Source organism: Micromonospora sp. NPDC051925 (genome assembly GCF_044548625.1).
In the GTDB taxonomy this organism is placed as follows: Bacteria; Actinomycetota; Actinomycetes; order Mycobacteriales; family Micromonosporaceae; genus Micromonospora.
Genome location: NZ_JBIUCH010000017.1, coordinates 115,344 through 172,270 on the forward strand (window position 1 = coordinate 115,344; position 56,927 = coordinate 172,270).

Genomic DNA, 56,927 nt, shown 5'->3' on the forward strand with positions numbered 1-56,927 from the left:
GGACGGTTCGCGCCGGTTGTCGCAGCCCGCGGCGGCGGCGAGGGTGAGGGTCAGCGCCACCGCCAGGGTGGTGGCGACCGATCGGACCCGATGGCGGGCGGAGATGTCGTTCATCGGCGCACCTCGCTGACTACAGCCTGGGGGACACCGAGGGTAGCCGTTCCAGTCCATCCTCGTCCCGCCGCCCGGCCGGGCGGCCAGCCCGCAACGAGCCGGGGAGGGCCCGGGGTACGACAGGCGGCGAGCGCCCATCGTACCCCGGGATGCGATCAGCGCACGGTCAGCGAGCCCACCGCGGGCAGCGGCGCGACGACCGGGGGCAGTCGCTTCCGCTCGCCCCGGGCCGGCAACCCGGCCGCGGTCAGCGCGCTCTTGCTGGCGACGGCCCGCTCGGCCGGCTCCGGCGTCTCGACGAACGGCTGGTCGTCACCGACGCAGACGGTGCCCTTCGCCGGCAGCACGCCCCGCAGCAGGTACGCGTCGATCGCCCCGGTCGCGCAGGCCGACGTCCCGTAGGCGGTGTGGCCCCAGCTGTCGCTGCTGAGCAGCCGGCTGTTCGGCAGCAGTTGCGCCGAGGTCACCGCGCCCTGGTAGTTGGTGGCCGGATCCCAGTAGTTGCCGACCACAAGCACCGGCGCGGCGGTCCGGCGGTCGAACGGCCCGGTCCAGGCGTCGGTATCCCGTACCGTCCAGGCGTCCCGGGCGCAGGGGGCGGTGGCCCAGGCCCACAACCGCCCGAAGTACGGTGCCCGCTTGTCCTCCTGGGCGCTCAGCGCGGACCAGTCCGCGAGCTTCTCCGGGTGGTACGCGTCGGTGCAGTCGACACCAAGGAAGGTCTCCAGCCCGTTGTTGTACGGAAAATCGAACCGGCGCTGTTCACGGGCCTGCACGGCGAGCCGGCCGAGCGCCGCACGCGCCTCGGCGAGGCGGGCCGGCGACGCCGACTGCGGATCGGTGATGGTGAGCAGCCGTTCGGTGCTGTCCACGATCGGCTCCCAGCCGTAGGGGCTGTAGAGCGCGCTGAGGCTGGCGCCCACGAAGTCGGCGTAGCTGACGGTGAACGAGCCCGCGTCCGGGTCGTCGATCACCACGGGCTTCTTGCGCAGCCGCTTCGCCACCAGCTCGTACGAGGCGAGCGGGTCACCAGAGGCGAGGGAGCACGCTGCCGGACCGGCCTTCCCGCAGCGGACCAGGATCTCGCGCAGCGCCCGGTACGCCCCGTCGGCGCTGCGCAGCCGGGTCTCCTGGAGCTGGTCGCGGGCCTTGCCCTGGCCGACCCAGGCGTTCGGGTTGAGCACCCCGTCGACGACCACCGCGCGGACCCGGTCCGGGAACATGTTCGCGTAGTACTGGCCGAGGGCGGTGCCGTAGCTGAACCCGAGGTAGCTGAGCTTCTTGTCGCCCACCGCCCGGCGCAGCACGTCCATGTCCCGGGCCACCTCGGCGGTGGACATCGCCGAGGTCAGCGGCCGGCCGGTGGTCGAGCAGCCCTGGCCGACCGCCTTCGCCGACTTCAGGTACGCCTTCTCCTCGTCCTTCGTCCAGGGGAAGGCGACGTTCAGACCGGCGTACGCCCTGGTCTGCTCCCTCACCGACGGGAAGCACTTGACGTTGCTGCTGGCGGCCACGCCGCGCGGGTCGACGCCGACGATGTCGAACCGGTCGAGCAGGTCGTCACCGAGAAAGTACGGCGCGGCCAGCGCGATGTCGGTGCCGGAGCCACCCGGGCCACCCGGGTTCAGGAAGAGGCTGCCGATCCGGGCCTGCCGGTCGCGGGCCTTCACCCGGAGCAGGGCGACCTCGGTGGTGGGGCCCTTCGGCTTGTCGTAGTCGAGCGGCAGCCGGACGGTGGCACACTCGGCGTAGTCGTAGCAGGCGTACCAGCCGAGCTTCGGCGTGGGCACACTGTCGACGCGCCGGGCCTCCGCGACGCTGGTCCTGTCCGAGGTGAGCGGCAGGGTGTGCGGACTGCCGGGTGCTGCGGCGGCCGGCACGACCGCCGTTCCGGCGAGGACGATGCCGGCGATGCCGGCCGCGGCCAGGGACCGGGCTCTCCGTGGCATGTGGATACCTTCCGGTGGGGAACAGGACACGTCGAGCGAACACCTCGACGTCCGTCACTCTAGGCGAAACGGACAACCGCCCCCACCCGTACGGATTGACAGCACGCCCGTTCAGGCCATGCTTGTCGGGTGAGGCGAATCCTGAGGCCGGACACCCGGACCGTGGCGGTGGTCGCGGCGCTGGCAACCGGAGCGGTGCTGGTGGCGCTGGCCTTCCGGCACCCCGCCGGCATCCTGACGGTGGGGCTGGCGCTGCTCGGTGTCATCTTCGCGACGGTGACCGGTACGGCCCTGACCGCGCTGCGCGACCGCGACGACGGGGAGGAACCGGCCGGGGCGACGCCCCCGGGTCAACCGAGCCTGGGCTCGTTCCTCGACGCCGACACCCTGGAGGCGTTGGACAGCGCGGCGGTGCTGAGCCGACTCCAGCGGATGCGGGAGGTCAGCGACCAGTGAGGGTGGGTGCCACCAGGGCGTCCACGCCCCGCCCGGCGAGGCAGCGGTAGGTCCGGTCGAGATCCGTCTCGCCGGGCGGCAGCACCTCCAGGTGCCAGCCGTTGGTGTAGTCGATCCCGCTGGTCAGCCGGAACGTCTGGACGTTGCACACCGACCGGACCGTCGGGTCGGCGCTGATCACCGAGTGCCCGGCCGCGGCCAGCGCGGCCGGCAACTGACCCTCGACGTACGTCTCCCAGGTGTGCCGCCCCTCGCAGGAGAGCTGGGCGGCCTCCGCCCGATCGCCGCGCAGCCGCACCGGACCGAAACACTCCAGCACGGGGGCGCACCGCGCGCCCGGCGGCAGCGTCGCGGCCGTGCCGTCGGCCGCACAGCCGGGCAGGGTGCCCCAGCGGGCGGCCGGACTGGACGAGCCGACGGTCGACGGGGCAGCGGTCGGCGAGGCCATCGGCGACGCGCCACCGGCGACCCACGCCCCGGCGCTCGCCGAGGCGGCCAGGGCGAGCACCCCGGCTCCGCCGAGGAACCAGCGCCGTCGCCGACGCCCGCCGTGCGGCACGGTCGGTTGGTCGTCCTGGACCGGTGGGCGAGGGCTGGGCTGGCCGGTGGTCCGCCCGGGTTGGCCGGTGGTCCACCCGAGGGTGTACGGCCCACCGGTGCCCGACCCGCCGGCGGACGGCCCGCCGGAGACCGGAGCGCCGCTGACCGGGGCGGGGGCCGGGTCGAGGGGCAGCGCGGTGAGCAGGTCCCGCAGTTCGAGCGCGGAGGGGCGGGCGTCGGGGTCGTTGGACATCCCGGCGCGGAGCACGTCGACCAGTTCGGTCGGCACGCCGGGCAGGTCGGGGATCGGCTGGTGGAACATCTCCAGCACGGTGACCAGGCTCGGGTTGCGCTCGGACTGCCAGCGCGGGGGCCGACCGGTCATCACCGCGTAGAGGGTGGCGCAGAGGGCGTACACGTCGACGGCCGGTGACGGCGGGCTGTGGTTGAACATCTCCGGCGGCGCGTAGGCCGGGGTGAGCACCTCCAGGGTGACCGAGGCGTCCCGCGCCTCGGCCAGCACCGCCAGCCCGAAGTCGGCCAGCACCGCCGAGTTGAAGTGCGAGTGGAGGATGTTGGCCGGCTTGACGTCGCGGTGCAGCACCCCGGCCGCGTGCGAGTGGGCCAACGCGTCCGCGATCTTGATGCCGAGGTCACGGGTCTCGGAGGCGTCGAGCGGCGAGGTCCGCATCCGTTCGGCGTACGAACCGTCGCACAGCTCCATGATCAGGTACGGGTGCTGGTCGACGGTCACCCCGACGTCGAAGAGATCCACCACGTGCGGGTGCGACGACATCCGGCCGGCCGCCCGCGCCTCCCGCAGAAAACGGGCCTGGTCCCGCTCGCTGTCCAGGGTGCGGTTCTCCACCTTGACGGCGACCTCCCGACCGACGGAGATCTGGGTGGCCCGGTAGACGGTGGCGTACCCACCCCGGGCAAACACCTGCAAGTCGGTCAGACCGGGCACAATGGGCAGCCGGAGGGCGCCGGGCGGGGTCTCGGTCACGGCTCGAAAATACCCGTTCTGCCGGAGCGGTCAGCGGTCCGTACCGGCGGCGGCAGCCGTACCGGCGGCGGTCGGCCTGCTCGCCGAGCCCTCGGCGACGCCGCTGACCTGGGATTTTGCTGATCCCTCGGGAGAGGTGGGAGCAGTACCGGCCGGGTCGGTGGTGAGGCTCGCCGCCCGACGGGCGTCCCACCGCAGGCCGATCGCCGTCGCCACCGCGCCCACCCCCTCCCAGAGGGCCACCCCGATGAACCGGTCGGGGGCCACGTCGGCCAGCACGGTCAGGGTGAAGACGGTGCAGGTGACCAACCGGAAGACCACCGTGAACCGGTAGAACGCCCGCCACTCGGTGGCCACCGAGAGCAGGTAGTAGACGCCCATGTTGAACGAGGCCATCGAGGACGCGACGAGGAACGTGCCGGTGTAGTCACCGGCCGCCCGGGTCTGCGGCACCTCGAAGCCGAGCAGCCGCAGCTGCGCCTCCGGCCACACCAGCCCGAACGCGCCGAGCAGCACCGCCAGCACCCCGAAGACCGCGATCGTCCAGCCGGCACCCGAACGCGGCAGCCTCATCTGTCCCCCACCCCCGACGGCGCGACCGACACCGAGGGCAGGCCGCGTGAAGTGACACGCTAACCGGCCCCACACCAACACGCACATCCCCGGAACCGACAGACCTGCCACCCGACGCCGATCAGACGTCGGCGGCCAACCGGGCCCGCAGGGCATCGGCGCTGGCCCGCTCGCTGCGTTGCTCGGTCGCATAGGCCAGCCGGACCGCCTCCTGCGCGCTGGCCAGCGCCTCCGCCGGGTGACCGCAGGCGGCCAACGCCTCGGCCAGCACACCCGCCCCGATCACCTGACTACGAACGTCCTCCGCCGGAGCGGCGACCGCCCGCCGTGCCCAGTCCAACGCCTGCTCCGGCTGACCGTGGGCGAGCAGCGCGGAGGCGTACCGGGCCAGTGTCTGCCGGCGGGAGAAGAGCAGCGTCGGCACCTTCGCGGCGGTCGTCGCCACCGGGGCGAGCAGCCCGACCGCGGTGGCCGAGTCCCCGGCGGCGAGCCGGGCGGTGGCGAGCAGCACCCGGGGTGCGGCCTGCGCCGGCGCCTGCGGGTTGTGCGGTTCGACGGCGGTCAGCACCGCGCGGGCGTCCCGCTCGGCGGTCTCGCAGTCCCCCATGTCCAGCGCGACGAAGCCGCGCAGCGTGCCGGCCATCCCGGTGAGCAGCGGATGCGAGGTCCGCCCGGCGTACGCGAGGGCGTCGGTGAACAGGTCGGCGGCGTGCTCCGGCTCGCCCAGCCCCCGCGCCACCACACCCCGGACGACCAGCGCGAAGCCGCGCCCCCAGTCGTCGGAGACCGCGGCGAAGTCCCGGTACGCCCGGCGGGCTGCCCGGTCCGCCTCGGCGACCTCGCCCAACTCGGCCCCCGCGAACGCCTCGACCGCCCGCAACGTGCCCACCGCCCACGCCTCACCGACCCGTTCACCGAACGGCAGGAAGATCCCGGCCAGCCGGCAGGCCTCCCCCAGCCGGCCGGCCAGCAGCCGGGCGAAGGCGGTGGTGCCGCGCAGCCAGGCCCGCCCGTACGGGTCCTTCAACTCGGCGAAGAGCCGGGCAGCCCGACCGAGCACCGCGTCGGTGCCGGCGAAGTCGCCCCGGGTGGTGGTGACCCAGGCCAGGTTCTGCAACGCCCACGCCTGCCCCCGCAGGTCCTTCGCGGCGAGGCTGATCTGGTAGGAGGCGGCGAGCCGGCTGCTCGCCTGGCCGAGCCGACCGGCGACGAAGTCGGCCATCCCGAGCCGCCGCATGGCCGAGGCACGCAGATTGGTCACCTGCCCGGCAGTGGCCACCTGCAACGCCTCCTGCCAGCAGGCGGCCGCCCGACCCTGGTCGCCCAGGGTCTGGTGGGCCTGGCCGGCGAGCAGCAGGGCGCTGGCCCGGGTGGCGGCGTCGTCACCGGCGTTGGCGGTGATCTTCTCGGCGAAGGCGAGCGCGTCGCCGGCCCGGCCCACCTGGAGCAGCGCCCGCGCGTGCGCCACCCGGTCGACCGGGGGCACCCCCTCGCGGGCCAGCTCGGTGGCGCGTTCGGCGTACTCGACGGCCAACGCCGGCTCACCGATCTGCAACGCCCGACGGGCGGCCCGGCCCAGCGCGGCCACCCCCAGCGGGACGACCGTCCGGGCCGGCGAGTCCGGGCGGAGCTTCACCGCGTCGGCGAGGACGGCGGCCCGTTCGACCTGCTCGGCCACGAAGTCGTCCCGGGCCGCGTCGGTGAACCCGCCCGGCGGGGTGACCGACGAACCGGGTCCACCGGTGGCCCAGCGGGCCAGCGCGGCGTGCCGTTCGGCCAGTTCGGCCTTGCTCACCCCGGCGTAGGCGGCCTCGCGCATCAGCGGGGTGGCGAACGCGAAGCCGGTCCGGGTGCGGTGCAGCATCCGGCGTTGCAGCAGCTCCTCCACGGCCCGCTCCAGCTCGACGGCGGCCACCGCGGCGGGTCGGCCGTCCCGCCCGGCCCGCTGCTCGCGCAGCGCCTCCAACGCACCGGTGGGCACGATGTCACCGACCACGGCGGCGTCCCGCAGCGCCGAGCGGGCCTCCGGTGGGAGCGCGTCGATCCGGGCGGCGAGCACGGCGGCGAGGTCGCGGGAGAGCAACCGGCTGCCGAGCGAGCCGGGCACCAGCCGCCAGCCGCCGTCCGGGCCGGCGGTCAGCGCCCCCCGCTCCCGCAGCAGGGTGACCAGTTCGGCCAGGTAGAAGGCGTTGCCCTGGGCGGTCACCAGCAACCGGTCGGCGTCGGCCTGGGGCAGCTTCCCACCGTTGAGGTAGCTGGTGAGCAGACGGGAGGCGTCCGCGCCGCGCAGCGGCGGCAACGGTTGCACCTCGGCGTCGGCGATCCAGGTCAACGCCCCCGCGGTGCGGACCAGCTCCGGGCGGCCCAGCAGCATCACCAGCACCGGGCCGGTGAGCCGGGACAGGGTCGCGCCGAGGGCGGCGATCGTCTCGCCGGTGGCGTCGTGCAGGTCGTCGACCACGATCACCAGTGGTGCCTCGGCGGCCAGCGCGCTGAGCAGCCCGGCCACCGCCACCGGCACCGCCTCGGCGTCGGTGGTCGGCGGGGTGGCGCCCCACCCGCCCTGGTCGCCCGGGTTGCCGGCGGGCAGTTCGGCGTAGCCGAGCAGGGCCAGCAGTTGGTCACCGACGATCGGCGGCACCTCGGTCCGCAGCCGGGCGAGCCGTTGGCCGAGCCGCCGCAGCCGCTCCTCCACGGCCGGCCGGGTGAGCGCGGTGGAGGTGTCGCTGGGCAGGCCGACGGCGGCCCGGACCAGGTCGGCCAGCGGGGCCAGCCGTCGCCGCTCGCCGAACGCGGCGCAGCGCACCGAGAGCACCCGGGCCCCGCTGTGCGCGGCGTACCGGCCCGCGCCGACGTCGTAGCCGGCGGCGAGGCGCTCCACCTCGGCGGCGAACCGGGACTTGCCGATCCCCGCCTCCGCGGTCATCAGCAGCACCCGGGGCTCACCCCGGTCGATCACCTCGGCGAGCCGGCCGGCGACCCGGCCGATCTCGGTCTCCCGCCCGACGAAGGGCGCCTCGTCGCCGAGCCCCGAGCGGGTGCCCGGGGCGTCCAGCAGGCCCAGCAGCTCGTACGCCTCGACCGGCTCGCGCTTGCCCTTGAGTCGCAGTGGGCGCAGCACCCGCCAGGAGGCGACGTGCCGGGTGGCCGACGAGGTCCGGGCACCGGCGTAGATCGCGCCGACGGCGGCGGCGTCGGCCAGCCGGGCGGCGGTGTTCACCGTGTCGCCGATGACCGTGTACTCGATGGCGGCCTGGATGCCCGCGATCACGTCGCCCGTGTTCAGCCCGACCCGCAGGCCGAGCGGCGCACCGCCGCCCCGCTCGTCGTCGAGCACCCGACGCACCGCCCGCTGCATCGACAGGGCTGCCCGGACGGCCCGCTCGGCGTCGTCCTCGTGCGCCACCGGGGCGCCGAACACCGCCATGATCCCGTCGCCGGTGAGCTTGTCGACGTGCCCGCCGAAGGTCTTCACCGCGCCGGCGAGCGCGGCGAGCACCCGGTCGGTGACCGCGCCGACCCGCTCCGGGTCGAGGTCCTCCGACCACGACGTGAAGTCGGACAGGTCACCGAAGAGCACGGTGACCACCCGACGCTCGGCGGTCGGCAGGGTGGCGGCAGCCGGCAGCGCCGCCCCGCAGTTGTGGCAGAACCGCGCGCCGGGGACGGCGAGCGTGCCGCACACCGGGCAGGTCACGGCTGTTCCACGCCGAGGTACTCCAGCTGGGCGCGGACCGACCACTCGGCGGCCCACCACAGCGACCGGTCCACGTCCGCGTAGACCTTCGCCACCACCTCGGGCGCGGTGCCGGCCCCGGCGGCGACGGCGGCCCGGACCTGGTCGAGCCGGGCCCGGCGGTGGGCCAGGTAGAAGTCCGCCGCCGCGCCGCAGTCGGCCAGCGCCGGGCCGTGTCCGGGCAGCGCCGGAATCCCCCGGTACGCCGAGAGCCGCTCCAGGCTGGCCAGGTAGTCACCCAGGTGGCCGTCGGGGTGGGCGACGACGGTGGTGCCCCGGCCGAGGATGGTGTCACCGGTCAGCACCACCCGCTCGGCACCGTGCGTCACCAGGAAACAGACCGAGTCGGCGGTGTGCCCGGGGGTGTCGACCAGGTCGATCTCCAACCCGAACCCGGCGAACTGCTCGCCGGACTCGGTCAGCGGCGCACCGCCGATGGTGTGCGCCGGGTCGACGGCGAGCACGGGTGCCCCGCCGAGCAGCTCACTCAGCCGGGGAGCGCCCTCGGTGTGGTCCGGGTGCCCGTGGGTGATCAGCACCAACCCGATCGGCCCGTGCGCCGCGACGGCGGCCAGGTGCGCCTCGTCCGCCGGCCCCGGGTCGACGACGACGGCGTACTCCGCGCCGGGGGCGCGCAGCAGCCAGGTGTTGGTGCCCTCCAGGGTCATCGGCCCAGGGTTGGGGGCACGCAGCAACGTCACCCAGTCCGGCAGCCGGTCGGCCAGCTCGGCCGGCGATGCCGTCACATGCCCGGTCATGGCTGCGATCGTACGACCCCGCCGGCCACTCCCCGCGATCTTGCCGGCCCGGCCCACTGGTTTGTGGCCGTTCACGGCTTTCGACCGGACCGGCCCGCCCAGGCCCACGGCTTCCCGTCACGGCCTCGACCGGACCGGCCGGCCCAGGTCACGGCTTCCCGCGGGCCGGCCGGCGCAGGTCGCGGGGAGCAGCTGCGCGCGACCGGACCGGTCGGCCCGGTCGCGCGCAGCGGGGGTCTGGCTCAGGCGACCTCGACGATCAACTCGATCTCGACCGGGGCGTCCAGCGGGAGCTCGGCCACCCCGACGGCCGAACGGGCGTGCCGGCCGGCCTCGCCGAAGACGGCGCCGAGCAGGTCGGACGCTCCGTTGACGACGGCCGGCTGGCCGTGGAAGCCCGGTGCCGAGGCCACGAAGCCGGTCAGCTTCACGATCTTGACGATGTTCTCCAGCCCGACCAGCGAGTCGACCGCGGCGAGGGCGTTCAGCGCGCACCGCTCGGCGAGATCCTTGGCCTGCTCCGGCGAGACACCCGCGCCGACCTGGCCGGTGGCGAGCAGTTTGCCCTCGGCCACCGGCAGCTGACCGGAGACGTAGACGTGCTGGCCGGACTGCACGGCCGGGACGTAGCTGGCCACCGGCGGCACCACGTCGGGCAGGGCCAGGCCCAGCTCGGCGAGCTTGGCGTGGGGTCCGTTGCTCATCGTCGGACCCTCAGCCCTTGGGGCGCTTGAGGTACGCGACCAACTGGTCCGGGTTCGGGCCGGGGACCACGGCGACGAGTTCCCAGCCGTCCTCGCCCCAGTTGTCGAGGATCTGCTTGGTCGCGTGGACCAGCAGCGGGACCGTGGCGTATTCCCACTTCTGCATCGGTGGAAGGCTCCCTTGCCTGACGTGGACTGTTCCGCCGACAGCCTACGGTCCGGGCGACGGCCGGGGCGCGGGACGCTGCTCCGGCGCGACGGGCAGCTCACCGCACTGCCCGACGTGGTCGTACGGCTGGGGGCAGCGGGACCGGTCGGGTAGCAGCAGGTCGCAGAAGACCCGGTGCCGGTTGTTCTGGTCGTCGGCGGTGGAGACGGTGGTCTCGCCGGCATCCAGCTCGACCAGGAAGCCGAGCGAGGTGGCCACGGTGCCGGCCAGCGCGGTCGCCGCCGTCAGGTCGGCCACCCGGATCGGCAGGTGGATCACGTAGCCGGGCTCCTCGTCGTCCCGGCCCCGCTCGTCGGAGCGGCCGAGCATCCGCAGCACCTCGGACGGTTCGGCGCAACGCCGGTAGGACCGCTCGTTCATCGGCAGCGCACCGCCCGGCCCGTCCGCGTCGCCAGCCGAACCGCCCCGCCTCCCCCGATCTCCCGGTGAGAACTGGGCTCGGGCGATATTGTCCGCGTCGCGCATGTACTTGCCTCCGGGCCTCGTACGGTGAATGACCGCCATCCGGACCGGGCGCCGACCCGATCCGCTCCCCCACACCCGGACGAACGTAGGACCCGGCCGGGTCGATGGACAACGAGACGCGCATGACCGATCACCTAAAGTCACATATGCGACACTCGCTTGGTCCGGAAGGTGACGGCGCACAACAGCAGGTCGTGAGCAGTCCGCCACGGGGTGCCCATCGACCGTTACCCTTGCGCCTCGGACGGGCGATCAGGGGTCGCCCGCCGCGCCCGTACCCGCGTCGTCGCCAGGGGCGGCGACGGCGCCCCATCCCCCGGGGGACCACATGACCCAACCACCGTTCGGTGGCGCGAGCGGATCGCCAGGCGTACCGGCGTCGCGGCAGGACCAACCAGACCAGGGCGGGACGACCGCCCCCGGCACCTCGACCTCCGGTGTCGTCCCACCGCCGCCACCGGGCTACCCGGACTACCGGGCACCGGGACCGGCGCGCCGGCGCGGCGTGCTGGTCGCCTCGCTCGCGCTGGCCGCGGCCGTCGTACTCTGCGGCGGCGGCGGAACGCTCGCCTTCCTGACCCTGCGCAACGCCGAGGGCGGCGAGGGCGCCAAGGAGCCGACAGTGGCCGTGGACGGCTTCCTCACCGCCATCTACCAGGACCGGGACGCCGGCAAGGCGGCCACCTTCGTCTGCTCGGAGTCACGCGACCAGCAGAAGATCGGCGCCAAGGTGGCCGAGGTGCAGAAGTACGCCACCACCTACACCAACCCGCGGTTCCGCTGGTCCAGCCCGACGCTCGACAGCCAGAACGGTGACCGGGCCACGGTCTCCACCAAGCTGACCATGACCACCGCCGACGAGAAGATCGCCGAGCAGCCGCTGCGGTTCACCGTGGTGCGGAAGGCGGGTTGGTGGGTCTGCGAGGTCGGCTGACCCGGCGGGGTGGATAGGCTCGACCGGTGCGAGCAGCTGAGCGGCCGGCCGACCCGGCCGGCACCGGGTGGCCGTCCCGCCTGCACGTGGTGACCGGCAAGGGCGGCACGGGCAAGACGAGCGCGGCGGCGGCGCTGGCGCTCGCCCTGGCCGCCGACGGCCGCCGCACCCTGCTGGTCGAGGTGGAGGGGCGGCAGGGCATCGCCCAGCTCTTCGGCGTCGACCCGCTCCCGTACGCCGAGCGCCACCTCGCCGACGCCCCGGGCGGCGGCGAGGTGCGCGCCCTGGCGGTGGACGCCGAAGAGGCGTTGCTGGAATACCTCGACATGTTCTACAAGCTCGGCGCGGCTGGCCGGGCGCTGCGTAAGCTCGGCGCGATCGACTTCGCCACCACCATCGCTCCCGGCCTGCGCGACGTGCTGCTCACCGGCAAGGTCAAGGAGGCCACCACCCGCACCACCGGCCCACGCCGGGTGTACGACGCGGTGGTGCTGGACGCGCCGCCGACCGGCCGGATCGGTCGTTTCCTCAACGTCACCGCGGAGACCGCCCGGTTGGCGAAGGTGGGCCCGATCAAGACCCAGAGCGAGGGGGTCTCGGCGCTGCTGCGTTCCCCGATGACGGCGGTGCACGTGGTGACGCTCTTGGAGGAGATGCCGGTCCAGGAGACGGTGGACGCGATCGCCGAGCTGACCCAGCTCGGTTTCCCGGTGGGCCGGGTGATCGTCAACGCCGCCCGTCCGCCGCTGACCACCGGTCGGGAGGTGACCCGGGCGGAGTTGAAGCGCGGGCTGGCCGCCGCCGGGCTGCCGACGGACGCGGCGACCGTGGCCGGGCTGGCCGGCGAGGCGCGGGACCAACAGGTACGGCGGGAGCTGGAGGATTCGCTCCGGACCGACCTGACGGAACTGGGACGGCCGTTGACCGAGCTACCGCTGCTGCCCGACGGGGTGGACCGGGCCGGAATCGCGGCGTTCGCCGAGATCCTCCGTCGAGCGGATTGACGAACACCTCACGTCGGCACGGGCGCACGGACTCCACCGGCCCGATACGCTCGATTGGTGCCTTCCGAAGACGCGGCGCCCGTACTGGACGTCGACCAGATCCTCGCCGACCCCGGCGTGCGGATCGTGGTCTGCTGTGGCGCCGGTGGGGTAGGCAAGACGACCACCGCGGCGGCGTTGGCGCTGCGGGCGGCCGAGCGGCACGGCCGGCGGACGGTGGTGCTCACCATCGACCCGGCCCGGCGGCTGGCCCAGTCGCTCGGCCTGACCGAGCTGGACAACACCCCACGCCGGGTCAAGGGGATCGACGTCGAGGCCGGCGGCGGTGAGCTGCACGCCATGATGCTGGACATGAAACGCACCTTCGACGACGTGGTGCTCCAGCACACCGATCCGGAGAAGGCGGCGGAGATCTTCGCCAACCCGTTCTACCAGGCCATGAGCTCGACCTTCGCCGGGACGCAGGAGTACATGGCGATGGAGAAGCTGGGTCAGCTGCACGCCCGGGGCGAGTGGGACCTGATCGTGGTGGACACCCCGCCGTCCCGCTCGGCGCTGGACTTCCTGGACGCCCCGGCCCGGCTCTCCCGCTTCCTGGACGGCCGGATGCTGCGGCTGCTGCTCGCCCCGGCGCGCAGCGGGGGGCGGAGCATGTTCAGCTTCGTCACCGCCAGCTTCGGGATGTTCTCCAAGGTGGTGCAGAAGGTGCTCGGCGCCCAACTGCTGACAGACCTCTCCGGATTCGTCGCCGCCCTCGATTCGATGTTCGGCGGCTTCCGGCAACGGGCCGAGCAGACGTACCGGATCCTCCAGGCCGGGGAGACGGCATTCCTGCTGGTGGCGACGCCCGAGCCGGATGCGGTCCGGGAGGCGGCCTACTTCGCCGGGCGGTTGGGCGCGGAGCGGATGCCGCTGGCCGGGCTGGTGCTCAACCGGGTGCACCGGCCGGCGGTGACACTGGGCGCGGCGGAGAGCCGGGCGGCGGCCGACCGGCTGGCCGGGTTGGGTGGGCACGACGCCACGGTCGCCGTGTTGCGTGCGCACGCGGCCCTGGCCCAGCAGGAGGTCCGCGAACGGCAGGTGGCCCAGCGGTTCACCGAGGCGTTCCCGGCGGTGCCGACGGTGGCGGTGACGGCGCAGCCCGCCGACGTGCACGACGTCGACGGGCTACGAACGATCGGCGCGGCGATCAGCCGACCGTGACGGGCGATCGACCGGCGTGCCGGGCGTGACCGACCATCGGCCGGCCGTGACGGGCGTCAGCCGGCGGCGGTGACCAGGATCTTGTCCTTGCCCGTCTTGTCCTTGCCCGTCTTGTCCTTGGCGTTCTTCTTCATCGCCGCCTCGAACATCTTGCGCCAGCTCGCCACCTGCGGGTGCCGGCGCAGCAGCGCCCGCCGTTCCCGTTCGGTCATGCCACCCCAGACTCCGAACTCGATGCGGTTGTCGAGCGCGTCGGCCAGGCACTCGTACCGCACCGGGCAGCTGCGGCAGATTCGCTTCGCCACGTTCTGCTCGGCGCCCTGTACGAACAACGCGTCCGGATCCCCGTTCTGACACGCCGCCAGCGACGGCCAGTCAGTGATCATCCCCATCTGTACACGTCCCCCCTTGCAGTACCTACCGACCTCGTGCGACCAGCCGTCGATCCCCCCGGTCGTCCGGCCCGTTCCTTCCCCAAGGAGGCACGAACGACGTGTGTGGCCTTGTCGCCGCCACCATCATGCTCTGTAGTCGCATGATTACGCAACGTTGTCGGCGAAATCCAACATTCCGGACACTCCCGGCTTCCCGGGCCTTCGATCGCCGCTTACCCCGTCGGAGTACGTGAAAACGCTGCGCGGGCTCCACCGATCGGTGGAGACTCGGCGCGGGTCACACGCAACCACGCACCGGGGGTCGTGCGTTTAGCACAACGAGGTCGGCGCACGCAGGAAATGGGGAAAGAACGCCCCAGCGCCCCTCGTTCCCTACTCGCGTACCCTGTCGAGGTGACCTGGATGCGGAAACGTGACCACAATGTCTTCACCAACGCCGCATCGCTACTGATCTGCGGCCTGCTGGCCGGTGTGGTGGTAGCGGCGGCGGCCTTCCCCGCGGTGGCGATGTCCGGACTGGCCGCGAAGGCGGGTGCCGAGACCTTCGGCGCGCTGCCCAAGGAGCTGAACTCGGCCCGCGCGCCGCAGATCACCTACCTGCTCGCCAACGACAGCAAGACACCGCTGGCGACCATGTACGACGAGAACCGGCGCGACGTCAAGTTCGCCGACATCTCCCCGTACATGCAGAAGGCGATCATCGCCGCCGAGGACCACGACTTCTACAAGCACAACGGCGTCGACCTGAACGGCATCGCCCGGGCCTTCGTCAACAACCAGTCCGGCGCCAACTCCCAGCAGGGCGCGTCGACGCTGACCATGCAGTACGTCCGGCTGGCCATCGCGTACTCGGCCACCCACCCGGCGGACGTGGTCGCCGCGACCGAGGACACCAGCGAGCGCAAGCTGCGCGAGATGAAGCTGGCCCTCCAGGTCGACAAGGAGTTCTCGAAGGACGAGATCCTCACCCGCTACCTGAACCTCGCCTCCTTCGGCAACGGCGCGTACGGCATCTTCGCCGCCAGCCAGGTGTACTTCGGCAAGTCCCCCAAGAACCTCAAGATCGAGGAGGCGGCGCTGCTGGCCGGCATGGTCAAGGCGCCGACCACCAACGATCCGACCACCCCCAGCGGCTACCCGCTCGCGCTCGACCGGCGTAACTACGTCATCGACAACATGGTCAAGACGAAGGCCATCACCCAGCAGGAGGCGGACGCCGCCAAGGCGGTCAAGCTGGTGGTGAAGGACAAGCGCACCCCGAACGGCTGCGTCGCCACCAACCAGAAGGACTGGGGCTTCTTCTGCGACTACTTCTACCGCTGGTGGCTCCAGCAGGAGACCTTCGGCTCGACCACGTACGACCGGGAGCGGCGGCTCAAGAGCGGCGGCTACACCATCACCACCACGCTGGACGTGCAGGCGCAGAACGGCGCCGACCGGGCCGTCCGCAAGAGCCTCGGGGTGAACAGCAAGGCCGCCCGGATGGTCGCCGCGATCGAGCCGGGCACCGGCCGGGTACGGGCACTGTCGGTCAACCGGAACTTCAAGATCGATGACCCGAAGAAGCCGCAGAACAAGTACTCCAGCGACCCCAAGAAGGCCAGCAAGAAGATCCGGGGCAACTACCCGAACACGGTGAACCCGCTGCTCAGCGGCGGCCAGGGCATTGCCGGCTACCAGGCCGGCTCGACGTTCAAGATGTTCACCATGGTGGCCGCGCTGGAGAAGGGCATCCCACTCAGCTACCAGATCAACTCGCCGCCGGTGTTCAAGTCGGACTACATCGTCGAGCAGAACTCGCCGGCCGCCTGTCCGGGCACGCACTTCTACTGCCCGAAGAACGCCTCGGCGAGCATGGCCGGCGTGCACAACATGTGGACCGCCTTCGGTAGTTCGGTCAACACCTACTTCGTCCCGCTGGAGCAGCAGGTCGGCGCGGAGAACGTGATCAAGGCGGCGCAGAAGCTCGGCATCACCTTCCGCAGCAGCGACGACGCCCGCCGGGCCACCAAGGAGGGCGGCGCCAACCAGTGGGGCGCCTTCACCCTGGGCGTCTCGGCGACCACCCCGCTGGAGCTGGCGAACGCCTACGCGACCCTGGCGGCGGACGGCAAGTACTGCGAACCGATCCCGGTGCAGCAGATCAAGGACCCGGAGGGCAACAAGCTCGACGTCGCGAACCCGCGCTGCGAGCAGCGGATCAGCACCGAGGTGGCCCGCGCCGCCGTGGACGCGGCCCGCTGCCCGGTCGGTGACCGGTCGTCGGTCTCCAAGTGCTCCGGTGCCACCGCCCGCAACGTCCGGGACATCGTCGGCAAGCCGGTGGCCGGCAAGTCCGGCACCACCGACGGCGACAAGACCTCAGCCCTGGTCGCGATGACCAAGCAGTTCGCGGTCGCCGGCATCATGGCCGACCCGGACTGGCCGCAGACCAATCAGAAGATGGGTCACGACGAGACGCCGACCGGAATCAACCCGGCGGTCTACCAGACGCTACGGGACGCCATGAAGGGCAAGCCCGGCATCGAGTTCACCCCGCCCAGCGGCAAGATCATAAACGGTGACCAGCGTTCCATCCCGAACGTCAAGTGCCAGTCGGTGGACAGCGCCCGGTCCGAGTTGAAGGACGCCGGCTTCTCCGTCGTCGTCTCCGACAACCGGGTCTCCTCGGACTGCCCGGCCGGCACCGTCGCCGGCACCAGCCCCGACGGCCGCACCATCAAGGGCGGCGTGGTCACCATCGAGGTGAGCAGCGGCGGCGGCAACTCCTCCGGCACCCCCGGCACTCCCAAACCGCCCAACACCACGGGTCGGCCACCCGGCGACAACTGACACCCCGACGACGACGGGCGGGCACCCCACGCGGGGTGTCCGCCCGTTTCGCGTCCCCGCCGGCCGACACCCATCACCGAGGGGCCCGCAACGGCAGATACAGATCCCGCTGCGCGGTCCGCCGGGGCGTACGGCGGGTCAGAGGCCGAGCTGTCGGCGTACCTCGGCGGCGACGCGACCACCCTCGGCCCGGCCGGCCACCGCGGCCTGGGCCGCCTTCATCGCCGGGCCCATCTGGGCCTTCTCGGTGAAACCGCCCGCGGTGAGCGCCCCGGAGACCAGCTCCGCCAACTCCTCCTCGGAGAGCTGCTTCGGCAGGTAGCGGTCCAGCACCGCACCCTCGGCGGTCTCCTTGTCGGCCTGCTCGGCGCGGCCCGCGTCGGCGAAGGCGGCAGCCGCCTCCCGGCGCTTCTTCGCCTCCTTGGTCAGCACCGCGAGCACCTCGTCGTCGGAGAGCTCGCGCTTGGCCTTGCCGGCGACCTCGGCGTTGCCGACGGCGGCAAGGGCCATCCGCAACGTCGAGGTGGTCAGCTCGTCGCGCGCCTTGAGTGCGGCGCGCATGTCTGTGGTCAGGCGGTCCTTCAGCGTGCTCATGGACGGTCAAACTACCCTGGTCGGCATGCGAAAGCGCACACTATTCGGCCTCGCCGCCGGGACCGTCGCCGCCGGTGCGGCCACCCTGGCGTACGCGTCCCTCGTCGAACGCAACATGTTCACCCTGCGCCGGTACGACGTGCCGGTGTTGCCGGCCGACGCCGAGCCACTGCGCGTGCTGCACCTGTCGGACCTGCACATGATGCCCGACCAGCGACGCAAGCAGCAGTGGGTGGCGTCACTGGCCGCCCTCGACCCGGACCTGGTGGTGGTCACCGGGGACAACATGGCCCACCCGGACGCCGTACCGGGAGTGCTCCGCGCCCTGCAACCGCTGCTCGACTACCCAGGGGCGTTCGTCTTCGGCTCCAACGACTACACCGGGCCGGTCTGGAAGAACCCGTTCACCTACTTCCTACCCAACCGGGAGTACGCCGAGGGCGCCGCCCTGCCGTACGAGGAGCTACGTGACGTCCTCACCGGCGCCGGCTGGGCGGACCTCAACAACGCCCGTACCTCGGTCAAGGCCGGTGGTCGCCTGATCGAACTGGTCGGCGTCGACGACCCGCACATCGGGCAGGACGACTACCCGGCCGTCGCCGGCCCGGTCACCCCCGCCGCCGACCTGTCCATCGCGCTCGCCCACGCCCCGGAACCGGCCCTGCTCGACGAGATGGCCGCCGACGGGTTCGGCCTGCTGCTGGCCGGGCACACCCACGGCGGTCAGGTCTGCGTACCCGGCTACGGCGCGCTCGTCACCAACTGCGGACTGCCCCGCACAATGGCGAAGGGCCTGCACCGCTGGCCAGGCTCCGACTCCTGGCTGCACGTCTCCGCCGGCCTCGGCACCCACCCCACCGCACCGGTCCGCTTCGCCTGCCCTCCCGAAGCCAGCATCCTCACCCTCACCCCCCGCTGACCCACCCCACCCACGCCCCACCTCCCGCCCACCGGCCCCACCTCGCGTTCCCCGCTCCGGCCCCATCTCGCGTTCCCCCCTCCGGCCCCATCTCGCGTTCCCCGCTCCGGCGCCATGATCGGATTGCCGGAATGAAGACGACACGCCGCCGGATGCACTCCAAACCGCAATCCGATCTTCGCGCAGCAGGGGGTGGGGCCGGCCGGCGGCCGGGGCGAGTTGGGCGGCGGCCGGCGATCGGGGCGGGCCGGGGGCGGGGGGTACCGAGTTTGATCGGCGGGGCCGGTGGGCTACTATTTCACCGCACGCCTCGGGGTGTGGCGCAGCTTGGTAGCGCGCTTCGTTCGGGACGAAGAGGTCGTCGGTTCGAATCCGGCCACCCCGACAGAGGTCAGAGGGCACATCCGATCGATGGATGTGCCCTCTAGTGCTTCCGTACAGCAGCAGGTCAGCGCAGGCTCTCCCCCAGCCGCTTGAGGGCGTCGCGGGTGGATTTCCGGGCGGCGGGCATCCTTGCCCTGGGCGCAGCACTGGCAGGTGCGGGCCACCTCGTTGATCCAGGTCTGCACGTCGCGCACCTGGAGGCGGTCGAGCCGCTTCCCGCCGAGGCCGGGGATCACGTACAGCCGGAGGATCGTCTCGTAGGTGGCGCAGGTCAGCGGCGCGAGGTTGGGGCGCACGACCTCCCGGTGCCAGTAGGTCAGGTAGTCGCCGAGGGTGGGCATCCGGGTGGCGACCGGCCCGGCCTTGGCCTGCTGGTGCAGCTTGATCCACTTGTCGTGGACGGCTTCCCGGGTCTGTCCGTAGACATACTTGCGGGTCCGCTTCCCGTCGGGCTTGGTGACCCAGACGTACGCGGCGAAGCCGTTGCGGTAGGGGAAGATCGCTCCTTCGCCGTTGGCGCGGGTGCGGGCGGGCATCAGGCGGCCTCCTGCCGCTGGACCTGCTCGCGGACGTACTCGTCGACCCACTCGGGCAGGACGCGGCGGTACTTGCCGTCCTTGATGGAGCGCAGCTCGCCGGTGGCGATCTTCATCTTGACCTTGGACAGGCCGAAGCCGAGCAGGACGGCGACCTCGGCGGGCGAGTACCAGCGCGGGGTGAGGTGCCGGGTCACGCCGCCACCCCCGACCACGCCTCGTGGGCGAGTTCTTCCCGGCCGACGCGTTGGCGTTCGCGGCGTTGGGCGGCGGCGGTGTTGGCGAGCAGGGCGTCGCCGTCGGTCAGCCAGCCGGAGCCGGCGAAAGCCAGCGTGCCCACGGTGACCGTGCCGGCGGTGTCGTCGCTGTCGGAGGTGCCGGTGTGCTCGGTGCGGCGGTAGGCGGCGCGGGTGTCGCGGAGCAGGCCGAAGGTGACCGAGTAGCGGCGGGCCTTGGTGAGGAAGTGGCCGCCGTAGCCGAGCATGTGCGCCCATCGGCGCAGCCCTGCGTACTCGTTCGGTGTGGGGTCAAGGTCGCCTTGACGGTCTTCTGTCTTCCCGGCTGTCCGGGTGGTGTGGTGCCGGGTGGGGCGGCCGAGTCGCCAGCAGGCGTCGATGAGGCGGGCGAGGTGGTCGCCTTCCGGGTCGGCGTAGGCGTCGACGGTCTCCGGGGTGAGTCGGGTGGAGCAGTGGCCGGTGACCTCGGTGGACTTCGTGGCGTACTTGGCGAGGTAGGCGGCCACCTTGGCATCGGTCACGTCGCCGTCGCTGACGCCGATGCGGCGTACGTCGACCTGCTCACCCCAGGCGATCGGCCAGCCCTGCGGGCGGCCGGGGTGCGGCGGGGTGGTGACGGTGATCTGTCGGGTGGCGGCGTGGACGGCGGCGTCGAGGTCGTCGACGGTGACGCCGGCCGGCGGCGGCACCAGGGCGTGCCGGTCGTGGGGGTCGACGCCGTCGAGGCGCAGCAGGACGTGGAAGTGCACCGCGCCCCGGCGCTGCATCTCAGCGACCTTGCCGTGGGACACCCGCACCGGCGGCACCCGGCGGATTCGGCCGGAGTCGGTGACGACCTGGACGTGGGGGATGCCGCGCCGGCGGCACACGGCGGTGAGGTGGCGTTCGATGGCCTGTTTCGTGCGCCGCCACAACTCGCCCGAGAAGTAGTTCCAGACGGCCTGGTGGTCGTGGTCGTAGCAGTCCAGGCAGAGCGGCCGACCGAGCTGTGGATCGTCGGCGTCGTGGCGGGCGAAGCAGGCGGCGGGCCGCTCGTGTGGGCAGGTCCGGCGGTGCTCCGGGCGCGGCAGGGTGCGGGACGGCAGTCGCAGCGTCGCCGGTGGGCACAGGTGTGTCGGGGGATGTGCCGGTGGTGGACCGGGCCGAAGGATGGGGCGGTGAAGGTGGCGAAGACGACCGGGTGCGCGGTGACGGTGGTGGGGATGGTCTTGCCGCCGGTCATGCCGCAGCGGACGACCTGGAAGGCGTCCCCGGCGTAGACCCAGGCGCAGTCGGGGCACTGGGCGGCACGGCGGTTGCCGCACGCCTTGTAGAGCGTCCGGTCGGGCAGTTCGTCGGTGTGCTGCTCGGCCAGGACTCGGCCGGTGCCGGGTTCGACGGCGGTGAGGGTGCCGGTCAGGCGGATCGGGCGGGTGCAGCCTCCGGCGGCGCGGGTGTGCTCCAGCCAGCCGAAGTAGTCCGGGGCGGCGGCGCGGTGCAGGGCCTGGGCGTCACGGCCGGCGGTGAGGGTGGACACGGTTTTCTCCTCAAGGGGTGGCAGGGGACGGGCGACGAACTGCCACCGGACGCCGGAGCGGTGTCCGTCGGTGGTGTTCGTGGTGTCTCCTGGCACCGCCGGAGAGGGCGGCTCACGCCGGAGGACGGGTGCAGGCCATCGGCCTTGGACCGCCGCTGAGCTGGGGTTCTTGGATCTTGGGTGATGCCGGGACGGGTGGGGTGCCTGGTCGTCGGCTTCCGGTGGGTTGCCGCAGGCGATCCCCACCCGTCGAGGTGCACGAATCCGAGGGCCATCGTGGACGGCGGGGAAGGCCGTGCTGGGCCGCTGAGCGGATTCCGGGTCGGCGCAGTGGCCGATGCGATCGAGAGCCGGCGGGACGTGACCCGTCGCGGCAGGAAGGCCGCTCGGCAGCTCCGAAGTCGAGTTCAGCGATCCGGCGGGAAGGCCGCGCTGACGTGCTCGACGAGGGCCAGAGTAGCACCGGGTACCGACACGTCAACCCGCCGTGATCCGCAGGGGCGGCCGGCTGCCAGCCGGTGTGGGAGGACTTTCTGTACGTCTATCAAGGCGGCCCGCAAACGGGCCGCACGCGCCGCCGCCTGGGCGCGCGTCCGTCGCTCCGCTGGCGCTCCGACTCCGGTCACGCAACACGCCCGGCGGCTGGCGCGGAGGCGGGGAGCCCGGTAGGCCGCAGGATGACGACAGGCCGTTCCGGTGGAGGTGGTGGGCCGGCAGCCGGCCGGGCTGCGCGGCCACGAGCCCGCGTGGCGTAGGGGAGGGCACGCCGGCCGCGTCGGCGAGCTGGCGGCGGGCGCGGGGTTGCGGTTACTGCGCCTCCGGCGGGGGCGCTCCGGCTCCAGGATGGCCGGGGGCCCGTCGGCGGCTCGCGGTCCGTGGGTGGTGGCGGTGGGGAGCCATCCCGCCCGCCGTCGGCCCGGGCCAGCCGAGCAGACCACCGCCCGACCCGCCAGCGTCCATACGCACGTCAAGGCCGTCTTGACGTGGCGGGCCGGACGGCGGCCCGCTCCCCAGGAGGGCGGGTCGACGGCGGACGGGATGGCGTTCAAGCGCGATGCGCTGGCTTATGCCTACAATACGAACCTTTGGCCTTGCGGCCGGAGGTCACGAGGCAGGTACCCCTTGACAAACGACACCAGAGCCGATGCTATAAACGGTTATAGCGGCACACCAACGGTTCCCCGACCTGAACTCCTTATCGGCGAGACTGACGTATCCCGATGGGTCACCGATTTCAGTTTCGAACACCGCATCGGGCCGCAAAACAGAGCAGAATTTACGCTGCGAAAAGATGTGATCGACGAAGTCCCTCTCGACTACACCGGGCCGGTCACGCTCGCTCTGCATTGGAACAACAAGCGACATCCGCAGTTTTTCGGTCTAATTGAGCTTGCATTCGAGAGTCAAGACGGCCTTCAACTTCTCTGTCGAACTAGCGCGGAGCTGAACGATCGATCGATCGTGGGCTTGCTACACGAGAGGGTGCCATATTTCGAGATCATCTATACGATATCTCGTTCGGCAGGATACTCGGACGACCAGCTTGACATCCACGGGATGGATACGCTTGCGCTCGAAGAGATCGAGGTAATCGTTCCCGTCCAAGGAATTCGAGTTGAAGAGCCGGTAACGATTGGTGATTTCGAGCTGGTTCCTCTCTCGGAGATTAGCTGGGCCCAAGATGGGTGGACTGAGCAGGGGCCAGCGCGGGTCGGCAATGCCCAGCAGCTTGTGTACCTACTCGCGCGTGCAGGCGCTTTCATGAGGGGCATATACCCTGACCGAGCGCTCTTCGAGGCGGAGCAGAAGGGCCTTCGAGATGCAGAACTGGTAGCCGCCTGGCTTGGTACAAGGTTGAACTTCCGGGCGGCTTCACTTCCTTTCGGCAAGATTCAGCCATATAACCGCATGTCGAGTGGGATTCGGCCAACGGCCGGCGGGGTGGTGGCAGTCCGAGGCCGGACCAGTGACAGGCGATGGTTGAGGGCGGCTCAAATGGCCACGCCGATGCGGACGACCCTGATACCTGTTTGCGACGACTGGCATGATGAACCACAACTTGCGAAAGGGTTGTCTCTCAGGGATCGTGAGGCGCTTCTAGCATTCTGGAGGTCCCTGGATCTGGCAGACCCGCTATCGTCGGTTATTGCCCTGTGGGATGCTATTGAGTTCTACGTGGGAGGCACAACGCTGCCAGGGTTGTTCACTGAGCAGGATCTTCGGCGACTCAGGGATGAAACTCCGGCATGGCTTAGTGCTGATCAGCGTAAACGATTCAAGGATGTCCTAGGAGGTCTGAATAGTCCGCCGCTGATTCCACGCCTGCGGGCAGCGCTAGACCGTGATGGAGTCCCAATTACGGATGCAGAATTCGACCTACTGCGAAAGTTGCGAAGGATTCGGAACCCTGCCCAGCATGGCAAGGAGCGCAAGGCACCGAGCGGCGAGGACCTTCGGCAGGCGTGGTCGATCGTTGCCCGCATGCTCGTTTATCGCTCGCATACGCGGGCGGCGAGCGGTGAGCAGTAGCCCCGCTGGTGGCGGGGTAACGGCTCTGGGTTCCGCTTCAACGTCTCTCACTCGGCTTGGGTGACCAATTGGGTGACGACCGGGGCGGTCGAGGCGGGATGCTCACGGACGATGGTGGACTGTTCCGGCAGCCCGCGTCGGCTGCTTGCCCAGCTTATCGACGTCTGATCATTCTTTCGGCACGAAGGGGTCAAGCTCTGGCTCAGGAGCATTCGGACGGCGGCTACGCAGAGACTTGCGGAGGATGTGTACCCTGCCCGTCGTGAAGTGGGACGCGTTCGGACAGATTCTGGTGGCCGTGCTCACCGTAGGTGCTGCCTACCTACAGATCCAACGGCAACGTACAACGCCGCGCCAGAGCGTCATGCACGACTTGGACATACTCGACCGCCTACCTAAAGAAAGCAAGGCTCGCGGGCAACTCGCTGAGTACATTGATCGAGCGATTTTAAAGTCAATCGAGCACGAGACAGAGTTGCGTCGCGATCCAAGTGGTCTCGTTATCGCAGCAATCATTTTGGTTGGCAGTGTCGCCGCTTTCTATTACGGATGGTCGGCCAGCCTTATGGTGAAGATCCTGTTGTGGACCTTCGCCGCGTTCCTGCTAGCTCTTGGTGGAGCTGGGTTGGCGCAGACTCTGCCGAAGCGCAAGAGAGATGCGAAGGGTAACCAAGTGAAGGATGAAGTGGTGGCTAATCCATAGAAGCAGCAACTGTAACTGACAGTTCAGTGTTACACGGAAGCTAAAACAACCCCGGCGGGGGCAGGGTGACCAACTGAGTGACGACCGGTGTGCACATCCCGGAACAACCGTGGACGCTAGCGGATCCTCATTGCAGCTCAGTGGCGAGATCGAAGCTGGTCTAGCCGGCCCGGAAGTTCCCTCACACCGAAAAGGTCGGGCGGGCCTGTCGTAGTCGACGTCAGTGTGCCCAGTCACTCGAAGGAAATAGCCAGGATCTACGTCAGACCCTAGCCACGCCAGGCATCTTAGGCCCAATGGCTGAAGGCAGCTCCGGCAACTCCGGCAAGCCCTCCGACGAAGAAGCTGACAGCGGCGGCAACGATGCGCATGGCCGGGGAACGTCGCCGGTCTGGGTCATAGAACCTTACTAGCACATCTCGAATGGGGCTCACTAATTGCACCGTGGGCAACGCTATCTTGATTTCATGGCCTGAGAAGACGGCGAATTGTCGGGTTGTGGCGCCCTTATCGTCGGCAAGAAGAACTCGAATGGAGATCGAGGACCCAGCGGGAAACAAGGACGGGGCTATCGTGATTACGCCGCCGTTGTTGTCGTGGCTCAACTCGATTGAGGGTCGCGGTGCATTGCTGTTCGCGAAATCGACATTTAGGAGATCTAAGATTCGCCCTTCGATTTTGACTTCCAAGGGGCGGCCCTCTTCGAAGTCCGACGAGACAAAGTCCTTGCGGCAGTCGTTCTTGAGTTCAACTTCCGCTGTGAGCGCGCCTCGAAGGCGTTCGTCGTTGTAAATGACGCCAAGTCCCACCTGTCGCAGCCTGTCGTCTGTGATGGGAATAATCTTGGACTGCCAGCGCAAAACGCGCTTTGGTCGAGCAGCTCGGTAGGTCACCAACGCCGTGACCACGATGGCGACCAGAGCGATGACGCCCATGGCTACTGCGACCCAAAAGCCGCCGACCTCAGTCCACTTTGGTGCGTCCGCGACATCCGAGCCGGCGGCGCGCGGAAGGGTCAGAAGGAGGTTGGTCACGGCGGATCATCCTACTGGGCCGGGTAGTTGCAGGTGTCCCTCGCGACGGCAGCAGACGAGGGCGGGGCGCACTGGGCAGCCCCCTGGTGGCGTTAGACGAGACTCAACTTCGATCGGTGCTGCGCCCCACCCGGCGACCCAGCGAGAGCGCAGCACACGCCCTGCGCTCCCTGGCGGGGACGGACAAACCTTTCAGAGCTTGCACGCGAGGCGTCAAGCGAGGCAGCAGGAAGGCAGCGCGAGCCTCGACGCGGGCCGGTGCCGGACGCGAAGCGATGCCGGCTGGCACCTGCTCGTTGACGAGGAAAGCCACCGACCGGCAGCATCCGACAGGTTGAGTCCGCATCCCCCCAGCGGGGGTCAGGCTGGCTTGCGTGCAGCTCTCTCCACTTCTTGCAGCACCAGTCCGAGAGTTTGTGAGCGGCGGTCTACTGGCAGTGTTGCCCATGCTCGTCGGGCATACGCCAGTCCCCCGGATCGGTCCCCGGACTTGGCCATCATGAGGGCTCGGTGCAGCTCGATGTGGGTGGCGAACCGGGTCAGCGCTGGCGGCCGGAGCCGGTCGGCATCGGTCTGGGCCTGCTCACCAGGGCCGACCATGCCAAGTCGGGCGTAAAGCATCGACCGGAAGGTCGCCATGCGCCATGCGGGTACGGCGGCATCGGAGATCTCCCCGTCTGGAGAGGCAGTCTGGTCGAAGATACGTCGTGCGTCCTCGTCGGCCGTGATGGCTCCGCCGATGTCGCCTCGTCCGGCGGCGACGTGTGCGCGGGCCATCAGCGCCTGGAGACGTCCGAGCGACGGACGGTCAGAGAGGGCGATGGCTTCGTCGGCGTACCGCTTGGCGACGGGTAGGGCCGCGCCTTCGTAGGCCAGGGCGATGGCGGCCCTGCCACGTACCCAGACCCGGACAGCGAGGTCGCCGGAGCGGTCGGCGGCGATCCGGGCGGTGTCGTACCAGCCGATCGCCTCAGTCGGGTCCTTGGTGGTCTTGCCGTAGGTGGTGAGTGCGCGGGCGGCGGTCGCCCACATCGTCGGGGAGTCGAGTTGCTGTTGCAGGACGACGAGGTCACTGGCAAGCCTGCTCTGAAGGCTGTCCGCGCCGATCTCCATGTAGTCGCGGCCGTACTGCTCGACCCGGTCGCGCCAGCGGTCTTCGCTGTCCCGTCGGCCGGCGAGGGCTGCGGTGAAGCCGGATCGGATCAGCTCGTTGGCGGCGATCGGGCCGATGGTGGCGGCTTGGAGAAGGTGCCTGCGTCTCACGTCCGGGTCTCCCAACGCTCGCGCGTAGGCGAGCACGATGTCCGGCGTCGCGGTCCGACGTCCCGACTCGACGTTGCTCAGGTGCGAAGCCGAGTAGCTGGTGCGGGCCGCGATGGAGGCCAGCGTCACGCCTGCCTCAGTACGAGCCTGCCTCAGTTGTGCGCCGAGGTCATCCATCGGAGCCCCCGTGAAAGGTCCTGAAAGCATCGAGCCACTTCCGAGCGTAGTCGTGGGATCACAAGAGTAGATACCAGACGTGGTCAGCGCGGCCGGTGCGACGACCGGGCTTGGTCGCGTCGCTAGCCGGGCGCGGCGGCGTCGGTCCTCTCAAGAGCAGTGTCGCCGCGCCCCCTCTAACGGTGGAGGCGAGAATGAGCGGCGACGTTCCGGACAAGTCCAGGGGCGAGCAGATCCAGCAGGCGGAGCGGGAAGCGGCACGACAGCGGATCCTCGCGCAGGCCGAGGCGGACCGGATACCGGCCGAGGAGACGGATCGGGCAGTGCCGGATCGACGGTGGCGTCGTGGACAGCGTTGACCTGTTGCCGGTCGGTCGTCGGGTGGCGTACTGGCGGGGACGGCGGAAGCTCTCCCAGCAGGTATTGGCCGATCGGCTGGGTAAGTCGAAGAGTTGGGTGGACAAGGTCGAGCGGGGTGTCCGGTCGCTGGACAAGGTGTCGACGCTCCAGGACATCGCCGCCGTCCTGCGGATCGAGCCGGCGGTGTTGCTCGGCCGGCACGCCGAGCCAAACGGGGTGACCGAGCGTGCCGAGGGTGTGGAACGGATCCGCGCAGCCCTGACCACGTACGAGATCGCCTTGGCGCGCCCCAACGCCCGCCGACCTGTACTGACAGCCGAGAGGCTGGCCCGGGAGACCGCGCACGTGTGGACGACCTTCCAGCACGCCCGCTACCCGCAGGTGGGTGATCTGGTGCCGGAGCTGGTGGCCGACGCGCAGCGCACCCACGCCCACGATCCCCGGGCGGGGCGGGTGCCGCTGGTGGAGGCGTACCGGGTGACGGCGTCACTGCTGGTGAAGCTCGGTGCCTTCGATGTGGCGTGGCTGGCGGTCGACCGGGCGATGACCGCCGCTACCGGCAACCGGGTGTTGGTGGCGGCCACTGCGGTGCAGCTCGGTCAGGTGTTGCGCGGCTCGGGACGGGCGTGGGTGGCGAAGTCGGTGATGCTGACCGCCGCGTACCGGATCGCCCCACCCGTGATCGAGTACGGCCCTCCTGCCGAGCTGTCTCTGTGCGGGACCCTGCTGGTGCAGGCCGCCCTTGCCGCCGCCTATGCCGGGGACGACCGCGCCGCTGTCGAGCTGGTTGACGAGGCTGCGGAGATGGCAGCGCAGGTAGGAGACGGTCACGACCATCACCGGACCGGGTTCGGGACGACGGCGGTGGAGCTGGCTCGGATCACCGTGGCGGTGGAGTTGGGCGACGCGGAGGCGGCCGTGGCCTGGCACGAGAAGGTGACCATGCGGGATGGCTGGCGGTGGCTGCCCGCCGAGCACCGTGCCGCGTACCTGATCGACGTTGCCCGCGCCTACTTCCAGGCCGACGACCCCGTCAAGGCCGGCCGGGTCCTGATAGAGGCCAACCGGACCGCACCAGCCGAGATCCACCATCGACCAGCCGGCCGGGACATCCTCGCCCAGGTCGCCCGCGACCCCGACGCCCCGGCAACGATCCTCCAACTCGCCGACACGCTCGGAATGGGTTGAACGGTGACCGGTCCTCACCTGTCCCTGGCACAGATCCGCAACCGGCTGATCCTCACCGCCCGCACCGTCCTCCGCGATCACCAGTCCGGCCCCGACGGCCGCTGTCCGATCTGCCGGACCGCAGGCTGCTCGGTGGCGACCGCCGCCCGCAACGTCCTGCGCTCGGCCGGAGAAGTACAGCTGTGGAGTACAGCAACCGACCCGACCACACCCGACCCGACGACCCCCAGCAGGCCGGATGACCTCGGATGACACCCGATCCGACCGGCGTGCCGCCAGTTCGGGACGAAGAGGTCGTCGGTGCGAATCCGGCCACCCCGACAGAGGTCAGGGGCCACTCTCCATCGCGGAGAGTGGCCCCTGGTGCATCAGTAGAGCCGCCGAGCACGGCGGCCGGCCGGGCGCAGGCCGCGTCCCTCAGGCCGGGTCGCGCTGCCCTTCCGCACCGAACTCGTGCCCGCCGGACAGGGTGAACCGGTAGTGGGGTTCAGCTCCGGCCTGTTCAGGATGGATTCAGCTTGATGGCGAAACCGTTGAAGATTGACCACACATCGACCCAGCCCAGCCCGGTGGTGCATCCGGACGCGCCGCATCCGTAGCCGACGCTGACGATGCCGTTGAGTTGCCGGGAGTTCGTATCGTTGATGTAGATGACCGGACCACCGCTGTCGCCGCCGCGACCGACGACGCCGCCGGAGTTGGGAACGCCGTAACTTCCCCAGACGGTGGTGCCGTTGACGGTCCAGCTGGCATTGCCCGCGTACACCGTCCTGATGTTGCAGACGACCTTCGAGTTGTACCCGAGCTGGCAGGTGAAGTCGCCGACCGCGACGTTGCGTACGCCGTTGAGGTAGCGGCTGTAGCCAGCCGAGTCGAGGCCGTCCCACGTGTAGCGGTTAGTCGGTGCCTCGATGAACACCGAGTCGAGGTCGGGTCGCTTGTACTTGACCTGACCGATGTAGTTGCCGCCAGCCGCCCAGACGTTGTCGCCGACGTTGTAGCAGTGACCGGCCGTGACCAGCCACTGGCGGCCGTCCCACGTGCTGACCGCGGGGATGCCGCTGGTGCAGTAGGACAGGCTCCCTGAGGCCGGCCCGAGCGCGGCTCCCGCGTAGAACGGGGTGGTGTCGTTCCAACGGGTCAGGGGCTTCGACGGCGGAGCCTGCCTGACGCGGATCTCGGTGGCGTCGGCGGCACGCCGCTGCGCGACCGCTGGCGAGGCGAGGTAGGCGTGCGCAGCCTCGGCATTGTCCACGCCGAGCTCGATGACACCGCCGTCGACCGAACTGCCCGCCAGGCCCACCTTGAAGGGCAGGTCCGCGCGGTCGGTGATGGCGGAGATCTCCTTTTTGAGCTGTTGCCGGGACTTCTTGCCCTGCACCACGTTGATCAGGCGGGTGTTCACCTTGGGGTTGACCCTGCGTACGGCAGCCAGGAAGGCCCGGCCCTGTCGTACGTCGGTCAGATAGACGTTGACCGACCGATAGTCGGAAGCCATTTCGACCTGCGTATAGATGTCCGCCCGGATGCCTTGCCCCACCTGAGCTGCGGCATCCGCCGCCAGCCTCAGAGGTTCGAGTACCTTGGCCTGCCGTTCTGGCGTCATGGCCGCCACCGCCTCGACGGTGAGCGGTCCCGATGACTCCGCCTTCGCGGGGACGGCCATGAACGGCAGTACGACACATACCCCTACCAGGGCAAGGGCTCTTCGGAGCGTATTCTTCATCTGCACCCTCTCGAATGTGGTGGACGCCTTCTCCATCGAGAGCATCAGCCATTAATAGGCGATCAGCAATTGATCTGCTTGTCGAATCATGGACTGACCGCTGCGGCCAGGACCACGGCGCGAGCGGCTGTCGCCGCCATGGCCCGACGGTCGGGAAGGTTGGGGCTGGCGCGGTCCGAGGACGACATTCTCCAGTTCCTGGACGGGCGTTACAGAATGACCTCGGCCGTCGACATGATTCGCCACGTTTCTGCCCATCCGACCTGACCGCCCTCGGAGGCCGCTCATGTCCACTCTCGACCCGGTCGTGCTCGCGCTGCCGTTCCGGGGCACCTGGCTGGTCCAGAACAGTCCCGCCCGTCGGGTGCCGAGCCACGGCACCGACCTCTTCGCCACCACGTACGCGATGGATTTCGTGGCGGTGCAGGGGCGACGCACCGCGACCGTCCGGGACTGGCGAACGCTGCTCGCCACCGAGCCGCCGGAGCGGTTCCTCGCCTTCGGTCGGCCGGTTCTCGCCCCCGCCGCCGGCCGGGTGGTGGCGGTGCACGACGGCGAGGTGGACCACGAGGCCCGCCGGTCACAGTTCGCGCTGCTGTCCTACGCCCTGACCCAGGCGGCCCGGGTCCGCCGGGGCGCGGGCGCCATCGCCGGCAACCACGTGATCGTCGAACTGGAGGGTCGCCGTGGGTACGTCGTCCTCGCCCACCTGCGCGCCGGGTCGATCCGGGTGGACGAGGGCGACCCGGTCACCGTCGGCCAGGAGTTGGGCGACTGCGGCAACTCGGGTAACTCCACCCAGCCGCACCTGCACCTCCAGGTGATGGATGCCGCCGACCCGTACACCGCACACGGCCTACCGATGTCCTTCCGGCACTACCAGGTGTGGCGGCGGCCCGGCGGCCCGCCGGTGAAGGTCGAGCAGGGCGTCCCCGGCGAGGCGGAGGTGATCGGCCCGCAGTGACATCCGTCGCCCGTGTCGGTACGGCGCGGCGGCCCGGTGTTCCTGGCAAGGTGTACGGCATGCCCGCGCTGCTCCGCCCCCGGATGTCCGACTGGACGGTCGTGGTGCCCGTCCTCGCGGTGGTGCTGCTGCTCGTCACCTGGGGGCGCGACCTGCCGGGGTTCGCGGTGGCGGTGGTCGCCGCCTTCCTGGCCGGCGCGGTGCTGGCGGCCGTGCACCACGCCGAGGTGGTCGCGCACAAGGTCGGTGAGCCGTACGGCTCGCTGGTGCTCGCGGTGGCGGTCACCGTCATCGAGGTCGCCCTGATCGTCACCCTGATGATCAGTGGTGGGGACAAGACCCAGGCGCTGGCCCGGGACACCGTCTTCGCCGCCGTGATGATCACCTGTAACGGCATCCTCGGGCTCTCCCTGCTGCTCGGCGCGCTCCGGCGGCGGGTGGCGGTGTTCAACCCGGAGGGCACCGGCGGGGCGCTGGCCACCGTGGCCACCCTCGCCACCCTGAGCCTGGTGGTGCCGACCTTCACCACCAGCAAGACCGGCCCGGAGTTCTCCCCCGCCCAGCTCGCCTTCGCCGCCGTGGCGTCGCTCGCGCTGTACGGGCTGTTCGTGATGGTGCAGACCGGCCGGCACCGGGACTACTTCCTCTCGGTCAACAGCGACGGCAGCGTGGCCGACGCCGACGGCGACGGGCACGCCGACCCACCGTCCACCCGTACCGCCGTGACCAGTCTGGTGCTGCTCGTCGTCGCCCTGGTGGCCGTGGTCGGCGACGCGAAGACCGTCTCACCCGCCATCGAGGCCGGGGTCGCGGCGGCGAACCTGCCGCAGTCCTTCGTCGGGGTGATCATCGCGCTGCTCGTGCTCCTGCCGGAGACCCTCGCCGCCGCTCGCGCGGCCCGCCGGGACCGGGTGCAGATCAGTCTCAACCTCGCGCTCGGCTCCGCCATGGCGAGCATCGGGTTGACCATCCCGGCGATCGCGCTCGCCTCGATCTGGCTGGACGGCCCGCTGCTGCTCGGCCTCGGCGGCACCCAGCTGACCCTGCTGGCGTTGACCGCCGTCACCGGAGTGCTGACGGTGGTACCGGGCCGGGCCACCGTCCTGCAGGGCGGGGTGCACCTGGTGCTGCTCGCGGCCTTCGTCTTCCTCGCCGCCAGCCCCTGATCCGATGTCGACCGCCGCACAGCGGTCGACGACGCCGGCCAGGGCCGGGGACGTCGGTCGCGCCGGGGCGGGGCGGTCGGGCCGGCCGGGGTCGGCCGCGACGGTCAGTCGTCGTGGCGTTCGGTGCGGGCGACCTCGGTGAAGGCCGCCTCCAGGCAGCCGGCGAACGGAACCCCGGTCACCGCGAGCAGGTCGGCCACCAGCAGCGGGGCGTGTCGGGCGACGGCGGTCGGGTCGGGCGGGGCGTCGTCCTCACCCGGGTCGTAGACCCCGAGCGCACCGGCCAGCAGCACCAGCACGACGTGCGGGTCGGTGTCGGGTCGCCAGGTCGCGGCGGCCCGGACGCAGTGCTCCAACACCTGCCGGACGTCGTCGCCGTCCAGCCCGTCGGGGTGGGACTGTTCCATCAGGAGCCGGACCACCCCGCCGAGGACCAGCCCGGCGCGGTCGGCGGCGGCGAGCCGGAGCACCGCGCGGTCGTATGCCGCGCTGTCGCGGGCCTGTGCGGCCTCCACCGCCTCGGTGGCGGCCACCGCGATCTCGCGGGCCGGGGCGGGCAGGTGTCGCCAGGTCACCGTCACCGGGCCAGCATGGCAGAACCGACCGACACGATGCCCGCCCGCATCACCCGCCGGCCGTTCGGGCCAGGACAGCGCAGGCCGAGGGCGGATACGGGTCGACCGTCCCGGGGTGGGGCGGCGACTCCCGGTGCGAGGAGTCGCCGGCCACCTTCCCCGGGACGGTCGGACGATGTCCGGCGGACGCCCCTCTGCGCGCCGGTCACCGCGGATGCCCCCGTTGCGAGCCGTACCCGGCCCCGGCGGTCAGCAGTACGTGTAGCTGCCCTTGCTCCCCCACTTGCAGGAGTCGATCCCGGTGCCGGCGGAGTTGCGCAGGTAGGCGGTGTCACCGGTGTTGTTCCAGATGTAGTTTCCGGAGCCCCAGTACCGGTGGGTGGAGGTGTTGGTGCCCTTCCCGGTGTGGACGTAAACGCTGGCCCCCTTGGCGAGCCGGAAGTCGCCGGAGAACTTGTACACGTGGTTGGACTTGTCGCGCAGCGTCCAGGACTTCAGGTTGAGCGTCGAGCTGCGCCGGTTGGTCAGCTTGACGTACTCGGCGTTCAGGCTGGTGTTGGAGCGGTTGTCGGTGCCCGGGGAGTTGTAGTAGACCTTCGTGATCTCCACGGCCGCCGCGGCGGCCTGGGCCGGCGCGGCAACGGTGAGCGAGCCGCCGATGGCGACGGCGAGCGTCGCTGCGAATCCGATGAGTCTGTTGTTCTTCACACGTACCCCCACAGGTTCACGGGCCGGCGTCCGATGGACACCTGCCGCGGAAAGTGGGCCGAGGCTATCCATGTCGAGCGCCGTCGGTGGACCGGAAAAGCGCCGCGTCGACAAACACGTCCGCCAGTCCCGGCAACGGGACACCAATGGCGATCATGGACGACGCGATCGGTCCGCCGACGGCGTCCCTTTCACCGACCCGCACTCCCCCACCGGGTGGATCAGGGCGGCCAATCGGGGGCGGGGCCAGTGCCCGGCCACCCCGGGTCGGCCGGCCAGGTAGTCGACCGTCCGGGCCGCCGACCAGCCGTGTGCCTCCCGCAACCCGTCGGCGATCATCCGCAGGTAGACCGGGGCCGGCGGGGTCCACTCCACGTCGGAGGCCCGCCCCGGCGCGGTGAAGGTGAGCATCGGCAGCCCGTCCCGGACGCCGACCCGCAGGAGGGTCTCGTAGCGCCCCGGGCCGATGGTGGCCCGGCCGTCGGTCACCGCCACGTCGAGCGCTGGCAGGTCGTCGCCGGGCGGCCGGTACATCTCCTGCGCGGCGAGGTCGGCGAACTGTGCCCGGGTGAGCAGGTAGCCCCGGGCCGCCGCGACGCCGGGCAGCTCCGGGTCGTAGAAGGCCATCCCACCGGTCCAGGCCCGGGACTCCCCGGCGAAGTAGACGCCGCCGGGGATCAGCACCGGCAGCGTCCGGCGCGGGGGCCGGCAGTCCCGGCAGCCGGGGTACGACCGCAGCCCGCCGGGCGGCCGGCCCCCGGAGAGGTACCAGCCGAGCCGGTCGGCGTGCAGATTCGACCCGTACGCGACGTACCAGAGCAGCTCCACCTCGACTCCTCCGCTGCGCCCGGGGCCTTCACGCTATCGCCCGCCGGCCGTCCCCACAGGCCCCGTCCACACCCTGTGGATGAAACATGTGTACGAAGGAAGTGATCTTGAAGTGGGTGGCCCCTTCCCTGCTGAGTACGCTTGATCGCAGCCCCCCGGCACCCGCCGGACCCTTCTCACCTGGAAGAACGTGGATCACGAGCGAGTTGTCCGGGACGTCACGGTCCGCCTGTCGATGGCGTCGACCGCCGCCGAGGCGTGCCGTTGGACGGTGACCGCCCTCGCCCGCCACGCCCCCGCCACGATCTCCGTCCTGCTCCAGGTCCACGACCGGCTCCGCTGTGTCGCCGCGACCGGGGCCTGGCAGGTCTTCTCCGCCGTCCCGCCGAAGTCGGGCATCGTCGGCCGGGTCTACGCCTCCGGCACGGGCGCCACCGTCGGTGACGTCACCGCCGACCCCGACTACCTGCCGCTGCGCCCAGACGTCACCGCCCAGGTCTGCGTACCGGTGCCGGACCCGGCGGGCCGGCCGATCGGCGTGCTCGACCTCCAGTGGAGCGGGCCGGTGGACCTCACGCCGTGGCGGGAGACCGCCGAGCGGCTCGCCGAGCGGCTCGGTGCCCGGATCACGGCGCTGGGTGGGCCGCCCGCCGAGAGCCGCAGCGAGAAGCTGCTCCGACACGCCACCGCGATGACCTCCGCCCCCACCGACTGGGACCTGATGACCGCCGCGCTCACCGCGGCCCGGGAGGTCTCCACCCTCTCCGCCGCCGTGCTGGTGCTCGCCGGTCGACGCGGCCCCCGGCTCGGCGCGCCCACCGGCGTCCCGGGCGCGTTGGAGTCCCGGATCCGCGCCGCGCTGGCCGGGACCCCGGCCGACCAGCTCGGTCGGCTCGTCGTCCGGGCCCACCGGTACGGTGCCGCGTACACGCTGGGTGAGGTGGGGCATCCGCCCACCGAGGAACATCTCGCCCTGGCCCAGGCCGGGGTACGCACGCTGGTGTCGGTGCCGGTCGGCCCACCGGACGGCGGCGGGGTGCTGCTGGTCGCCGACGACCGGCTGCTGCGGCCCGACCCGACCACGGTCAACCTGATGGAGCTGCTCGCCGGGCAGGCGTGGGGGGCGTCGGAGCGGCTGCGCACCCTGGCCCAGCTCCGGGAACAGGCCACCCTCGATCCGCTCACCGGGCTGCGGCACACCGGCACGTTCGGGCGGCGGATCGCGGCGGCCACCCCCGGGCGTACCGCGCTGCTCGCCATCGACGTGGACGGCTTCAAGACCGTCAACGACACCTACGGCCACCAGGCCGGGGATCGGCTGCTGGTGGGGCTGGCCCGCGCCCTGGAGGCGGCGCTGCGGCACGGTGACGAGCTGTACCGCACCGGTGGCGACGAGTTCGTCGCGGTGATCGAGGTGGCCCACCCCGACGAGGCGGTCCGGATCGCCGAGCGCCTCACCGAGGCCGCCCGCCGCACCGGCCGTACGATCAGCGTCGGCGTCGCCCTTCCCCACCCCGGCGAGCCGGCCGACCGTACCCTGCACCGCGCCGACCAGGCCCTCTATGCCGCCAAGAACCAGGGTCGGGACAGGGTCCAGCTCTCCACCCCCTGAGCGGGGCGCGGGACTCAGCAGCGCTTCGTGCCTGCGCGCTGCGCGGGAGCGACCTGGAGGGGCGGCCGGGGTCAGGACCGGGAGCGGGTCTTGACGACGAGTTCGGCGATCTGGGCGGTGTTGAGGGCGGCGCCCTTGCGGAGGTTGTCGCCGGTGACGAAGAGGTCGAGGGCGCGCGGGTCGTCGACGGCGCGACGGATGCGACCGACCCAGGAGGGGTCGGTGCCGACGGCGTCGATGGGCATCGGGAACTCGCCGGCGGCCGGGTCGTCGACCAGGATCACGCCGGGGGCGTTGCGCAGCGCCTCCCGGGCACCCTCGGCGTCCACCTCGGTGGCGAAGACCGCGTGCACCGCGACCGAGTGGCCGGTGACCACCGGCACCCGTACGCAGGTGGCCGAGACCTTCAGGTCGGGCAGGCCGAGGATCTTGCGGGACTCGTTGCGGACCTTCATCTCCTCGGAGGACCACCCCTGGTCGACGAGCGACCCCGCCCACGGCACCACGTTCAACGCCAGCGGCGCCGGGAAGGGGCCGAGTTCGTCGCCGACCGCCTGCCGGACGTCGCCGGTGCGGGAGCCGAGCAGCCGGTCCCCGGCGATCTTGCCAAGTTGCAGGTGCAGCGCGTCCACCCCGGCCTGACCCGCCCCCGACACCGCCTGGTACGACGCCAGCACCAGCTCCCGCAGGCCGTACTCGCGGTGCAGCGGGGCGATCGCGACGATCATGGTCAGGGTGGTGCAGTTGGCGTTGGCGATGATCCCCTTCGGGCGGTGGTGCACCTGGTCCGGGTTGATCTCGGGCACCACCAGCGGGACGTCCTGGTCCATCCGGAACGCGCCGGAGTTGTCGACGACCACCGCGCCCCGGTCGACCGCGATCGGCGCCCAGTGCGCCGACACCTCGTCGGGCACGTCGAAGACCGCCACGTCGACACCGTCGAACGCCTCCGGAGTGAGCACACCGACGGTCAGCTCCTCGCCCCGGCAGCGCACCTGCCGCCCGACCGAGCGTGCCGAGGCGAGCAGCCGGATCTCGCCCCAGACGTTGCGCCGGGAGGAGAGCAGGTCACACAGCACGGTGCCGACGGCACCGGTCGCCCCGACCACGGCCAGGGTGGGCAGCGGTGCCACCGGGGCTACCGCCCTGTTCCCGCGTACACCACGGCTTCGGAGTCGCCGCCCAACTCGAACTGGTCGTGAATGGCCCGGACCGCCCGGTCGAGGTCGGTGTCCCGGCAGACCACGGAGACCCGGATCTCCGACGTGGAGATCATCTCGATGTTGACGCCGGCCGCACCGAGGGCCGCGAAGAAGCCGGCCGCGACGCCCGGGTGCGAGCGCATGCCCGCGCCGATCAGCGACACCTTGCCGACGTGGTCGTCGTAGAGCAGGCCCTTGAACTTGACCGGCTCCTGGATCTTGCTGAGCGCGGCCATCGCGGTCGGGCCGTCGGCCTTGGGCAGGGTGAACGAGATGTCCGTACGGCCGGTCCCCTCGGTGGAGACGTTCTGCACGATCATGTCGATGTTGATCTCCGCACCGGCAACGGTGTCGAAGATGCTGGCGGCGGCGCCCGGCTCGTCGGGCACCCCCACGATCGTGATCTTCGCTTCGCTGCGGTCGTGGGCGACCCCGGTGATCAGCGCCTGTTCCACGGGAAGGTCCTCCATCGATCCGGTGACCATGGTGCCGGTGTTGGTCGAGTATGACGAACGGACGTGGATCGGCAACCCCGCGCGTCGGGCGTACTCGACGCTGCGCAGGTGCAGCACCTTGGCGCCGCAGGCGGCCAGCTCCAGCATCTCCTCGTACGTGATGTGCTTGATGTGCCGGGCGTTGGGCACGATCCGCGGGTCGGCGGTGAAGATGCCGTCCACGTCGGTGTAGATCTCGCAGACGTCGGCGTGCAGCGCGGCGGCGAGCGCCACGGCGGTGGTGTCCGAGCCGCCCCGGCCCAGGGTGGTGACGTCCTTGGTGTCCTGCGAGACGCCCTGGAAACCGGCCACGATCACCACCGCGCCCTCGTCGAGCGCGCCCTTGAGCCGCCCCGGGGTGACGTCGATGATCCGCGCCCGGCCGTGTGCCGAGGTGGTGATCACGCCGGCCTGCGAGCCGGTGAACGAGCGGGCCTCGTACCCCAGGTTGTGGATGGCCATCGCCAGCAGCGCCATCGAGATCCGCTCGCCGGCGGTGAGGAGCATGTCCAGCTCACGGCCCGGCGGCAGAGGGCTGACCTGGTTGGCCAGGTCGAGCAGCTCGTCGGTGGTGTCGCCCATCGCGGAGACCACCACCACGACGTCGTCGCCGGCCTTGCGGGCCGCGACGATCCGCTCGGCCACCCGCTTGATCCGCTCGGCGTTGGCGACGGAGGACCCGCCGTACTTCTGCACCACGAGTGCCACGACGGCGCACTCCCTCCCAGCGATGACCCTGAGCGTGCCGACGCCGCCGGCTGAAGTCCGGCGGCGCGTGTCAGACCACCCCAGGGTATCGGGCGGTACGCGAGATCGGGTCAGGTGATCCCACCATCCGGCCGAAGTCGCTGGTCAGCACGGCGTCGCCGGTGAACCCGGTCGACCTCTCACGACCTGCCGGGAGGACGCGGCGGACACCGGGGACGTAACGGCAGGTCCGGGAAGGGCAGCGGACACCGGGGACATACGGCAGGTCGGCAGGGGCGACATGGCGGGCACCGGGGGACGAGGCCGGATCCGGGGAGCACGACGGACGGGAGAGACACGACACGCCGGTCCGACGCCGGTTCCGGCGGGCCGGTCACGGGCGTCCCGCTGGCGCAGAATGACCCGGTGCATGCCCACCCCCGCGTGGCCCGTCGGCCGATCGGCGCCCTGCCCCCGTTCCTGCCGGTGCTGCCGGCCCCGTCGGTGCTGCTGGCGCTGCCGGTGCTGATGCTGCTGGTGGCCGGCTGCGCCACTGACGGCCCGACCGCGTCTCCGGCCGGAACGATCTCCGATCCCGCGCCCGCACCGGCGGACACCGCCCGGGACGAGCTGGCCGCGCTGGCAGCCGCCGCGCGGGACCGGCACCTGACCGCCCGGTACACCCTGTCCGGCACCGACGGCCCGACCCGCGACATCACGGTGACCAGCGCGAACGACGGCAGTTGGCGGGTCGACGTACCGGGGGGCGCACTCGGCGGGACGGCCGACATCGCGCTCGTCGCCACCCCGGACGGGCTCTTCCAGTGCGGCCTGCCGTCGGCGGGACGCCCCGAACCGGCGAGCTGCGTACGACTGGGCGACCGGGACGACGCGGTGCCGCACCAGCTGGACCCGCGGGTGCAGCACCCGTTCACCGACTGGCTGGAGGTGCTCACCGACCGGCGTACCGCGCTCTCGGTCTCCACCGCGACCGCGCCGCCCGGGGTGCCCGGGAGCTGTTACGTGGTGGAGTCCACCGCCGCCTCGCTGAACCCGCCGTTGGACGTGGGGATCTACTGCTTCCAGCCGGACGGCACGCCCACCTTCGTCAAGGCGGCGCTGGGCACGTTGACCCTGGCCGGCACGCCCGGCCCGGCACCGGACACGGTGGCGCTGGCCGGTCCGGTGGTGACCGGCGAGCCCCTGGGGTCGCAGAGTCCGCAATCCTCGGACCAGCCGAGCCCGGAAACGTCCTGACCCCTCGGGCGTTACGGGTGCTCTTGACCACATTTACCCGGGGTGGGTAAATTGCCTAAATCCCCCATAAGGGATTCTCTTCGTATGGCTGACCTCACCCCGTTGCTCGCCTTCCGCTGGAGCCCCCGGGCGTTCCACCCGACCGACGAGCTGACCGGCGACGAGGCCGCGTCCCTGCTGGAGGCGGCCCGGTGGGCCCCGTCGGCCGGCAACGTCCAGCCGTGGCGGTTCGCCCTCGGCCGCCGCGACGACGAGACGTGGAAGCGGATCCTGGTCAGCCTCCCCGAGGCCGACCAGCGCTGGGCCCGACACGCCGCCGCGCTGGTGGTGGGCGCACACACCGGCGGTGACCCGGAACGGTCCGCGTACGACCTGGGCCAGGCGGTCGCCCACCTGACCGTCCAGGCCACCGCGCTCGGCCTGCACGTGCACCAGATACGCGGCTTCGACCGGGCCTCGCTCACCGCCGATCTCGACCTGCCGTCGGGAATCCGGCCACTGGTGGTGACCGCCGTGGGCCGGCTCGGCGACCCGTTCGCCCTGCCTGAGGAGCTGCTCCGCCGGGAGACCGCCCTGCGCCACCGGCACCCGGTCCACGCCCTGCTGCTGCGCTGACGGTGCGGGGGACGCCGGCCCGCCGGGCGGCACCGGGTGGGTGCGATTCCCATCTCAGAGTCCGGACCCGCCTTCACACCCCCCGTCTCATCACGTAGGGTCACTCTGTCATGTGGCAGGCGCACCTTCTCCTTGGTCGCCGCGACGGGGCCTGACCGGCCGGCTCCCCGTCGCGGAGTCGAACCGCGCCGTCCAGCAGATCTGAACTTCTTCTCGGCAACCGTCCGGGCATCGTCGCCCGACCCCGCCGACACCTTTCGATTGCTGACGCCACCTGACCCACGGGAGCACTCCGTCATGGCTCAACCTGTCACCACCGACGCCGAGACCGGCCAGATCACCCGGCAGCGTCCCAGCCGGATGCCGTACCAGCGCTACCAGCCGTACCACCAGCAGTTCCGGATCGACCTGCCGGACCGCACCTGGCCGACCCGGCACGTCGAGGTCGCGCCCCGCTGGTGCGCGGTCGACCTGCGCGACGGCAACCAGGCGCTGATCGACCCGATGTCACCGGAGCGCAAGCGCCGGATGTTCCAACTGCTGGTGCAGATGGGCTACAAGGAGATCGAGGTCGGCTTCCCCTCGGCCAGCCAGACCGACTTCGACTTCGTCCGGCAGCTCATCGAGCAGGACCTGATCCCGGACGACGTCACCATCCAGGTGCTCACCCAATGCCGGGAGCACCTGATCGACCGGACCTTCGAGTCGCTGCGCGGCGCGCGCCGGGCCATCGTGCACTTCTACAACTCCACCTCCACGCTCCAGCGTCGGGTGGTCTTCGGGCTGGACCGCGACGGCATCACCGACATCGCCACCCAGGGCGCCCGGCTGTGCCGCAAGTACGCCGAGATCCACACCCCGGACACCGACATCTACTACGAGTACTCGCCCGAGTCGTACACCGGCACCGAGCTGGAGTACGCGGTGGAGGTGTGCGGCAAGGTCATCGAGGTGATCGACCCGACCCCGGACCGGAAGCTGATCATCAACCTGCCGGCCACCGTCGAGATGGCCACCCCCAACGTGTACGCCGACTCGATCGAGTGGATGCACCGGCACCTGCCCCGCCGGGACAGCCTGGTGCTGAGCCTGCACCCGCACAACGACCGGGGCACCGGGGTGGCCGCCGCCGAGCTGGGCCTGCTGGCCGGCGCGGACCGGATCGAGGGCTGCCTGTTCGGCAACGGCGAGCGCACCGGCAACGTCGACCTGGTCACCCTGGGCCTGAACCTCTTCTCCCAGGGCATCGACCCGATGATCGACTTCTCCAACATCGACGAGGTCAAGCGGGCCGTCGAGTACTGCAACCAGCTGCCCGTGCACGAGCGCCACCCGTACGCCGGGGACCTGGTCTACACCGCCTTCTCCGGCTCCCACCAGGACGCCATCAAGAAGGGCTTCGACGCCCTGGCCCGGGACGCCGAGGCGGCCGGGGTGCCGATCGACGAGTTCACCTGGGGGGTGCCGTACCTGCCGGTCGACCCGAAGGACCTGGGCCGCACCTACGAGGCGGTCATCCGGGTCAACTCGCAGTCCGGCAAGGGCGGCGTCGCGTACATCATGAAGTCCGAGCACCAACTGGACCTGCCGCGCCGGCTCCAGATCGAGTTCTCCGGCGTCGTCCAGCAGGTCACCGACCACGACGGCGGCGAGGTCGAGCCGGGCACCATGTGGCAGATCTTCGCCCGCAACTACCTGCTCGACCACCAGGTCGACCCGACCCTCACGCTGGCCGGCTACACGATCTCCACCGTCGACGGCAAGGTCGAGATCGAGGCCCAGGTGGTCGTCGGCGGCGCGGCGCGCACGCTCACCGCCGTCGGCAACGGCCCCATCGACGCGTACGTCAACGCGCTGCAGTCGGTGGGCGTGGCGGTACGCGTGCTCGACTACCACGAGCACGCCCTCTCCTCCGGCGGCGACGCCCAGGCCGCCGCCTACGTGGAGTGCGACATCAACGGCCACACGGTCTGGGGCGTCGGCACCGATCCCAACATCGTCACCGCCTCCATCAAGGCCGTCACCAGCGCCACCAACCGCACCCCGCGCTGACGCCGTCCCGCTCCGTCCTCCCTCCGCGCCCCGTCTGCCCGCCGGCCTAGGTCGACGATTGGTGGGGCGGGGAGGGAGCGGCGGGTGCGGGCCGGTGGATCAGGAACAGGGCGAGGGCGGCACCGGTGACCAACAGGCCGGCACACCAGAGCATCGCGCCCCGGAACGCCTCGGTGAGGGCGGCGGCCTGCTCGTAGCCGGTGCCGGAGAGGCCGACCAGCAGCGGCAGCGCGGCCACCGCGAGCAGGCCGCCGGTGCGGGACGCGGCGTTGTTGAAGCCGCTGGCCACCCCGGCGAACCGGTCCGCCACGGCGGCCAGCACCGACGCGGTCAACGGCGCCACCACCAGGGTCAGACCGATCCCGAAGAGCAGCACCCCGGGCAGCACGTCCCACCAGTACGACGCACCCGGGCCGACCCGGCGCAGCAGCAACAGGCCGACGGCGGCGGCGAGCGGGCCGACGGTCAACAGCAGGCGGGGGCCGATCCGCGCCGACAACGCCCCGGCCCGCGCCGAGCCGAGGAGCAGCAGCACGGTCATCGGCACGGTGGCCAACCCGGTACGCAGCGCCGACCACCCGACGACGTTCTGCAGGTAGACGGAAAGGAAGAAGGTGAACCCGCCCAGCGCGGCGTAGACCAGCACGGTGAAGACGTTCAGCACCGAGAAGAGCCGGCTGCCGAACAACCCGGTGGGCAGCATCGCCCCCTCGCCCCGACGCCGTTCCAGGAGCACGAAGGAGACCGCGGCGAGGACGCCCACTCCGACGGCGACCAGCACCGGCCAGGAGCCGATGCCACGTACCGGGGCGTCGATCAGGGCGTAGGTGATCCCGCCCAGGGCCAGCGCGCCGAGCAGCGCACCGGCGATGTCGAAGCGCCGGCCCGCGCTGCGGGAGATGCTCTCGTCCCGGCTCTCCGGCACCCAGCGCATCGCCGCCAGCAGCACACCGACCGCGAGCGGCAGGTTGATGAAGAAGATCCACCGCCAGGAGAGGGCATCGATCAGCCAACCGCCGACGAACGGCCCGAGCGCGGTGGACACGCCGGACAGTCCGGACCAGGTGCCGATCGCCCGGCCCCGGTCGTCCGGGTGGAAGCTCGCCTGGAGCACCGACAGCGAACCCGGGGTGAGCAACGCCCCGCCCGCGCCCTGGAGGAACCGGGCGGCGATCAGCTGGTTGGTGTCCTGGGCGAGCCCGCACAGGACGGAGGCGACCGCGAACCAGACCACCCCGATCAGGAAGATCCGCCGCCGGCCGAACCGGTCCCCCAGCGACCCACCGAGCAGGACGAAGGCCGCCAGCATCAGGGCGTACCCGTTGACAGTCCACTGGAGACCGGCCACGGTGGCGTCGAGGTCGGCGCCCAGCCGGGGCAGTGCCACGTTGACCACGGTGCTGTCCAGGAACACCATGCCCGAGGCGAGGATCGCCGCGAGCAGCGTCCCCCGCCCGGCCGTGGTCCGGATGCGGAGCGCGTGAGCCGGTGCCGTCATGGGTACCAATCTGCACGCCTTCAACCGGAGACGCCACGAAACGCGGAAACCGTGCTTGGGTACTGTGCGGGATCGCCGGAAGCCCGCAAGCTGGAGAGGTGTCGTCTGTGCGTACCAGATCAGGAGCCCGCGCGGCGGTGGCGGCGGCCCTCGCCGCGCTGCTCGCCCTCGGCGCGGGGGGTTGTGACGTCTCGGTGGACGAGCCGGAGGCGCCACCCGGCAGCTCCGGCAACGTCGGTGAGCAGCTCTCGGAGCTGACCGTCGCCGAGGCCGGTTCGATGAAGGGCTACAGCCGGAACCGCTTCCCGCACTGGCGGGACACCGGCAAGAACTGCGACGTCCGGGACAGCGTGCTCCAGCGGGACGGGAAGGACATCCGTCTCTCCGGCTGCAACGTGGTCGGCGGGCGGTGGGAGAGCGTCTACGACGGGCGGACCTTCACCGACCCCTCCGACGTGGACATCGACCACATGGTGCCGCTGGCCAACGCCTGGCGCTCCGGCGCCGACGAGTGGGACGACGCCAAGCGTGGCGACTTCGCCAACGACCTGACCCGGCCGCAGCTCTTCGCGGTCTCCGCCAGCTCCAACCGGTCGAAGGGTGACCAGGACCCGTCGCAGTGGAAACCGCCGAACCGCGCCTACTGGTGCACCTACGCGGAACACTGGGTAGCGGTCAAGCACCACTGGCGGCTGACGGTGACCAGCGCCGAGAAGACCGCCATCAGCGACATGTTGGGGGGCTGCACATGGGCGGGCAAGCCGTGACCGGGGCCGACCCGGGCGGGGCGGGAGTGGACGGAGCCCGATCGGCATCCGACCGGGCCGGCACGAACGGGGCGCAGGCCGACCGGGCCGCGCCGGCGGCCGGGGCGGCCACCGCCGGGATGACCGCCGACGGCCGGCCCGCCGCCTCGGCCGAGGTGCCCGGCGCGGGGATGACCGCCGACGCGGGCGGCACCGGTACGCCCCGGGAGCTGACCGCCGACCTGGTCGCCGGCCCCGGCGGGGTGATGACCGACGAGGTGGGCGTGGTGACCGGCGAGCTGACCCTGAAGACCCGGTACGCCGACGGCCAGGTCACCCTCTGCGTCCAGTACAAGGACGCCGACGAGTGGTACGCGGTGACCGGCGGGACCGCCAGGCTGGCCGACCCGGCCGGGCTGGACGCGGTGCACACCGTCGCGGTCGCCCTGCTGCACCGCCCCGAGGGCTGACCCGACCCGACCACGGCCGGTCCAGCCGGTGCCACCCGGGCCCGATGGCGCGATGGTCACCGCGCCGCCACCGCTCTCCGAACCCCGTGGCGCGATGGTCACCGCACCGCCACCGCCACCGCTACCCGGGCCCGGTGGCGCAGTGGCCACCGTTTCCGTCACAGGTCCCTACCGCTCGCCCGCCCGGACTCGGGGCACGGATGCCGGCTGCGATCCGGGGCGGCCTTCGACGAAGGCCCCCTTCCCGAGCGCGGGAAGGGGGCCTTCGTCACGCGCTCACGGGGTGGGGATCAGCTCGCCGGTGTCGCCCGGCGCCCCGCCGTCGTCCGGCCGGACCAGCTCCGGCTCCACTTCGTGCGGGCGGAGCCGTCCGGCGGCGATGTCCTCGGCGAAGTGACAGGCCACCCGGTGCCCGCCGACGACCTCGCGCAGCGCCGGCCGCTCGTCGGCGCAGCGGGTCGGCTGCGCCCACGGGCACCGGGTGTGGAACCGGCAACCGGGCGGCGGGTTGGTGGGTGAGGGCAGGTCACCGGCGAGCAGGATGCGCTCCCGCCGGTCCTCCACCAGCGGGTCCGGCACCGGCACCGCCGACATCAGCGCCCTGGTGTACGGGTGCATCGGCTCCCGGTAGAGGTCGTCGCTGGACGCCTCCTCCACCAGCCCACCCAGGTACATCACCCCGACGGTGTCGGCGATGTGCCGTACCACCGCCAGGTCGTGCGCGATGATCAGGTAGGTCAGCCCGCGTTCGTTCTGGAGGTCCTCGAGCAGGTTGAGCACTTGGGCCTGGATCGACACGTCCAGGGCGGAGACCGGCTCGTCGGCGACGATCAGATCCGGGTCGAGCACCAGCGCGCGGGCGATGCCGATCCGCTGCCGCTGCCCGCCGGAGAACTCGTGCGGGTACTTGCTCAGCGCCGAGGCGGGCAGGCCGACCGCCTCCAGGGTGTCCCGGAGCCGCCGGTTCGTCGCCTCCCGGTCGTCGGCCAACCCGTGCGCCTTGAGCCCCTCCACCAGCAGCGATTCCACCGACTGCCGGGGGTCCAGGCTGGACAACGGGTCCTGGAAGATCATCTGCATCCGGCGGCGGGCCCGGCGCATCGTCTCGCCCTTGAGCGAGCGGACGTCGGTGCCGTCGAAGACGATCTCCCCGGCGGTCGGCTCGACCAGGCGCAGCAGGCCCCGGCCGAGCGTCGACTTGCCGCAACCCGACTCGCCGACCAGCCCGTACGTCTCACCCGCGTTGATCGACAGCGAGACGCCGTCGACCGCGTAGACGTAGCCGACGGTACGGTCGAAGAGCAGACCGCTCTTGATCGGGAAGTGCACCTTGACGTCACGCAACTCGATCAGCGGCCGTTCCCGCCCGGTCGCCACCCCGTCCCCCGCTCCGGTCCCCCCGGTCACGGCGTCCTCCGTCCCCGTCCGCTCGGTCACGGCGTCGGCTCTCCCCGTCCGCTCGGTCACGGCGTCGTCCTCCGGTCCGGTCCGCTCGGTCACGGCACCGTCACCTCCTCCGAAACGGGGTTGTTGCATCGCAGGTCGCCGCCGGAGGCGGTGGGCTCCAACGGGGGCGGGCCGTCCAGGCAGGCGTCCACCACGTTGTCGCAGCGGGGCGCGAAGGCGCATCCCTCGACCCACGGGATGTTGTCGGCCACCGAGCCGCGGATCGCGTGCAGCCGCTCGCCCCGCACCGAGTCGAGCCGCGGCACCGAGCTGAGCAGCCCGTGCGTGTACGGGTGCCGGGGTCGGGCGAACAGCTCATGCCGGGCGGCCCGCTCCACCACCCTGCCGCCGTAGAGCACGTTGACCGTGTCGCAGAGGCCCGCCACCACGCCGAGATCGTGAGTGATCATGATGAGCGCGGTGCCGGTCTCGTCGACCAACTGCTTGAGCAGGGTCAGGATCTGCGCCTGGATGGTCACGTCCAGCGCGGTGGTCGGCTCGTCCGCGATCAGCAGCCGTGGCTTGCAGGCCAGCGCGATGGCGATCAGGGCGCGCTGCCGCATGCCGCCGGAGATCTGGTGCGGGAACTCCGTCAACCGACGGGCCGGGTCCGGGATGCCGACCGCGTCGAGCAGCTCCCGGGCCTCCCGCAACGCCGCGCGCCGATCCATCCCCCGGTGCCGCTCCAACACCTCGGCGACCTGCACCCCGATCGGGATGACCGGGTTCAGCGAGGAGAGCGGGTCCTGGAAGATCATGCCGATGTCCCGGCCCCGCCGGTCCCGCAGGTCGTCCGGGCGGAGCTTGAGCAGGTCGGTGCCCTCGAAGAGCACCTCGCCGGTGACCCGGTTGCCCCGCTTCGGGAGCAGACCCATGATCGCCAGGCTGGTCACGCTCTTGCCGCAGCCGGACTCGCCCACCAGGCCGACGGTCTGCCCCGGCTCCACCGTGAAGCTGACCTGGTCGACCGCCGTGAACGGCCGTTCGCCCCGCCGCTGGAACACCACGCTCAGGTCGCGTACGTCGAGCAGGCTCATCGGGTCACTTCCTCACTGTGCTGGTCGTTCGCTCCCGAGGGCGGGGCCGGGCGCGCTCGCCCCCGGCGGGCGGCCGTCGTGCTGGTCGCTGGCACCGCCGTCACCGCCGGTTCTTCGGGTCGATCGCCTCGCGCATCGCCTCACCGAGCAGGGTGAAGCCGAGCGCGACCACGATGATCGCGAGCGCCGGGTAGTAGGCCAGCTCGGGGCGGACCTCGAAGTAGCGCTGGCCGTCCACACCGAGCATCAGCCCCCACTCGGCCCGGTTGATGTCCGGGTCGCCGAGGCCGAGGAAGGACAACGCCGCCGCGTCCAGGATCGCCACCGCGAAGGTCAACGTGGCCTGCACGATCACCGCGGTCAGCGAGTTGGGCAGCATGTGCCGCAACACGATGTTGCGCTCCTTGACGCCCAACGCCCGAGCGGCGAGGACGTGGTCGCTCTCCCGCTGGGCCAGCATCGAGCCGCGCAGCAGCCGGGCGAAGATCGGCACGCTGACGATCGCCACCGCAAAGATGACCGTCCACTGGCTCGACCGGCTGGCCATCGCGACCAGGGTGATCGCCAGCAGCAGGCTGGGCAGCGCCAGCATCACGTCGGTGAGCCGCATCAGCACCACGTCGACCCAGCCGCCGAAAGCCCCGGCGACCGCGCCGAGCAGCACGCCCAGGGTGAGACCGATCAGGGTGGCGAGCACGCCAACGAAGAGGGTCTGCCGGCTGCCGTGGATCATGCGGGAGAGGAAGTCGCGGCCCAGCGGGTCCGAGCCGAACGGGTGTCCCGCGCTGGCCCCGGGAATGCTGTCCACGGTCAGGTCCCTGGTCAGCTCGTCGAAGCGCTGCACCGGGTCGTGCGGGGCGATCAGCGGGGCGAAGAGCGCCACCAGGACGAACAGCCCGACGATGACGGCGCCGATGATCGCCACCGGGTTACGGCGCAGCCGGCGCAGCGCGTCCCGGTAGAGGCTGACCCCACCCTGGTCCGCGGTGGCCCGCGCCAGTTCGTCCAGTCGGGCCTTCTTCCGGTCGCCCAGCCGGCCGATGCTGCGCTCGCTCATGCCCTCGGGCCGGTCGTCGCCGCTGCGGGGGCCGGCCACGGCGGGCCGGGTGGTCGGGTCGCTCATCGCACACGCACCCTCGGGTCGATGAAGGCGTAGGAGAGGTCGACCAGCAGGTTGACCACCACGAAGACCAGCGCGGCGAGCAGGATGATCGCCTGGAGCACCGGATAGTCCCGGCCGCCGCTGATCGAGTCGGTGATCAGGGTGCCGAGGCCGCCCCAGTTGTAGACCTTCTCGGTGAGCACCGCGCCGGAGAGCAGCGCGCCGGTCTGCAGACCGATGGTGGTGACCACCGGCAGCAGGGCGTTGCGCAGGATGTGCCGGCCCCGGATGGTGCGGTGCCGCAGGCCCTTCGCCTCGGCGGTCCGCACGTAGTCCTCGTTGAGCACATCGAGCACGCTGGCCCGGGTGATCCGTACGATCACCGCCAGCGGGATGGTGGCCAGCGTGATCGCCGGCAGGATCAGGTGCCAGAGCGCGTCGGCGCTGGCGTCGAGCTCCCGGGTGAGCAGGCCGTCCAGGACGTAGAAGCCGGTCACGGTGGTGTTGTCCATCCCGGTGCTGATCCGCCCGGACGGCGGGAACCAGTGGATGTCCTGGGTGAGTACGTCCTTGAGCAGGTAGCCCAGGAAGAAGATGGGGATCGAGATGCCGAGCAGGGTGCCGGCGATGGTCAGGTTGTCGAGGAGTCGGCCCCGGTAGCGGGCGGCGAGGTAGCCCAGCGGCACACCCAGGCCCACCGCGATGACCATCGCGGCGAGGGCCAGCTCGATGGTGGCCGGGAAGGCGCGGGCGATGACGTCGGTGACCGGGTCACCGGAACGGATCGAGTTGCCCAGGTCCCCGGTGAGGACCCGCTGCATGAACTTGCCGTACTGCACCAGGATCGGCTGGTCGTAGCCGAGGGCCTTGATCAGCAGCGCCCGGCGCTCGGGGGTGGCCCGCTCGCCGAGCAGCGCCTCGACCGGCCCACCGGGCAGGTTCCGCAACCAGATGAAGATCAGCGCGGACAGCGCTATCAGCGTCACCACCAACTGCAACAGGCGGCGGACTATGACTCGCAACATCTCTCACACACCAGATTCTCGATGTTCGCGGCATCGGCCCGGGTCGGCACTTGCTCCCGACCCGGGCCGATGCACGCTACGGCGTCAGCCGACGGAGGTCACTTGCTGACGCTGACCGTGTTGAACCGCTCGTCGGTCAGCGGGCTGGCGATCAGCCCCTGCACGTCCTTGGTGACGACGATGGCCGGCGGGGCGTGCCAGATCGGCACGGCCGGCAGCCACTTGGCGGCGATGTCGCGGTTGACCTGCTCCCAGGCCGCCTTCTTGCCCGCCTCGTCGACGGTGCCGTCGGCCTTGGCGATGGCCTCGAACATCTCGGTCATGGCCTGGTCGCCGAACTCGACCTTGCCCCGGCCGAAGAAGGTGCCGACGAAGTTGCCCGGGTCGTTGTAGTCACCGGTCCAGCCGAGGATGTGCAGGTCCTGCTTGCCGAACTGCTGCACGTCGTCCTTGAAGCCACCGTTCCACGGACGCGGCTTGGCGTTGACCTTGATGCCGACGGCCTGCAGGTCGTTGGCGAGGACGGTGAAGATCTCCTGCGGGTTCGGCATGTACGGCCGGGAGACGTCCGGCGGGTAGTAGAAGTTGAGGGTCAGCCCCTCGGCACCGGCGTCCTTGAGCAGCTGCTTGGCCTTCTCCGGGTTGTACTCGTACTTCTGCACGTCGGGGGCGTAGCCGAGCACGGTGTCCGGCATGAACTCGTCGGCGACCTTGGTGCCACCCGGGCCCTTGGTCTGGACGAGCTGCTGACGGTTGAGGGCGTAGGCGATCGCCTGCCGTACCCGCAGGTCCTTCAGCTTCGGGTTTTTCTGGTTGATGCCGAGGTAGAGAATGTTGAACGCCGGGCGGTCGAGGACCTGGAAGCCCTCACCGGCGAGCGCCTTGCGGTCGGCCGGGGCCGGGAAGTCGATGCCCTGGACGGTGCCGGCCCGCAGCTCCTGCTTACGGGTGTTCTCGTCCTTGATCACCTTGATGATCAGCTTGTCGACCTTGGCCTTCGTACCCCAGTAGTCCGGGTTCCGGTTCAGGGTGATCTCGTTCTTGGCCTTGTCCCAGCCACCGAAGGTGAACGGACCGGTGCCGACCGGCGTGGTGGTCGCGAACGAGCTGTACTCGAAGGAGTCGCCGTTCTGCTTGACCGTGTCGGCGTCACCCTTCTTGAGGGCCTCCGGGCTGGCGATCGAGAGCGAGGTCAGCGCGAACGCGCCGGGGAACGCACCCTTGTACTGGTTGAGCGTGACCACGGCGGTGCCGTCGTCCTTGGCCTCGCACTTGTTGTAGAGAGCCTGGCCGGCGCCCTCGGCCTCGTTCTTGGCGAACCCACCGAAGACGTCCTGGTAGTAGATCATCTGCGACTGGGCGGCAGCGCCCTTCATGTTGTACCAGCGGTCGAAGTTGAAGCAGACCGCGGCGGCGTTGAAGGGGGTGCCGTCGTGGAACTTCACGCCCTGGCGCAGCTTGAAGGTCCAGACCTTGCCCTCGGGGTCGTGCTCCCAGCTCTCGGCCAGGCCGCCCACCAGGTCAGCCGTGCCGGGCTTGTGCTGAACCAGCGTGTCGTACATCTGCCGGACGGGCCGGAACGACTCACCGTCGTCGTTGAAGATCGGGTCGAAGTTCTTCGGGTCACCGGCACCGGCGAAGATGAAGGTGCCGCCCGTCTTGGCCTCGCCACTGTCATCGCCGCGGTCACTCTCCGCACAGCCGGCCGCGCCGACCGCCAGGGCTGCAACGGCCACGAGGCTCACGGCCGTCCTTAGCCTTCTCGCCTGCATCTCTCACCTCTGTCATCCGCCTGAACAACGCCGGTCCATGGCTCGGTCCGTGAGCGGGAGGCTATGACACGACACACCGAAGCGGAACGTCCGTTAGGCAATCGCTATCAACCCGACACCAAGCGCATCGGTCTGACACCGGCGGATCCCCCGACAAACAGGACTGTCACAGCGGTGCCGCCAGGCGATGTCCGGAAATCACCCGAACATCCGGAGCCGCCACCCCGCCGCCCGGTCACCCGCCGCCGCCCCGAACCGCCCCCGCCAAATCGCGAGGGTACGAAGGATGCCGGCTTGGCCGCCGAACGTCCGGTTCGGCCGGGACCGCCGTGCGCTGATCGGTGGCCCACGGCCATGCTGAGGTCGACGTCCCGTGACCGACGCCACCCCGGGGCCGGAATCCCGGCCGGGTCGACGGCGTTACACCCTCCGTACGACCGCAGCAGCAATCCCCGCTGCCAGGCCCGATGCCTCCGCCCCCGGCGGAATGACGGTGAGCCCGCGGTCGTTACATCTGGTCCGGCGCCGCGAGCCCCCGCTCGTGCAGCCAGCCGGACCGAAGACCTCCCCCATGAGCGCCCCGTCGTGGTGCTTGCGACGCACCTCTCCCCCGAGGTACGTCGCCAACCCCCGAATGGAGCTTTCCCATGAACACGATGCTGCGTAAGAGCGCACTCGGTATTGCCGGTCTCGCCTTCGCCGGTGGCCTCGCCGCCGGCCCCATGCACCTCGGTGCCCCCGGCACCGCCGCCGTCGACGCCAAGCCGGTCGCGGTGGCCGTGCAGGCCGACCAGCCGGGCGTGGACAAGGCCAAGCTGATCCCGCACGGCACCCAGGGTGACCAGTCGCGGATCGACCTGAACGACGAGCAGACCGCCAACGTGAAGGCGATCATCGAGGCCACCAAGAAGTCCGGCCTCGACGAGCGGGCCGCGGTCATCTCGATCGGCACCGCGCTGCAGGAGTCGAAGCTGGAGAACCTCGGCCACCTCGGCGACCGCAACGACCACGACTCGCTGGGCCTGTTCCAGCAGCGCCCCTCCTCCGGCTGGGGCACCCCCGAGCAGATCACCGACCCGATCTACTCGACCATGGCGTTCCAGAAGGGCCTCAAGCAGGTCGACGGCTGGCAGGACATGCCGCTGACCAAGGCCGCCCAGACCGTGCAGGTCTCGGCCTACCCGGACGCCTACGCCCAGTGGGAGCAGCAGGCCGCCGACCTGGTCGCCAAGCACTGGAACAGCTGACCCACCCGAAACGACGCTGGCCGGCATCCCCGATCTCGGGGATGCCGGCCAGCGGCATGTCCGTACGCGCACCGGCACGGGCCGCGCAGCCGGAGGCAGGGTCAGACCGCGCGGCGGCCCTCGAAGGCCCGGCCCAGGGTGATCTCGTCGGCGTACTCCAGATCCCCGCCGACCGGCAGGCCGCTGGCCAGTCGGGTGACCGCTATCCCCATCGGCTTGACCATCAGCGCGAGGTACGTCGCGGTCGCCTCACCCTCGGTGTTCGGGTCGGTGGCCAGGATCAGCTCCCGGATCGTCCCGGCGCTGAGCCGGGTCATCAGCTCCCGGATCCGCAGGTTGTCCGGGCCGATGCCCTCCAGCGGGTTGATCGCCCCGCCGAGCACGTGGTAGCGGCCCCGGAACTCACCGGTCCGCTCGATCGCCACCACGTCCTTGGGCTCCTCGACCACGCAGATCACCTCGTCGGTGCGGCGCGGGTCGCGGCAGATCCGGCACTGCTCCGACTCGGCGACGTTGAAGCAGGTGGTGCAGAACCGGACCAGGTCCTTGACCTTGCGCAGCGCACCGGCCAGTCGGTTGACGTCGGCCGGGTCCGCCGACAGGACGTGGAACGCGATCCGCTGGGCGCTCTTCGGGCCGACGCCCGGCAACCGCCCCAACTCGTCGATCAGGTCCTGGATGGCACCCTCGTACATCTGCGGGTCAGAATCCGGGCAGGCCGAGGCCGCCCATGCCGCCGGCCACCGGGCCCATCTTCTGGTCGGTCAGCTCCTTCGCCGCCTCGACTGCGTTGTGCAGGGCCGCGACGACCAGGTCCTCCAGGGTCTCGACGTCCTCCGGGTCGACCGCCTTCGGGTCGATCCTGATGCTCTTGATCTCACCCGAGCCGGAGACGGTCGCGGTGACCAGGCCGCCGCCGGCGGTGCCGGTCAGTTCGGCCTCGGCCAACTCGGCCTGCGCCTTGGCGATCTGCTGCTGCATCTTCTGCGCCTGCTTCAGCATCTGCTGCATGTTCGGCTGTCCACCTGGGCGCACGGATGGCTCCTTCTCGCACTCGTCTGCTCGGCCGCGCCCAGCCTAGTCGGGGGCGACCGGTGGTCCGGTCCGGGGAACGACGCGTCAGCGCGCGTCCACCTCGTCGATCTTCTCGGCGCCGAACGCCTCCCGGAGCAACTGCACCGCCTGCTCCTCACTCGACTGCCGGGCGGTCCGCTCGTCGATCACCTCGTCCAGCGGTTCGTCGCCCGGGTCGAACCCCTCGTAGATGGGGGTGCTCCGGGCTGCGGTCGCCGACGCTCCACCGCCCCGGACCGGCCCGTCGTAGTCCGGGTCGTAGGGCGGCTCGCCAGCCCACTCCGCGTCCGCGGTCTTCCGCCCCGCCTGCGTGGCCCGAGGTCCCTTGCCCGCCGCAGCCGCCCGGGCTGCCGCGATCGCGCTGCTCACCGGCGCACTGCCGGTCCCGGCCGCTGCTGGCGGCGACGGAACAGCAGGACCGGCCGGCCTGGGTACGGCGGGCGTGGCGGTGACCGCCGGGGCGGCTGCCGTCGCGGTCGCGGTCGCCGTCGCGCCGCCCGGCCGGGCCGGTTCGGGCCAGTCGTCCGAGGCGGGGGCGACGCTGGTGGCTCCACCCGGGCGGGCCGGCTCGGGCCAGCCATCGTCGTCGTTCGCGCCAACCGGAGGGGCCGGGTAGTCCGCCTTGCCCGCTTGGCCGGTGGGCTCCCCCGGAGGTCGCACCGGGCCGCCGCCAGCCGAGCCGGCCGAGGTGGTCGGGACACCGCCGGACGAGCCGGACGAGCCGGTCGGGGCGGTCGGGGCGTCGCCGGACGAACCGGCCGGACGAACCGGGCCTGTCCCGGCGGGCGCCGACGAGCCGATCGTTGCCGCATCACCGCTCGGACCCGCCGGACCGCCGTTGGCAGGTTCGGCCGGTACCGGTGCCGGGGGTGGGGGTGGGGTGGGAGCCGGCCCGGCCGGTCGGGAGGAACCACCGGGGGACGCGCCACCCCGCTCGCCGGCCACCTCGCAACGGATCTGCCAACGACCGCCGAACTCCTCGTACAGCGCCTCGAGAAGCAGATCCGGCTCGGTGGAGAGGGCCTGGGCGTGGAACGGGTACCGGAACGTGAGAAGGAGGGACTGTCCGTCCACCTCCCGGACGGTGGCCTCCCTCGCCCAGGCCGCCACCTTCTTGCTCTTCCGGCCGACCTTGCCGACGACGTCCGGCCACACCCGGCGTACCGCGACCGCGTCCAGTACGCCGGGCGCTGCGGCACCCGGTCGGGGTGGTTCGGGGGTGGCGGGGTCGGGCATGACAGCCGAGGGCGGCACCCGCCGGGCGACCGGGTCCGGACCGTCGACACCCAGGCCACCGACCGGCGGAGCGGAACCGTTCCGGGGCGGGTCGGCCGGTGCGGACCCGGTGGGCCGGGAAGCGGCCGTCGCGGCAGCGGCGCGCGCGGCAGCCGCCCCGGACGGGGCAGCGGCAGCCGCCGGCATGTCTGAGGACTGCGGGCCGGGCGCGGCGGCAGCCGCGGTCGGGGCTGGCGGCTCCTGGCGTACCTGAGGAGTCTGGGCGGGCGGTGCGGAGCCGGCGGCGGCCGACGGCGGTTCGACACCACCCAGCGTGAGCCGGCGCTCCATCCGTTCGAGGCGTTGGAGCAGGCCACCGGGGGAGTCGTCGACGCCGGGCAGCAGCAGCCGGGCGCAGATCAGCTCCAGCAGCAGCCGGGGCGCGGTGGTGCCACGCATGTCGACCAGGCCGTTGTGCACGATGTCGGCGCAGCGGGACAGGGTGGCCGGGCCGAGCCGCTGGGCCTGGGCGGCCATCCGCTCGATCTGGTCGGCCGGGCCGTCGATCAGGCCCTTGCCGGCGGCGTCCGGCACCTGCTGGAGCACGATCAGGTCACGCAGCCGTTCGAGCAGGTCGGCGGCGAAGCGACGCGGGTCGTGCCCGGCCTCGGCCACCCGGTCGACGGTGGCGTACGCCGTCGCGCCGTCCCCGGCGGCCAGCGCGTCGCACATCTCGTCGATCAGCGCGGAGTCGGTGACGCCGAGCAGCGCGGCGGCCCGGGGATAGCTGACCCCCTCCGGGCCGGCGCCCGCGATGAGCTGGTCGAGCACGGAGAGGCTGTCCCGGGCGCTGCCGCCACCGGCGCGCACCACCAGGGGGAACACCGCCGGGTCGACCGTGACGCCCTCGGCCTGGGCGAGCTGCTCCAGGTACGGCCGGAGCACCTTCGGCGGGATCAGCCGGAACGGGTAGTGGTGGGTCCGCGACTTGATCGTGCCGAGGACCTTCTCCGGTTCGGTGGTGGCGAAGATGAACTTGACGTACTCCGGGGGCTCCTCGACCAGCTTGAGCAGGGCGTTGAAGCCGGCCGACGAGACCATGTGCGCCTCGTCGATGACGTAGATCTTGAACCGGCTTTGGGCCGGTGCGAAGAACGCCTTCTCGCGCAGCTCGCGGGCGTCGTCGACGCCGCCGTGGCTGGCCGCGTCGATCTCGATGACGTCGATCGAGCCGGAGCCGTCGATGGCCAGCGAGCGGCAGGAGTCACACTGCCCGCACGGTTCGGGGGTGGGGCCCTGCTCGCAGTTGAGCGAGCGGGCCAGGATGCGGGCGCTGGAGGTCTTGCCGCAGCCCCGGGGGCCGGAGAAGAGGTAGGCGTGGTTGAGCCGTCCGCTGCGCAACGCCTGCGACAGCGGCTCGGTGACGTGCTCCTGACCGATGATCTCGGCGAAGGTGCGCGGCCGGTACTTGCGGTAGAGCGCCAGGGTCACGCGTCCCGCCTCCTCTCGACCGAGCCATTCTGCGCCGGTCGGGCGCGGGTGACCACCCACCACCCCGTGATCCGACCCCGCAGGTACGGTACCGGTGGCCGGAGACAAAAGGCCTCCCGTGCACCCGGCAGAGCTCGCTTATCCTTGCTGCCTTCCGGCCCTGGGGAGGTTCACGAGATACCGCCGCACGGGAGGTACCGCCCACCCTACCCGACCCCCGGTGGATCTTCAGGGGGTGGTGGGGTGGCCGGGCGGGCGGGGACCTGTATCCTGGCTCGCGGAGGATTCGCCTAGAGGCCTAGGGCGCACGCTTGGAAAGCGTGTTGGGATAAAACCCTCACGAGTTCGAATCTCGTATCCTCCGCTCTCTTGAGCAGCATCAACGCGAGGGTCGGCCCCGATCGGGCGCCGACCCTTCGCCGTCTCCGAGGGCGATCGGTCGAGCGCCCGCCGGTGGCGCAGCCGGGGAGCACGCCCGACCCGCTGCGGTATGCCTACGGCAGAACGGCCGTACCCATCCCCGCCGGGATCCCTATGGTCTCCAGGGTGGCGGTGGGACGCCGCCCGATGAGGAGGCAGCC

47 protein-coding genes, 2 tRNA genes, 1 other RNA gene and 3 pseudogenes (1 of these 53 only partly in view) are annotated in these 56,927 nt (G+C 71.2%); 21 read left to right on the forward strand and 32 right to left on the reverse strand.

The window, feature by feature from the left end:
* Both ACIG87_RS22955 and ACIG87_RS22960 read right to left on the reverse strand, forming a co-directional pair.
* A protein-coding gene (locus ACIG87_RS22955; RefSeq protein WP_396853072.1) for a transporter substrate-binding domain-containing protein crosses the window boundary here: on the reverse strand, window positions 1-114 show its 5' end (the start). 828 nt of this gene lie to the left of the window's left edge; only the first 114 of its 942 coding nucleotides appear in the window; it begins with the start codon at window positions 112-114; its stop codon lies off the left edge, out of view.
* 155 nt (window positions 115-269) lie between these two features.
* Window positions 270-2,063, reverse strand: a complete 1,794-nt coding sequence (locus ACIG87_RS22960; RefSeq protein ID WP_396853074.1) for an alpha/beta hydrolase — start codon at window positions 2,061-2,063, stop codon at window positions 270-272.
* Between the two features lie 129 nt (window positions 2,064-2,192).
* On the opposite strand from ACIG87_RS22960, the gene ACIG87_RS22965 reads away from it, so the two are divergent.
* Window positions 2,193-2,519, forward strand: a complete 327-nt coding sequence (locus tag ACIG87_RS22965) for a hypothetical protein (RefSeq protein ID WP_396853075.1) — start codon at window positions 2,193-2,195, stop codon at window positions 2,517-2,519.
* On the opposite strand, the gene ACIG87_RS22970 is transcribed toward ACIG87_RS22965, so the two are convergent.
* The 7 genes and pseudogenes from ACIG87_RS22970 to ACIG87_RS23000 form a co-directional block, all read right to left on the reverse strand.
* A complete protein-coding gene (locus tag ACIG87_RS22970) occupies window positions 2,506-4,065 on the reverse strand; it encodes a serine/threonine-protein kinase (RefSeq protein ID WP_396853076.1) in 1,560 nt (519 codons plus the stop codon). The genes ACIG87_RS22965 and ACIG87_RS22970 overlap by 14 nt on opposite strands.
* Window positions 4,066-4,197: 132 nt before the next feature.
* Window positions 4,198-4,638 (reverse strand): annotated as a pseudogene (locus ACIG87_RS22975) (hypothetical protein); the annotation flags it as partial.
* A gap of 121 nt (window positions 4,639-4,759) precedes the next feature.
* Window positions 4,760-8,335 carry an adenylate/guanylate cyclase domain-containing protein gene (locus tag ACIG87_RS22980; RefSeq protein WP_396853077.1) on the reverse strand — a complete coding sequence of 1,192 codons (3,576 nt, stop codon included), beginning with the start codon at window positions 8,333-8,335 and terminating at the stop codon, window positions 4,760-4,762.
* Window positions 8,332-9,132 carry an MBL fold metallo-hydrolase gene (locus ACIG87_RS22985; protein ID WP_396853078.1) on the reverse strand — a complete coding sequence of 267 codons (801 nt, stop codon included), beginning with the start codon at window positions 9,130-9,132 and terminating at the stop codon, window positions 8,332-8,334. Before ACIG87_RS22985 ends, ACIG87_RS22980 begins: the two co-directional genes overlap by 4 nt.
* Window positions 9,133-9,374: 242 nt before the next feature.
* Window positions 9,375-9,836 carry a RidA family protein gene (locus tag ACIG87_RS22990; RefSeq protein ID WP_396853080.1) on the reverse strand — a complete coding sequence of 154 codons (462 nt, stop codon included), beginning with the start codon at window positions 9,834-9,836 and terminating at the stop codon, window positions 9,375-9,377.
* Between the two features lie 10 nt (window positions 9,837-9,846).
* Window positions 9,847-10,002 (reverse strand): hypothetical protein, encoded by a 156-nt coding sequence (locus ACIG87_RS22995; protein ID WP_088959894.1) that lies wholly within the window; start codon window positions 10,000-10,002, stop codon window positions 9,847-9,849.
* 45 nt (window positions 10,003-10,047) lie between these two features.
* The gene (locus tag ACIG87_RS23000; RefSeq protein WP_396853081.1) at window positions 10,048-10,530 is read right to left on the reverse strand and encodes a hypothetical protein; all 483 of its coding nucleotides are present in this window, start codon (window positions 10,528-10,530) and stop codon (window positions 10,048-10,050) included.
* A 328-nt stretch (window positions 10,531-10,858) separates the two neighbouring features.
* Here ACIG87_RS23000 and ACIG87_RS23005 point away from each other — a divergent pair, with 328 nt between their 5' ends.
* The 3 genes from ACIG87_RS23005 to ACIG87_RS23015 are packed head-to-tail and all read left to right on the forward strand — an operon-like array spanning window position 10,859 to window position 13,671.
* Window positions 10,859-11,464 (forward strand): hypothetical protein, encoded by a 606-nt coding sequence (locus tag ACIG87_RS23005; protein ID WP_396853083.1) that lies wholly within the window; start codon window positions 10,859-10,861, stop codon window positions 11,462-11,464.
* A gap of 26 nt (window positions 11,465-11,490) precedes the next feature.
* On the forward strand, window positions 11,491-12,468 hold the full coding sequence (locus tag ACIG87_RS23010; RefSeq protein WP_396853084.1) for an ArsA-related P-loop ATPase: 978 nt from the start codon (window positions 11,491-11,493) through the stop codon (window positions 12,466-12,468).
* Window positions 12,469-12,522: 54 nt separating this feature from the next.
* Window positions 12,523-13,671, forward strand: coding sequence for an ArsA family ATPase (locus ACIG87_RS23015; protein WP_396853085.1), 1,149 nt, complete (start codon window positions 12,523-12,525; stop codon window positions 13,669-13,671).
* 56 nt (window positions 13,672-13,727) lie between these two features.
* On the opposite strand, the gene ACIG87_RS23020 is transcribed toward ACIG87_RS23015, so the two are convergent.
* On the reverse strand, window positions 13,728-14,063 hold the full coding sequence (locus ACIG87_RS23020; RefSeq protein WP_396853087.1) for a WhiB family transcriptional regulator: 336 nt from the start codon (window positions 14,061-14,063) through the stop codon (window positions 13,728-13,730).
* A 405-nt stretch (window positions 14,064-14,468) separates the two neighbouring features.
* Here ACIG87_RS23020 and ACIG87_RS23025 point away from each other — a divergent pair, with 405 nt between their 5' ends.
* Complete coding sequence (locus tag ACIG87_RS23025; RefSeq protein WP_396853088.1) at window positions 14,469-16,898, forward strand: penicillin-binding protein; 2,430 nt, start codon at window positions 14,469-14,471, stop codon at window positions 16,896-16,898.
* A gap of 138 nt (window positions 16,899-17,036) precedes the next feature.
* Here ACIG87_RS23025 and ACIG87_RS23030 read toward each other — a convergent pair whose 3' ends face one another.
* Window positions 17,037-17,492 (reverse strand): GatB/YqeY domain-containing protein, encoded by a 456-nt coding sequence (locus ACIG87_RS23030; RefSeq protein ID WP_396853090.1) that lies wholly within the window; start codon window positions 17,490-17,492, stop codon window positions 17,037-17,039.
* Window positions 17,493-17,517: 25 nt separating this feature from the next.
* On the opposite strand from ACIG87_RS23030, the gene ACIG87_RS23035 reads away from it, so the two are divergent.
* Both ACIG87_RS23035 and ACIG87_RS23040 read left to right on the forward strand, forming a co-directional pair.
* Entirely contained in the window at window positions 17,518-18,411 is an 894-nt protein-coding gene (locus ACIG87_RS23035; protein ID WP_396853091.1) for a metallophosphoesterase, read from the forward strand.
* 311 nt (window positions 18,412-18,722) lie between these two features.
* Window positions 18,723-18,796: transfer RNA gene (locus ACIG87_RS23040), tRNA-Pro, on the forward strand.
* 175 nt (window positions 18,797-18,971) lie between these two features.
* Here ACIG87_RS23040 and ACIG87_RS23045 read toward each other — a convergent pair.
* From ACIG87_RS23045 to ACIG87_RS23055, 3 genes and pseudogenes are all read right to left on the reverse strand, one after another.
* A pseudogene (locus ACIG87_RS23045) lies at window positions 18,972-19,331 on the reverse strand (site-specific integrase); the annotation flags it as partial.
* Entirely contained in the window at window positions 19,331-19,528 is a 198-nt protein-coding gene (locus ACIG87_RS23050) for an excisionase family DNA-binding protein (protein ID WP_026269772.1), read from the reverse strand. The pseudogene ACIG87_RS23045 and the gene ACIG87_RS23050, both read right to left, overlap by 1 nt.
* A pseudogene (locus tag ACIG87_RS23055) lies at window positions 19,525-21,083 on the reverse strand (replication initiator). Before ACIG87_RS23055 ends, ACIG87_RS23050 begins: the two are co-directional and overlap by 4 nt.
* Window positions 21,084-22,205: 1,122 nt before the next feature.
* Between ACIG87_RS23055 and ACIG87_RS23060 the strand changes: the two are divergent.
* Both ACIG87_RS23060 and ACIG87_RS23065 read left to right on the forward strand, forming a co-directional pair.
* Entirely contained in the window at window positions 22,206-23,612 is a 1,407-nt protein-coding gene (locus ACIG87_RS23060; RefSeq protein ID WP_396853093.1) for a hypothetical protein, read from the forward strand.
* A 262-nt stretch (window positions 23,613-23,874) separates the two neighbouring features.
* The gene (locus tag ACIG87_RS23065; protein ID WP_396853095.1) at window positions 23,875-24,315 is read left to right on the forward strand and encodes a hypothetical protein; all 441 of its coding nucleotides are present in this window, start codon (window positions 23,875-23,877) and stop codon (window positions 24,313-24,315) included.
* 287 nt (window positions 24,316-24,602) lie between these two features.
* Here ACIG87_RS23065 and ACIG87_RS23070 read toward each other — a convergent pair whose 3' ends face one another.
* Together ACIG87_RS23070 and ACIG87_RS23075 are read right to left on the reverse strand one after the other, a co-directional pair.
* A complete protein-coding gene (locus tag ACIG87_RS23070) occupies window positions 24,603-25,349 on the reverse strand; it encodes a hypothetical protein (protein WP_396853097.1) in 747 nt (248 codons plus the stop codon).
* Between the two features lie 360 nt (window positions 25,350-25,709).
* Window positions 25,710-26,789: a helix-turn-helix domain-containing protein gene (locus ACIG87_RS23075; RefSeq protein WP_396853099.1), complete on the reverse strand. Its 1,080-nt coding sequence runs from the start codon at window positions 26,787-26,789 to the stop codon at window positions 25,710-25,712.
* A gap of 194 nt (window positions 26,790-26,983) precedes the next feature.
* Here ACIG87_RS23075 and ACIG87_RS23080 point away from each other — a divergent pair, with 194 nt between their 5' ends.
* On the forward strand, window positions 26,984-27,148 hold the full coding sequence (locus tag ACIG87_RS23080) for a hypothetical protein (RefSeq protein WP_396853101.1): 165 nt from the start codon (window positions 26,984-26,986) through the stop codon (window positions 27,146-27,148).
* On the forward strand, window positions 27,135-28,337 hold the full coding sequence (locus ACIG87_RS23085; protein WP_396853102.1) for a helix-turn-helix domain-containing protein: 1,203 nt from the start codon (window positions 27,135-27,137) through the stop codon (window positions 28,335-28,337). The genes ACIG87_RS23080 and ACIG87_RS23085 overlap by 14 nt, the downstream gene beginning before the upstream one ends.
* Before the next feature lie 502 nt (window positions 28,338-28,839).
* Here ACIG87_RS23085 and ACIG87_RS23090 read toward each other — a convergent pair.
* Window positions 28,840-30,108 (reverse strand): hypothetical protein, encoded by a 1,269-nt coding sequence (locus ACIG87_RS23090; RefSeq protein WP_396853103.1) that lies wholly within the window; start codon window positions 30,106-30,108, stop codon window positions 28,840-28,842.
* A gap of 241 nt (window positions 30,109-30,349) precedes the next feature.
* Between ACIG87_RS23090 and ACIG87_RS23095 the strand changes: the two genes are divergently transcribed.
* Window positions 30,350-31,027 carry a M23 family metallopeptidase gene (locus tag ACIG87_RS23095; RefSeq protein WP_396853104.1) on the forward strand — a complete coding sequence of 226 codons (678 nt, stop codon included), beginning with the start codon at window positions 30,350-30,352 and terminating at the stop codon, window positions 31,025-31,027.
* Between the two features lie 59 nt (window positions 31,028-31,086).
* Window positions 31,087-32,193, forward strand: a complete 1,107-nt coding sequence (locus ACIG87_RS23100) for a calcium:proton antiporter (protein WP_396853106.1) — start codon at window positions 31,087-31,089, stop codon at window positions 32,191-32,193.
* A 104-nt stretch (window positions 32,194-32,297) separates the two neighbouring features.
* Here the strand turns inward: ACIG87_RS23100 and ACIG87_RS23105 are convergent, their stop codons facing one another.
* The 3 genes from ACIG87_RS23105 to ACIG87_RS23115 all read right to left on the reverse strand — a co-directional run bounded on the left by ACIG87_RS23105 (window position 32,298) and on the right by ACIG87_RS23115 (window position 34,304).
* The gene (locus ACIG87_RS23105) at window positions 32,298-32,774 is read right to left on the reverse strand and encodes a hypothetical protein (protein WP_396853108.1); all 477 of its coding nucleotides are present in this window, start codon (window positions 32,772-32,774) and stop codon (window positions 32,298-32,300) included.
* Window positions 32,775-33,017: 243 nt separating this feature from the next.
* A complete protein-coding gene (locus ACIG87_RS23110; protein ID WP_396853109.1) occupies window positions 33,018-33,476 on the reverse strand; it encodes a lamin tail domain-containing protein in 459 nt (152 codons plus the stop codon).
* 153 nt (window positions 33,477-33,629) lie between these two features.
* Window positions 33,630-34,304 carry a histone deacetylase gene (locus tag ACIG87_RS23115; RefSeq protein ID WP_396853110.1) on the reverse strand — a complete coding sequence of 225 codons (675 nt, stop codon included), beginning with the start codon at window positions 34,302-34,304 and terminating at the stop codon, window positions 33,630-33,632.
* Window positions 34,305-34,494: 190 nt separating this feature from the next.
* Here ACIG87_RS23115 and ACIG87_RS23120 point away from each other — a divergent pair, with 190 nt between their 5' ends.
* Complete coding sequence (locus ACIG87_RS23120; protein WP_396853111.1) at window positions 34,495-35,916, forward strand: diguanylate cyclase; 1,422 nt, start codon at window positions 34,495-34,497, stop codon at window positions 35,914-35,916.
* Window positions 35,917-35,987: 71 nt separating this feature from the next.
* Here the strand turns inward: ACIG87_RS23120 and ACIG87_RS23125 are convergent, their stop codons facing one another.
* A complete protein-coding gene (locus ACIG87_RS23125; RefSeq protein WP_396853112.1) occupies window positions 35,988-37,049 on the reverse strand; it encodes an aspartate-semialdehyde dehydrogenase in 1,062 nt (353 codons plus the stop codon).
* A gap of 5 nt (window positions 37,050-37,054) precedes the next feature.
* Window positions 37,055-38,320 (reverse strand): aspartate kinase, encoded by a 1,266-nt coding sequence (locus ACIG87_RS23130; RefSeq protein WP_282268977.1) that lies wholly within the window; start codon window positions 38,318-38,320, stop codon window positions 37,055-37,057.
* Between the two features lie 405 nt (window positions 38,321-38,725).
* Between ACIG87_RS23130 and ACIG87_RS23135 the strand changes: the two genes are divergently transcribed.
* The 3 genes from ACIG87_RS23135 (at window position 38,726) to leuA (ending at window position 42,223) form a co-directional block, all read left to right on the forward strand.
* A complete protein-coding gene (locus tag ACIG87_RS23135; RefSeq protein ID WP_396853113.1) occupies window positions 38,726-39,556 on the forward strand; it encodes a hypothetical protein in 831 nt (276 codons plus the stop codon).
* 84 nt (window positions 39,557-39,640) lie between these two features.
* The gene (locus tag ACIG87_RS23140; RefSeq protein ID WP_396853114.1) at window positions 39,641-40,171 is read left to right on the forward strand and encodes a nitroreductase family protein; all 531 of its coding nucleotides are present in this window, start codon (window positions 39,641-39,643) and stop codon (window positions 40,169-40,171) included.
* Between the two features lie 297 nt (window positions 40,172-40,468).
* Window positions 40,469-42,223, forward strand: a complete 1,755-nt coding sequence (gene leuA / locus ACIG87_RS23145) for a 2-isopropylmalate synthase (RefSeq protein WP_396853116.1) — start codon at window positions 40,469-40,471, stop codon at window positions 42,221-42,223.
* Between the two features lie 46 nt (window positions 42,224-42,269).
* Here the strand turns inward: leuA and ACIG87_RS23150 are convergent, their stop codons facing one another.
* On the reverse strand, window positions 42,270-43,721 hold the full coding sequence (locus tag ACIG87_RS23150) for an MFS transporter (RefSeq protein WP_396853117.1): 1,452 nt from the start codon (window positions 43,719-43,721) through the stop codon (window positions 42,270-42,272).
* 107 nt (window positions 43,722-43,828) lie between these two features.
* On the opposite strand from ACIG87_RS23150, the gene ACIG87_RS23155 reads away from it, so the two are divergent.
* Together ACIG87_RS23155 and ACIG87_RS23160 are read left to right on the forward strand one after the other, a co-directional pair.
* Window positions 43,829-44,488 (forward strand): HNH endonuclease family protein, encoded by a 660-nt coding sequence (locus ACIG87_RS23155; RefSeq protein WP_396853119.1) that lies wholly within the window; start codon window positions 43,829-43,831, stop codon window positions 44,486-44,488.
* Window positions 44,470-44,937: a hypothetical protein gene (locus ACIG87_RS23160; protein WP_396853120.1), complete on the forward strand. Its 468-nt coding sequence runs from the start codon at window positions 44,470-44,472 to the stop codon at window positions 44,935-44,937. Before ACIG87_RS23155 ends, ACIG87_RS23160 begins: the two co-directional genes overlap by 19 nt.
* Before the next feature lie 276 nt (window positions 44,938-45,213).
* Here ACIG87_RS23160 and ACIG87_RS23165 read toward each other — a convergent pair whose 3' ends face one another.
* The 5 genes from ACIG87_RS23165 to ACIG87_RS23185 form a co-directional block, all read right to left on the reverse strand.
* Window positions 45,214-46,290, reverse strand: a complete 1,077-nt coding sequence (locus ACIG87_RS23165) for an ABC transporter ATP-binding protein (RefSeq protein WP_396853154.1) — start codon at window positions 46,288-46,290, stop codon at window positions 45,214-45,216.
* A gap of 143 nt (window positions 46,291-46,433) precedes the next feature.
* Complete coding sequence (locus ACIG87_RS23170) at window positions 46,434-47,420, reverse strand: ABC transporter ATP-binding protein (protein WP_396853121.1); 987 nt, start codon at window positions 47,418-47,420, stop codon at window positions 46,434-46,436.
* 100 nt (window positions 47,421-47,520) lie between these two features.
* A complete protein-coding gene (locus tag ACIG87_RS23175; protein ID WP_396853156.1) occupies window positions 47,521-48,477 on the reverse strand; it encodes an ABC transporter permease in 957 nt (318 codons plus the stop codon).
* 62 nt (window positions 48,478-48,539) lie between these two features.
* Complete coding sequence (locus ACIG87_RS23180; RefSeq protein ID WP_396853123.1) at window positions 48,540-49,547, reverse strand: ABC transporter permease; 1,008 nt, start codon at window positions 49,545-49,547, stop codon at window positions 48,540-48,542.
* Window positions 49,548-49,645: 98 nt separating this feature from the next.
* Complete coding sequence (locus ACIG87_RS23185) at window positions 49,646-51,319, reverse strand: ABC transporter substrate-binding protein (protein ID WP_396853125.1); 1,674 nt, start codon at window positions 51,317-51,319, stop codon at window positions 49,646-49,648.
* A 647-nt stretch (window positions 51,320-51,966) separates the two neighbouring features.
* On the opposite strand from ACIG87_RS23185, the gene ACIG87_RS23190 reads away from it, so the two are divergent.
* Window positions 51,967-52,566 carry a hypothetical protein gene (locus tag ACIG87_RS23190; RefSeq protein ID WP_396853127.1) on the forward strand — a complete coding sequence of 200 codons (600 nt, stop codon included), beginning with the start codon at window positions 51,967-51,969 and terminating at the stop codon, window positions 52,564-52,566.
* A 101-nt stretch (window positions 52,567-52,667) separates the two neighbouring features.
* Here ACIG87_RS23190 and recR read toward each other — a convergent pair whose 3' ends face one another.
* The 4 genes from recR to ffs form a co-directional block, all read right to left on the reverse strand.
* Entirely contained in the window at window positions 52,668-53,261 is a 594-nt protein-coding gene (recR, locus tag ACIG87_RS23195) for a recombination mediator RecR (protein WP_396853129.1), read from the reverse strand.
* Window positions 53,262-53,268: 7 nt separating this feature from the next.
* A complete protein-coding gene (locus ACIG87_RS23200; protein ID WP_396853131.1) occupies window positions 53,269-53,577 on the reverse strand; it encodes a YbaB/EbfC family nucleoid-associated protein in 309 nt (102 codons plus the stop codon).
* Between the two features lie 108 nt (window positions 53,578-53,685).
* Window positions 53,686-56,346, reverse strand: a complete 2,661-nt coding sequence (locus ACIG87_RS23205; RefSeq protein WP_396853132.1) for a DNA polymerase III subunit gamma and tau — start codon at window positions 56,344-56,346, stop codon at window positions 53,686-53,688.
* Window positions 56,347-56,453: 107 nt separating this feature from the next.
* Window positions 56,454-56,543, reverse strand: an RNA gene (gene ffs / locus ACIG87_RS23210) — signal recognition particle sRNA small type.
* Between the two features lie 82 nt (window positions 56,544-56,625).
* On the opposite strand from ffs, the gene ACIG87_RS23215 reads away from it, so the two are divergent.
* Window positions 56,626-56,710 (forward strand) — tRNA-Ser (locus tag ACIG87_RS23215).
* The last annotated feature ends 217 nt before the right edge of the window (window positions 56,711-56,927 follow it).

What these genes read in the sequence shown, in the direction of transcription:
- ACIG87_RS23190 (WP_396853127.1), top strand. Translation starts at nt 51,967, where the DNA reads ATGAACACGATGCTGCGTAAGAGCGCACTCGGTATTGCCGGTCTCGCC.
- ACIG87_RS22985 (WP_396853078.1), bottom strand. Translation starts at nt 9,132, where the DNA reads ATGACCGGGCATGTGACGGCATCGCCGGCCGAGCTGGCCGACCGGCTG.
- ACIG87_RS23100 (WP_396853106.1), top strand. Translation starts at nt 31,087, where the DNA reads ATGCCCGCGCTGCTCCGCCCCCGGATGTCCGACTGGACGGTCGTGGTG.
- ACIG87_RS23030 (WP_396853090.1), bottom strand. Translation starts at nt 17,492, where the DNA reads ATGAGCACGCTGAAGGACCGCCTGACCACAGACATGCGCGCCGCACTC.
- ACIG87_RS22990 (WP_396853080.1), bottom strand. Translation starts at nt 9,836, where the DNA reads ATGAGCAACGGACCCCACGCCAAGCTCGCCGAGCTGGGCCTGGCCCTG.
- ACIG87_RS23080 (WP_396853101.1), top strand. Translation starts at nt 26,984, where the DNA reads ATGAGCGGCGACGTTCCGGACAAGTCCAGGGGCGAGCAGATCCAGCAG.
- ACIG87_RS23035 (WP_396853091.1), top strand. Translation starts at nt 17,518, where the DNA reads ATGCGAAAGCGCACACTATTCGGCCTCGCCGCCGGGACCGTCGCCGCC.
- ACIG87_RS22960 (WP_396853074.1), bottom strand. Translation starts at nt 2,063, where the DNA reads ATGCCACGGAGAGCCCGGTCCCTGGCCGCGGCCGGCATCGCCGGCATC.
- ACIG87_RS23095 (WP_396853104.1), top strand. Translation starts at nt 30,350, where the DNA reads ATGTCCACTCTCGACCCGGTCGTGCTCGCGCTGCCGTTCCGGGGCACC.
- ACIG87_RS23200 (WP_396853131.1), bottom strand. Translation starts at nt 53,577, where the DNA reads ATGCAGCAGATGCTGAAGCAGGCGCAGAAGATGCAGCAGCAGATCGCC.
- ACIG87_RS23005 (WP_396853083.1), top strand. Translation starts at nt 10,859, where the DNA reads ATGACCCAACCACCGTTCGGTGGCGCGAGCGGATCGCCAGGCGTACCG.
- ACIG87_RS23000 (WP_396853081.1), bottom strand. Translation starts at nt 10,530, where the DNA reads ATGCGCGACGCGGACAATATCGCCCGAGCCCAGTTCTCACCGGGAGAT.
- ACIG87_RS23160 (WP_396853120.1), top strand. Translation starts at nt 44,470, where the DNA reads ATGGGCGGGCAAGCCGTGACCGGGGCCGACCCGGGCGGGGCGGGAGTG.
- ACIG87_RS23185 (WP_396853125.1), bottom strand. Translation starts at nt 51,319, where the DNA reads ATGCAGGCGAGAAGGCTAAGGACGGCCGTGAGCCTCGTGGCCGTTGCA.
- ACIG87_RS23020 (WP_396853087.1), bottom strand. Translation starts at nt 14,063, where the DNA reads ATGGGGATGATCACTGACTGGCCGTCGCTGGCGGCGTGTCAGAACGGG.
- ACIG87_RS23090 (WP_396853103.1), bottom strand. Translation starts at nt 30,108, where the DNA reads ATGCTCTCGATGGAGAAGGCGTCCACCACATTCGAGAGGGTGCAGATG.
- ACIG87_RS23140 (WP_396853114.1), top strand. Translation starts at nt 39,641, where the DNA reads ATGGCTGACCTCACCCCGTTGCTCGCCTTCCGCTGGAGCCCCCGGGCG.
- ACIG87_RS22995 (WP_088959894.1), bottom strand. Translation starts at nt 10,002, where the DNA reads ATGCAGAAGTGGGAATACGCCACGGTCCCGCTGCTGGTCCACGCGACC.
- ACIG87_RS23175 (WP_396853156.1), bottom strand. Translation starts at nt 48,477, where the DNA reads ATGAGCGAGCGCAGCATCGGCCGGCTGGGCGACCGGAAGAAGGCCCGA.
- ACIG87_RS23180 (WP_396853123.1), bottom strand. Translation starts at nt 49,547, where the DNA reads ATGTTGCGAGTCATAGTCCGCCGCCTGTTGCAGTTGGTGGTGACGCTG.
- ACIG87_RS23075 (WP_396853099.1), bottom strand. Translation starts at nt 26,789, where the DNA reads ATGGATGACCTCGGCGCACAACTGAGGCAGGCTCGTACTGAGGCAGGC.
- ACIG87_RS23150 (WP_396853117.1), bottom strand. Translation starts at nt 43,721, where the DNA reads ATGACGGCACCGGCTCACGCGCTCCGCATCCGGACCACGGCCGGGCGG.
- ACIG87_RS23025 (WP_396853088.1), top strand. Translation starts at nt 14,469, where the DNA reads ATGCGGAAACGTGACCACAATGTCTTCACCAACGCCGCATCGCTACTG.
- leuA (WP_396853116.1), top strand. Translation starts at nt 40,469, where the DNA reads ATGGCTCAACCTGTCACCACCGACGCCGAGACCGGCCAGATCACCCGG.
- ACIG87_RS23170 (WP_396853121.1), bottom strand. Translation starts at nt 47,420, where the DNA reads ATGAGCCTGCTCGACGTACGCGACCTGAGCGTGGTGTTCCAGCGGCGG.
- recR (WP_396853129.1), bottom strand. Translation starts at nt 53,261, where the DNA reads ATGTACGAGGGTGCCATCCAGGACCTGATCGACGAGTTGGGGCGGTTG.